This is a genomic window from Serratia fonticola, from assembly GCF_001006005.1.
In the GTDB taxonomy this organism is placed as follows: Bacteria; Pseudomonadota; Gammaproteobacteria; order Enterobacterales; family Enterobacteriaceae; genus Chania; species Chania fonticola.
The window spans coordinates 5,412,294-5,468,042 of the sequence record NZ_CP011254.1 but is presented as its reverse complement, the minus strand read 5'-3'; the positions used below and the strand labels follow the sequence as shown (position 1 = coordinate 5,468,042).

Below are 55,749 nucleotides of genomic sequence, written 5' to 3'. Positions count from 1 at the left end.
TGGTGGCTGCCCAGCTAGGTTGCATCTTCATAAATGCGGCCTCATACATCACGATCATCGGCGTCGTGGTGCTGTTTAATGGGCCACCGCCGGTGATCAGATAGGGTTCGGTAAAGATCGCAAAAGAGACCGTAATGGCTAATACCAGCACCATAATCAATTGCGGGTTGATCAGCGGTAATGTGATGCGGAACAAACGCTTGAGTGGCCGGGTGTTATCCAGCTCCGCTGCCGAGTAAATTTCTTTGGGGATACTGTTCAGACCAGAAAAGAGTATCAGCCCGTAATAGCCGACAAACTTCCAGGTCACCACCAGCGAGATGGACAACATGGCGAAGTCCGGGCTGGTGAGCCAGGGCAGAGTAAAGCCGAACCATTCATCCAGAAAGGTGTTCAACGGCCCGTTCTGGCTAAAGATCTTGGAGAATACGATGGAATAGGCCACGCCGGAAGATACGTTGGCTAATAAAAAACTCAGGCCAACAAAGGTTCTGCCATACTTCAATTTCTGTAAACCAAACGCGAACAGTAGCGAAGAAATGAATACTACCGGTAGGTAGTACATTAAAAAACGCAGTACGTTCAACATCGATTTCCAGAACAACGGATCTTGCAGCACCAAAATAAAGTTTTGCACACCGTTGAACGAAGGAATGCCCACAAAACGCCATTCAGTCAGCGATAACACAGCGAGCCAAATAAAGGGGTACAGCCAGAATATACTGGTATATCCCAGATAGGAGGCCGCCAGAATACCGCCTACATGTTTATCTTTAAGCTTTGGAAAAATCATAACTAACGGCCACCCTCAGATGAAGCATAAAACGAGAAATCAATAAGATGTAGTAATCAGGGCTTTAACAGCGCGTTCACTTCCTGCGCGGATTGCTGCAAAGCTTCATCCGGCGTTACGGTTTTAAACACGGTTTTCTCCAGCATTTGCGTCATACTGCGTTGAATTTCCACCGTTTCGCTGCTGGATGCAGGCGGTATTGCCACGTTGACATATTTGGCGTAGGCCGCGGCGTAAGGGTTATCCTGGTAATATTGGGTAAACAGTGGGTTGGTAAGCAAATCCGCTCTGGCCGGTGGCATACCCGTCAGTTCAACCCAGCGCTTATCGAATTTGGGTTGGCTGAACACCCACTGGATAAACTCCCACGCCTCGGGTTTAACCTTGGAATGGCTGAACAGGACCAGCCCTTTACCATCGGCAAAGGTATAAGGCATTTTCTGTTTATCTTTGACCAGCATCGGGCCAATCTTTATCTGCTTGAGGATTTCCGGATACTGTTGCTGATAGCGGCTGATATCCCAGGGGCCGCGCACTGCGCCCATAACTTTGCCGGTCACCAATGGGTCATCCTGGCCGAAGTCGTAGACCGTCCATTTTTTTTCAAACAGCGTATTTAAGAAACCGATGACGTCGCGCCCAGCCTGGTTGTCATAGGTGGCTTGCTTGTCGGCGATATAAGGCTTGCCGCCACTCTGAGCGTAATAGAGGGCGATAAAATCAAACCAGCGGTCCCACCAGTTGCGGCCAGATGTTGCTTGCACCGCATAACGTTGGTTCTCGATGGTATATTTTTCACTGAGGGCGTATACCTCGTCATAGGTTTGCGGGATACCGCTAAAGCCCTGTTCCTCTAATAAATCGCCGCGCCACCAGAACAGCACCGGATTCATGTAAATCGGCAGAATGTAATTTTTGCCGTTATAGCCCCAGTTCTTCATGATATCGCCCATCTGCCGGGCTTGAATTAAGGATCCATAGCCATCGAGCGAGGAGAGATCGACGATTTGGCCCAAATCAGCCAGCTGAGTACCGAAGCCGGTGAAAATATTCTCCGAAATATCCGGTGCGCGGTCAGAGGCTATGGCGTTCATGATCGCCTCTTCTGAGCTGCCTGCCGCCGGGATGGTGGAAAAGACCACTTTCTTTTTGTCGGCTTGTTGATTCCATTCGCCAACGACTTCGCTCCAGAATGCTTCCTGGACGTTATTGGGTGCGATCCACAGGGTTATTTCCTGTTTTTCATTATCACCAGAAACCGCTTTGTCATCACAGCCCGTAAGCACTATGCAACTGGCGGCAATCGCCAGAGAGAGCAGGGTATGGTTGATTTTCTTTAGCATGACTTGATTACCTGTGAACTATTCGTCAGTAGGAAGAAAGGCTGGTAGGCCAATTTTTAACGTTAAAATAGCAGCGAAGATGCAGGGATTCTGTGAGTGCACTCACATCTCATTATTTTTATTTTAACGTTAAAATGGTGACGTACGTTGCAATTTTAACGTTAAAAGTGGGGTAACATACCTTTCCTGGTGGTGAGAACCAATCATTTCCTACCGCGGATTGGGATATAGTATGGGCAATTTGGTAACTTTATCTTCCCGGAGCTTTTGACATGACCACTGGTAAAAAACGCGAAACACTTAAAACCATTGCTGAGACGCTGAACGTTACGCATACCACCGTCTCGAATGTGTTTAATCGGCCCGAAAAGGTCTCGCCAGAACTGCGGGAGAAGATTTTGGCCTACGCAGAATCCATTAATTACCATGGCCCGACAGGGGCCGGGCGCTTTTTACGTACCGGTAAAAGCGGTACGCTTGGGGTCATTTTTAACGATAATTTGAGTTATGTTTTCTCCGATCGTCATGACATTGCGTTGATGCGTGGCATTGCCGAGGAGTGTGAGAAAAATGGCATTAACATCGCGCTGATGCCACTAAGAGTGAATAACGAATTTAAAAAACGCATGTTAAGCGCCGTCGTCGATGGCTATATTTTAAATGCCACCTATAGCAATGATGAAATTGTCCAGGCGGCATTAACCAGCGGCTTGCCGGTGGTCACTACCGATATCAAACTGCAGGACTTCACCTGTGTTTCCATTGATGACGTTGCTGCTATGAAGGCCATTTGCCAGCATCTGCTGGCGGCTGGGCATAAAAAATTCGGCATTGTCGCTTTCCCGGTGAAGAAGCAAGCGGGCGTGCTGTCATCACTGGCTGAATTCTCCAGCGAATTTGACAACGGCGTGGCCTTTGGGCGTGTTAGCGCATGCATCAAGGCGCTGTCCGATGGCGGTATTGATTTGACCACCAGCCACGTTGTGGAACAACTGCATGACGAAGCCGGGGGAGAAGAGGCGGCCAAGGTACTGCTTACCCGCGAACCGGGCATTTCGGCCATCATCTGCCTGTCCGATCGCTTTGCTTTCGGCGTTTACCACTACTGCCAGAGTCAGCATATTACGGTCCCTGGTCAGATTGCGATCACCGGGTTTGACGATATTGATATTCAGGATCCACCGATCGCGCTGACCACCATCCGCCAACCTATTGTTGCCAAAGGGCGTCATGCCGCCCGGGCGTTGATTGCGGGTCAAATAACCGAAGATATCTTTCTCGATTATGAACTTATTGTCCGGGATTCGGCATAACCACATGGAAAGGAAATGGAAAAGTTAACCTGTTTTAAAGCTTACGATATTCGGGGCAAGTTGGGTACGGAACTCAATGAAGAGATTGCCTGGCGCATTGGCCGGGCCTACTGCCAGTGGCTAAAGCCACAGAAAGTGGTGGTAGGTGGAGATGCTCGGGCAACCAGTGCCGCTTTGAAGCAGGCGCTGGCAGAAGGGCTGATGAGTGGCGGGGCCGATGTGATTGATATCGGCATGGTGGGCACCGAAGAAGTTTACTTTGCCACCCGCTTTTATGGCGTCGATGGTGGCATTCAGGTTACCGCCAGCCATAATCCGATTGACTACAACGGCATGAAGCTGGTTAAACAGGATTCTCGGCCCGTCAGCGGGGATAACGGACTGTATGAGATCCAGCAACTGGCCCAGGAAAATCAATTTACGCCGTCAGCCACCCCAGGACAGCTTTCCGTTCAGTCTAACCGTGAACACTACATTGAGCACTTATTAAGCTACATCAATCCTGGCGTGTTAACGCCGATGAAGATTGTGGTCAACGCTGGCAACGGCGCAGCGGGCCCGACTCTGGATGCGCTCGAAGCGGCAATGGCAAAACGCCAGCTACCTATCCGCATGATTAAAATCAACCATCAGCCAGATAGCACTTTTCCAAACGGGATCCCAAATCCTATGCTGCCAGAGAACCAGGGCGTTACCCGGCAGGCGGTGCTTGAGCACCAGGCGGATTTAGGCATCGCCTGGGATGGGGATTTTGACCGCTGCTTTTTCTTCGATCATCTAGGCAACTTTATTGAAGGTTATTACATAGTCGGCTTACTGGCGGAAACGTTCCTGCGTGCTGACAACAGCGGTAAAATCATCCACGATCCTAGACTGGTCTGGAATACCCAAGCGATTGTGCAGGCGCTGAATGGCAACGCGATCGAATCAAAGACGGGCCATGCGTTTATTAAAGACACCATGCGCCAGCATGATGCCGTTTACGGTGGCGAAATGAGTGCCCACCACTATTTCCGCAATTTTGGTTACTGTGATAGCGGTATGATCCCCTGGCTGCTGGTGATCGAATTACTGTCACGTAAGGCAACATCGCTATATTCCTTGATTGAAGCCAGCAAGGCGCGCTTCCCGGTATCGGGTGAACTTAACTTTACCGTTGAGGATACCGATGCCAGCATCCGGCAAATCAAACAGTTTTATGCCGATAGCGTGCTGCGTATCACGGCAACTGACGGCCTGAGCATGGAGTTTGAGCACTGGCGCTTTAACCTGCGCGCCTCCAATACTGAACCCCTGCTACGGCTAAATATTGAAACCCGCGGGGATACTCAATTGTTGGAGCAAAAAATTACGCAGTTGACCAAGCTTATTCAATTTATTACCGATTAGTCATCGCCTGCGGCGATAAAGTTATAGTCAAACGGCTTATTCTTTGGCGTTTATCTTTGCCGTAATTTAACGCCTGTAGATATCATGGTTAATTAAAGTTATCCGTGGATAAGCTGAATAGATGACAGCGCAATGTTGGAGCAGATAATGGCGAGCGTTTCTCTCAAAAATGTCGAAAAGTCTTACGGAAATATCAAAACGATTAATAGCGTAAACCTTGAGGTTGCCTCCAGGGAGTTTATTGTGCTGGTCGGCCCTTCTGGTTGTGGAAAGTCTACGTTACTCAGAATGATTGCTGGCCTCGAAGAAGTTAGCGGGGGTGAAATAAAGATAGATAATAAGGACGTTACCCATATGAATGCCGGGGAGCGTGGCGTATCGATGGTGTTCCAGTCTTATGCTCTGTATCCCCATATGACCGTGCGTGAAAATCTGGCGTTTGGTTTGAAAAACATAAAAACGCCGAAGCCGGAGATCGCCGCGCGGATCGCCAATGCGTCCGCGATCTTGCAACTTGATAATTACCTGGAACGTTTGCCACAGCACTTATCCGGCGGCCAGCGCCAGCGTGTTGCGATCGGGCGTTCGATAGTCAGCTGCGCTAACGTGTTTTTGTTTGATGAACCGTTATCCAACCTCGATGCCGCGTTGCGTATCCAGATGCGGCAGGAGATCGGCAAACTGCATGACAATCTAGGAAAAACCACCATCTATGTGACCCACGATCAAACGGAAGCCATGACGCTGGCCGATCGGATCGTCATTTTGAACCAGGGAAGAATAGAGCAGGTGGGAACGCCGGAAGAGGTCTATAACCATCCGGCCAATATCTTTGTCGCCGGATTTATTGGCGCGCCGAAAATCAATCTGTTTGCCGTCACCTATGAACATAGCGGACGGGTGAAAATCAATGGGCACAGCTTTTTTATTCCGCAGCTGGCGAATGCTGATTTGGCAGCAGGCACGGCATTGACATTAGGTATCCGGCCCGAACATTTCTCTTTAAGCGATAGTGCCGAGCTCTGCCTGAAGGTGAAAAACGAGCTCACCGAAATGCACGGTGACTCCACGGTGGTGTTGCTTGGCTCTAGGCAATACGGCACCTTACAAATGAAGGTTCCTTATCAGCTGAAGCTTGCCACCGGTGAAGAGGTAAGTATCGGTACCTCCTGCGATAATATTCTGGTGTTTGATGAGCACGGTAAGGCGATACGTGACGTTTAGCTAAAGGTAGCGGTGATCCCCGCAGTAGCGCGGGGATCGGCGTGCGCTACTTGGCCGCGGCTTCCTCTGCCTTTAGTATTTTGTGTAACTCATCCTTGATATGTAGCTTCTCTTTTTTCAAGCGAACCACTTCGTCAGAGTAGCCGTTGCCTGCTGGCCCTTCTAACCTGGAGATTTGGTGGTCGAGTTGGTTGTGCTTATCAAACAATGACTGGAAGCGGGGATGGCTTGATTTCAGGTGCGATATTAACTCACGGTATTCTGGAAACATACTCAAGCTCCTTTGAGTCAAACTGTACACTGGAGGGCTTCTCCACTTTCAATGTAACCCAGCGTGGATTTATTTAAAATGGCGCTAGCTAGCAAAAATAGATCCTGCTGTGCAGATTGATGACAACGTGGCAATGTTGCTGAATGGGAGGTAGGCGCAGATCTTCGACCGTAGGGGCGCCGCATGCTGCGCCCGCTGTAAGCCTGGTGAGGGAATATCAGCAGCCTCAACAGCACCTGCTGTTAAAACTGGTTTTCAGCGTGATTTAGCCAAACTCCCGTGCGTAACGTTGCTGGAGAGAACTCAACGTTTCTGCCGCGCCAGCCCAATGTCTGGCGAAAACGCCACGCACTGGTGATATCAAACCGCCAGTAGCGCTCGGCACCTGCGACGGCTGCGTTTTCCGCCTGCCATAAAATCTGAGTTTCCCCCTGCAAATGTAGAATGTCCCCGCGCGCAAAATCAATAAACAGTAGTGCAGCCCGTGGCTGAGCCAACAGATTACCCAGCGTGTTCATATATCGGTTCCCGCGAAAATCCGGTATCCACAGGGTTTCACCAGCCAGATGGATGAACCCTGGTTTACCACCGCGATGCGAGATATCCACGCCACCTTGCGCTAAATCACCGTGAGCATAGCTGGCCACAAAGCAGGTATCCGCCTGTTGGATCAGCTGCCGGGCCTGATCGTCTAACGAACTCAACTGCTCAATGGGATCAGCAACGCTCGGCTCGGCGAACAGCTCCCGCCGTTGAATGTACTGCGGGCAGTTGCCAAAGCTTTGTTGCACCACAATCTCCACGCGGTTTTTATCCGTGCGGCTAATGACGCCGTTAACCCGGTTGCGCCTGCGGTTACTGAAATCTAATCCTAATGCGCCGACGGGCTGGCCGGGATAGAGCGCTGCCTGAGCGGGATCGTCCGCCCGGCGTGGCGAAACGATCCGCAAATGTGTTTCATCTGGCGAGCGCAAAAAGCCGGCAGGCCCACTGAACACCGTAGCAACCGGCCACTGCCGCTCATCCAGTGTGGCAACAAACAGGTAGGGCAGGTGAGCGAAGAACTCGCGATGTTGATCGGGCATGGCGGTATAGATATTCCCGCTCACCGCATCAAAACCGGCCAGATCCTGCGCCAACTGCTCATCGGGATGAAACATGGAGGGAGACATGTTATTGGCCTACAGCCTGGTCAGGCAGGGGTAACGCAGGCATAGGGAAGAACCCGGGCAGCGCGGCAATACGATCTAGCCAGTGCTGGATTGCCGGGAAGGGCTTGAGGGAAACCCCACCTTCCGGGGCGACCGCCACGTAGCTGTAACAGGCAAGATCCGCAATCGTCGGCAAAGACGTTGCCAAAAACTCGCGTTCTGCCAAGTGTTGCTCTAACTGGGGTAAAAAGCGTGCGCTGATGGCTTGTGCAGACGGGTAGTTCTCTGGCGCAGAAAATTGCACCACCATCCGGCAGGATGCGGGGCCATAGCGCACCTCTCCGGCCGCTTTGGAAAGCCAGGCTTGCACTTGGGCGGCTGCCAACGGATCTTCTGGCAACCAGTGGCTATCTGGCGCATAGCGTTTCACCAGGTACACCATGATGGCGTTGCTGTCGCTCAATACCTGCTCATCGGCCAGCAATACCGGGATCTGACCAACGGGATTAAGCCGCAGGAACGCCTCACTGCGGCGCACCGTGGCCGGGGCTTCGCAATATTCATAAGGTAGATCTAGCATCCGCAATAGCAGCTCGACGCGGTGGCAATGGCCAGAGGCAGGTGTGCCGTACAGTTTCAACGTTTGCATGGTGAGTCTCCTTTATGGTGTTGCTAAATAGGCTGTGTCCCTCAATTGACCGTGGTGCCGTCGCAGTCCCAAAAGCCCGTAATCAAGGCGGAGGGTGTAGGGCCTAGTGGGCTAAGTTCAAGCCCGACAACGCTGAGTACGGGCTTTTGGGGCGCGACCCTTCGGGCTGGGGCCATTTGAACGCGTATCTGCGTTACTCCCCGCTTATTTGGGCCCACCAAACTGCACGGCTCGTGCCTTGCAACGCGTCCAAATGACCTCCAGCGGCACTCACGTGCAATTGAGGGACACAGCCTACAATACTCTTGCGCCAGATGATGGGTATCCGGGAAAATGGCAATTGATAATTTCACTTGGCGGAATAGTCTATGGATCGTTTGGACGAGTTGGCGATTTTTGTGGCGGTGATCCAGCATGGCAGTTTGGCCGGAGCTGCCCGAAAGCTGCGTCGTTCCGCTCCGGCGGTGACCCGGGCTATCGCTTCTTTGGAGCAGCGGTTTGGTGCGCGGCTGGTGGAACGCACGACCCGGCGTCTGGCCCCCACGGAGGCCGGGCTGCGGTTAGCCGAACGCGCGCGTGCTCTGTTGCATGACTATCAAGACGCGGTAATGGATACCGCAGAGGCTCAACTGAGCGGGCTGCTGCGTATTACTTCGCCGGTGCAGTTTGGGCGCAAGCACGTGGCACCCATGGTGATGGCTTTTCTCGAACGTTACCCGCAAATCCAGATCGACATGCAGTTAAATGACCGCAATCTGGAGCTGATCGATGAAGGGCTGGACGTGGCGGTGCGCATCGGGCATTTACAGGATTCCTCCAAGGTGGCGCGTAAGCTCGGAGAGGTGACACGCGTCACCGTGGCTAGCCCAGCCTATCTGGCGCAACGAGGGGTTCCGCTGGAACCGGCGCAGTTGATCGATCATGACACTATAGTAGGTACACTACGTCCGACGTCAGGTGAATGGCGCTTTGGGCCTGACGAAAACGGTGAGCGAGTACGTTTGACGCCGCGCTTGTTGTTGAACGAGGTGGAAACTCAACTGTTGGCAGTGCGGGCAGGAAAGGGGATTGCCCGGCTGCTGTCTTATCAGGTGGCGGACGATCTGGCCAATGGTACGCTGGTGCGGTTGTTGGCCGCCTACGAGCCCCTGCCAGTGCCGGTGCAACTGGTGGCGAATAACGTGCAATACATGCCGCTGAAGGTGCGCACCTTTTGGGATTACGCCTATCAGCACCTTAGCCAAATTGCGCAAATACAACCAGGCAGTTGAGATACCTTAATTATATGGCAATGGCATCTCCCCCTCACCCCAACCCTCTCCCCGTGTACAGACCGGGGACATGGTAGACAGGTGTTCAAGGACATGGTGAACACTTTTTAACATCCTTTACCCATGATGATCGACCTATTTCTCAGGTCGATCGTCCCCACTTTCGTGCTGTACCACCATACCTCGTAGTAGCCCTCTCTCTCACTTTCCTTCAGTCCGACATATTCACCGATAAAGGCCTTGCCCACTTTCAGGCCCATCCCTTTCAGACTCAGTTTTCCACTGACATCCACTTTCCTGACCAAGACCCCCTCGTCATACTCGGCTGCCGCTGGATTACCATTGTACTGTCGCGATGAAGGCTGATAACGGGACGCCGGTACCGCCATTGACAGGGCTTCATGTGGACGTTCTAGGTTGTAGATTTCTCGCCAGGCGTCGAACACCTCCTGCAACTGCGCGGCATGGGTAAACCACCGCCCCTGCAGGAGCTCTGCCTTCAGGCTGCGGTGGAAGCGCTCCAGCTTACCCTGAGTCTGAGGATGATAAGGCCGCGAGTGACCCACCCGGATACCCTGACGCATCAGCCACAGTTCCAGTGCGGTCCAACTGCCCGTCGTGTCGCCCCAGGGCGCACCGTTATCCATGGTCATTCTCTCCGGCAAGCCATAACGTTCGAACACCGCTACCAACTGAGACTGCACGGTGACGCGTCGTTCGTCTGGGCAGTGCGCCAGACAGAGCGAGAAGCGTGAATGGTCATCCAGCAGGGTCAGCGGATGGCAACGCCCTTCGGCGAAGGGGAAGTGGCCTTTAAAGTCCATCTGCCAGAGCTGGTTCGGTGCATCATGTTCAAAGCGTCCAACAGTGGGCATTGGTGATGGGCCACCCGGTAGCAGGTCATGGCGGCGCATCAGGTTATGCACGGTGCTGGCGGCAGGTAACGTATGCCCCTGCATCTCAAGCCACCGCTTGAGCTTGCGCGCCCCCCACATCGGATGGGCCAGATGCGCAGCGCGGAGGTGTTGGACAACGATATCGGGTGTTCTGGAAGGGGAATGGTGTGGCACCCTGGAGCGTTCGTTCAGACCGTCCGGCCCGTCAGAGAGCCAGCGGTGTAACCACTTGTATGCGGTAGCAGGCGCTATGCCGAACTGACGGCATAGCGCACGGATATTAGCGCCTTCTTGCGAGGCGAAAAGCACAAACTCGGTACGTAATGACATGGCAGATCTCTCATTCCACGGCATAAGCAGCTCCACTCAGAAGTACTCATACCTATGTTGTAAGTGTCTACCATGTCCCCGAACAAGTGTTCATGATGTCCCCGGTCTGTACACCCCGAAGGAGAGGGGGCTGTGCAGTGTTGTTGTCGCGTAAGGGGTAGGGCTGAGGCACGTTAAACACCTATGCAATTTACCCAATTTATTTTCGAGTTTCATGGATGAAACTTTAAAGTAACGGCGAAAATGTTTAACCAGTGAAACTTATTGCCGGAAAAAATAAATTTATATCGCCGATCACGCATTGCCGTATCAGCCATCTTGACAATATTTTAACATGTTGCTAATAGTTAACTCACATCTTAAATAATAAACAAAGTTTAATATATGAAACTTCTAGCGGGCAGTTACGATAACGCAACGACGGTGGCTGATGAAAACGAGATCCTGCTCTCATTTCAATCCCGCAGTCAGCGAGTTTACCAACAGCAACGTCATGAGTTGAATATGGCTTATGGGGATGCGCCGCGTGAAGTTTTTGACTGGTTTTATTCAACTGAAGAATATAAAGGCACGATAATATTTATTCACGGCGGCTATTGGCAGTTTTGTGATAAACAGGATTTTGCATTTATTGCCAGCACGCCATTGTCATTAGGTTTTGATGTGGTGCTGGTGGAATATACCCTGGCACCAGCGGCTAACCTGGCTGATATTTGTCAGCAAATTGGGGTAGCGCTGGATGTCATCGATCGGCGGCTGAAGCCGCGTGGCGATAAGCCGGTTTATCTCACTGGTCATTCTGCCGGTGGACATTTGGCGGCATATTGGCAACACCATCCGCTGGTGCAGGCGGTGTTTCCCATCAGCGGTATTTTTGAGTTGCAGCCGCTGCTGGTGAGCTACGTAAACCAACAGCTAAAGCTGACCAGCCAGCAGATAGAGGCCTTAAGCCCGGCGCGTAATATACCGCTATCTTTGAAGCCCATGGTGCTATTTTACGGCGCGGCGGAACTGCCGGAGCTGATTGGGCAATCGCTTTATTATTATTCCGCATTGCGGGAGCAGGGGCTGCCGGTTAGCCGATATGCGCTCCCCGGTGCCAATCATTACAGCGTGCTGGATGCGGTATTTGCTGCCGATGGCGCCCTGCACCGTTTCCTGCTTACCGATGGAGAGTACCTTGATGCGCACAGTCATTGAAACCGGCCTGCCGGAGATCGGGCAACCTTTTTCATGGGCGACCAAAGGTGGTGGGATGTTATTCACCGCCCATGGCCCGGTCCGCCAGGATGGTACTATTGAAACCGGCGACCCGGAAAAACAAATCACGCTGACGTTTGATAATTTAGCCACCACGCTGAAGGCCGCCAATAGCCATAGCGATAATGTATTACAGGTTATTGTTTATCTTACCGATGTTAATGACGTTAAGTTGCTCGATCAAATCTACAAACAGTATTTTAATTATCCGTATCCCAACCGCTCAACGGTGATTGTTGATAAGTTAGTGGTGCCAGGGATGAAAATAGAAATCACCGTTAGCGCCACAGCGTAATTAATTCTCATAAAATAATATTCACTTGCTGATTCATTACATAATGAGTTAAGGATAATCTATGTTCGCACATATTACCCCGTCAACACCCGATCCTATTATGTCTCTGATGGAAGCCTATATGCAGGATGCTAATCCGCAAAAGGTTAATTTGGGTATCGGTCTGTATTACGATCATCAGGGTAATATTCCCCTGATGCAGGCCGTACATATTGCCGAACAGCGTTTACTGGAACAACAACGGCCACATACTTACCCGCCAATCGAAGGTTCTGCACTGTTTGCCCGCCAGATCCAGACGCTGCTGTTTGGTGAACCGGCGGACCGTATTGCCACGGTACAAACTGTGGGGGGCTCTGGAGCGCTGAAGCTGGGCGCTGATTTTATTCATCACTATCTGGCACGTCGCGAAATCTGGGTTTCCGATCCTACCTGGGCCAACCACTGGGCGATCTTCGAAGGCGCTGGCTTGAAGGTGAATACCTACCCGTATTTTGACGATGCGTCTGGTCAACTGCGTTTTGAAGCCATGCTCGACACGCTCTCTGCTTTGCCGGAAGGGGCGGTGGTGCTACTGCATCCTTGCTGCCATAACCCCACTGGCACCGATCTCAACCCATCACAATGGCAGGCAGTGATCGAGGTGGTGCAACGGCGTCGGCTGCTGCCTTTCTTTGACATCGCCTATCAAGGCTTTGGCGACGGGCTGGACGAAGACTGCTTCGCACTGCGGGCGATGTTGAAAACCGACGTGGATTTTCTGGTCAGCAACTCCTTTTCCAAGAACGTGGCGCTGTATGGCCAGCGTTTAGGGGGGCTATCGGTGCGCTGTGCTACGGCTGAGGCTGCGGTGAACGTGAAAGGCGCATTGAAGACGCTGATCCGCCGCAGTTATTCCTGCCCGCCGACTCACGGCAGCCAGATTGTGGAAACCCTGCTGGCAGACCCACAGCTATATCAACAGTGGGCCAGTGAATTGACCACCATGCGCCAACGCATCAAACAGATGCGCGTTGGCCTGGCTGCTGGCCTGGAGCAGGGCGGTACCACGCTGGACTACACCCGCATTCGCGATCAAAAGGGCATGTTCAGCTACACCGGGTTGAATGAACGCCAGCTCGGCCAACTGCGGCAGCAATATTCCATTTATCTGGTGGCGCCTGGCAGGATGTGCCTGCCTGGCCTGAACCAGCAAAACCTGGACTATGTGACCGCCGCCATCCTTGACGTTACCCGTACCGCATAGAAAAGGTGAGCAACCATGAAAGACGCGAAACGTTTTGACGCTATCGCCCGGCGGCAGGATGGGCTGAAAAAGCACCTGACCGCCGGGCAGATGTCGATGCTGGCTATCGGTGGGGCCATCGGTACCGGCTTGTTCCTGGGGAGTGCTTACGCGATCCAAATGGCTGGGCCAAGCGTACTGCTGAGCTATTTTATCGGCGGGGTGATTGCGCTGCTGCTGATGGGATGCCTGGCGGAAATGACCTCCGAGCACCCAACCCCAGGATCGTTCGGCGATTATGCAGAGTTCTATCTCAGCCCGTTGTTTGGCTTTCTGGTGCGTTATTCCTATTGGTCTTGCGTGGTGTTGGCAGTGGGCACCGAGGTGACCGCCATCGGCATGTATATGCAGTTCTGGTTCCCAGGTACGCCGATCTGGCCGTGGGTGCTGTTGTTCTCGGCGGCGGTGATCGTCGTCAACGTGGTTGGGGTCAAGTCTTTTGGCCAGGTGGAGTATGCACTCTCTACCGTCAAGGTGGTGGCCATTTCGGCGTTTATCATGATTGGTATCGGCATCCTGGCGTTTTCCGCCAACCCGACCTTCGGCATCCGTAACTTCACCGACAACGGTGGCTTTTTCCCGTTCGGGGTGAAAGGCATGTGGTTTGCGGTGATCGTTTCGATATTCAGCTATCTGAGTATTGAGATGATCGCGGTTGCCGCAGGGGAAGCGAAAAACCCGGTGGTTGCCGTGAAAAGCGCCTTCAAAGGCACCATTCTGCGGCTGTTTATCTTCTATATGATGTCGATAGCGCTGATGCTGGCCATCGTGCCGTGGCGGCAGTCTGGCACCGGTGAAAGCCCGTTCCTGGTGGCGATGAACGTGATCCATCTGCCTGCCGCCGCCGGGATCTTTAACTTTGTGGTACTGATTGCTGCACTGTCTGCCATGAACAGCCAGTTGTATATAACCACCCGCATGATGTTTTCACTGTCCCGTGCCGGGCAGGCACCGGCGGCGCTGGGGCGGCTCAGCAAACGGGGTATTCCGGTCAACGCGCTGGCGCTCTCTTGCGTGGGGATTATTGTCTCTATCGTGCTGAGTATTGCCGCTCCAGAGAAATCGTTCGCGGTGATGATGTCGATCTCGGTGTACGGTGCCTGTTTCACCTGGCTGATGATCTTTGTTACCCACCTGTTCTTCCGCCGCCAGCATACGCAGACGCACCTCAAGTTCCGCATGTGGGGTTATCCTTACTTTACCTTGGCGGGGGCGCTCCTGATGGCCGGGCTAATGATAACTACGCTATTCACCGACTTCTTTAGAATGACGCTGTGGTTTGGCATTCCCTTCACCGCGCTGTTGATCGCCATCTATTTCTACAGTCGACGAGGGCAGGCATCGGTTGCAGCTGAAGCACCGGTACAGAGTTTGGAGTAATGTTGACCGGGCTGCGGCCCGGCCAAGCACTAAAGTTGGCTTTTGGGGATGATGTGGTCGCCAAAATTCAGGCGTTGGCGGCCTGGCTCTGGTTCAGTGAGAGGGGCCACTTCTTTCAGGCTGTTTTTGCAGCGTAAGACCAGCTCCTGATACTGGAGTGTGCCAGTGCGTTTCCAGGCTAATTCCTGTTCGGTCAGTTCGCGGATCACCCTTGCCGGGCTGCCAATCACCAGTTGGTTGGCGGCAATCTCCGCGGCGGCCTTGACGAAGGAACCCGCGCCGACAATGGAGTTCTCACCAATGACCGCACCGTCCATGATGACGGCATTCATGCCGATCATCGCGTTACGGCGCACGCGGCAACCGTGCAGTATGGCGCTGTGGCCGATATGCCCATCTTGTTCGACTACCGTGTCCTGCAGCGGGAAGCCGTGCATCACGCAATTATCCTGCACGTTGGCACCGTCTTCGACCACAATGCGCCCAAAGTCGCCACGCAGGCTGGCATTGGGGCCGATGTAGACGCCTTTGCCGATAATCACGTCGCCAATCAGTACCGCAGTGGGGTGAACATAGCTGCTGGGATCGACCACCGGCGTCAAGCCGTCAATCTGATACACGGGCATAGCGCAAACTCCTCAAAATGTAGTGGGATCGCGCGGCAGTCCGCCAAAGCGGCGATAGTAACCGGCACTGGGTGCAGGTAAGGTGCCGATGGAGGTTTCTGCCAAAGCGCTGACATATTCCGTTGCGGCGCGATCCACTCGCTGATAGATATTGATGCACAGGTTGCGGGCGATTTGGCCTTCCCATTGAGCGGGTAACAGGGCATCTGGCAGCAGAGGATCTTTCAACACCACGCGGCGGAAAAAGTGGATTAATAATAGCTTAATCTGAAAGCATCGCAGGGGCGTCAGTTCCTGCTCGTCGGCTTCGCGCAGTAAGGCCATCAACGGGCGGAAGGAGACGATAAACTCATGGTAGTAACCGGCCACCTCGCTCAACGACCAGCAGTTAGCGACCATTTGCCGCAGCGTCTGTTCGGAACGGTTATAGGGATAGTCGGCACGGAAGTAGATCACCTGTTCACTAGCGTTGAGCTCGCCAAGCAGGGCGGTGACGTCGGTTTGCGCATGGGTGGGCGCGGCCATCAGGTTGTTGGCGATCTGGCCAAAGCCCAGCCAGCCCAGCTCTTTTTTCAGCCGTACACGCTCGGTTTTTTCCGCACTTTCCAACAGCAGTAGCTCCCACTTGCCATCCCACTGCGGCTGTTCGCTGAGGTAGATTTTGGATTCGGCATGGCGAAACTGGCGCATACCCTGTTCGGTAACGCGGTAATAGCTGCGCCGCCCAAGCTTCTCTACGTCCAGCCAACCTTCTTTTTGCAAACGAAATACCGAGGTACGCACAAAGCGATCGCCGAAGCCCAGGGCTTCCAGCAGTGCGCTTAAGCTGCCCAGCCACACCTCACCGCCGCGATGGCTCAGCGCATCGCCGTAGAGTGAGATGATCAGCGAGGTGCCGCTGATCGGTTGGGCACTTAACGCATGGCGGATAAAGTCGTCCAGTTTATGTTCCATATTTTTCCCTGGGTAAGCCTTTGCTGAGACACGACATTAGCATAAACGACAAAGGCTTGCCCCTCACCCCAACCCTCTCCCACAGGGAGAGGGAGCTGATTGCCCCTGCTCGTTTGGAAGTAAAACGATAATCTCAGCAAACTCGTTCGCCCCTATAACCAAGATGCACCAGTCGGTGTTCAAGGTGAATCATTAGACTTTCAGCCCAACTCGATCGGTCCCCTCTCCTTTTGGGAGAGGGTTAGGGTGAGGGGAAAAATCACCGTGGCCGCAGATCGATCACCCGCTGGGCCTTGCCTTCCGAGCGAGGAATATCGCCACAGTTGGCAATGCTGACATCGGTGCTGACCCCGACAATCGATTTGATATGGTGGCGCAGCTGGTGGCAGATATCGCAACGCTGCTGGTGGTTGAGCGTCAGAGCCGACTCTTTCAGCTCCACCCGTACCGCCAAGGTATCCAGATGCCCGGCACGGCTCACCTGCAGCTGATAATGCGGCGACAGATGCTCGAACTGCATAATCTGTTCTTCGACCTGTGAAGGAAATACGTTCACGCCGCGAATGATCAGCATATCGTCGGAACGGCCGGTGATTTTGCCCATCCGGCGCATGTTGCGGGCATCCCCTGGCATTAGATGGGTGAGGTCGCGCGTACGATAGCGGATCACCGGTAGCGCCTCTTTGGTCAGAGTGGTGAAAACCAGTTCGCCATGCTCGCCGTCGGCCTGTATCGCGCCCGTCTCCGGATTGATAATCTCCGGCAGGAAGTGGTCTTCCCAGATGGTTGGGCCGCCGCCGCTTTCGGCACACTCCATCGCCACGCCTGGCCCCATCACTTCGGAAAGGCCGTAGATATCCAGCGCCTTGATCCCCATGCGTGACTCGATCTCATGGCGCAGGGATTCTGACCAGGGTTCTGCACCGAACACGCCCAAACGCAGTGAGCAGTTGCGTGCATCGCCCCCCATTTTGCGTTCCAGCTCGTCGATCAGCGTCAGGCAGTAGGAAGGGGTCACCATGATCACGTCGGGTTTGAAATCCAGGATCAGCTGCACCTGCTTCTCCGTCTGGCCGCCGGACACCGGGATCACCGTCGCACCCAGGCGTTCTGCGCCATAGTGCGCGCCCAGCCCGCCGGTAAACAGGCCGTAACCGTAGGCAACGTGGATTTTGTCTTTGGCCGTGGCCCCGGCAGAGCGCAGGCAGCGGGCGACAATATCGGCCCAGTTATCGATATCCCGCTGGGTATAACCTACTACCGTTGGGCGACCTGTGGTGCCAGATGAAGCATGAATGCGTACCACCTGTTCCATCGGCACGGCAAAGGTGTCGAACGGGTAGTTGTCACGCAGATCCTGCTTGGTGGTGTAGGGGAACAACGCCAGATCGCTCAGTTGCTTCAGATCGCTCGGGTGAACGCCGGCCTGATCGAACTTGCGTTGATACATCGGTACGTTGTTGTAGGCATGGTGCAGGGTCCATTGCAGGCGTTCCAGCTGTAATGCTTCGATTTCGTCGCGTGAAGCAAATTCAATCGCGTCGATGGGCCGTGGATTTGTAGTCATCTTTTTAGCCTCGCAGGTGTTAGACACGCTCAATAATCATGGCAATGCCCTGACCGACGCCAATGCACATGGTGCACAGTGCGTAGCGGCCAGCGCGACGTTCCAGCTCAAACAGGGCGGCCAGTGCCAGGCGCGCACCGCTCATGCCCAATGGATGGCCAAGCGCGATGGCACCCCCATTGGGATTGACCTGTTCGGCATCATCCGGCAGACCAAGCTGGCGCAACACCGCCAACGCCTGTGCGGCGAATGCTTCGTTAAGTTCAATGACGTCCATCTGCGCCAGGCTTAACCCGGCGATTTCCAGGACTTTACGGGCAGCGGGCAGCGGGCCGATCCCCATCAATCGTGGCTCCACGCCGCAGGTGGCGGTGGCGACAATGCGCGCCCGTGGCGTCAGACCTTGCTGCAACGCCATGGCTTCGGAAGCGACAATCAGCGCCGCCGCACCGTCGTTGACGCCAGAAGCATTGCCAGCGGTGATACATCCCGGCTGACGGAACGGTGTTTTCAGTTTTTGCAGTTGCTCCAGCGTGGTTTCTGCGCGTGGATGTTCGTCTTCGCTGAACTGAGTAATGACTCCTTTCTTGCCGCTGAGGCTCACCGGGATAATTTCCTGTGCCAGGATCCCCCGCTGTTGTGCCAGAGCGGTGCGCTGCTGGCTGCGTAGGGCAAAGGCATCCTGATCGGCACGGCTGATGCCAAACTGCGTCGCGACGTTTTCGGCAGTTTCCGGCATCGAGTCGGTACCGAAAGCCTCATGCATCAGCGGGTTAACAAAACGCCAGCCGATGGTGGTATCAAACAGCTGTGCCTGACGGCTGAAGGCGCTGTCGGCCTTGCCCATCACCAGCGGGGCGCGGGTCATGGATTCGGCCCCTCCGGCCAGGACCAGGCTGGCTTCACCGGCCTTGATACTGCGGGCCGCCATCGCCAACGCATCCAACCCCGAACCGCATAGCCGGTTGATGGTGGTACCGGAAACGTTTTGTGGTAGCCCGGCCAGCAGCGCCGCCATACGGGCCAGATTGCGGTTGTCTTCCCCGGCCTGATTGGCGCAGCCGAGGATCACGTCATCTACCCGTGACCAGTCCACATTAGGGTGGCGCTCCAGCAGAGCACGCAGCGGCAGGGCAGCTAAATCGTCGGCCCGCACGTTTGCCAGCGCGCCGCCGTAACGGCCAATCGGCGTGCGGACGCCATCGCAAATAAAGGCCTGATTCATGGCTGCTCTCCTAAAATGCTGTGGCCCAACCGATGGGCGCGGCCACGGAACCAGGCGACGGTTTTCCCCAGTTGGTTAACGATTTCAACGTCGTACAGCCCGGTAGTTTTACCCTGATGGCGCACTTCAGCGCAGGCGGTGAGGCGATCGCCTGCCAGCGCGGGGCGGATAAAATCGATGGTGCAACCAGAAGCGACCGCTGCCAGCCCCTGACTGTTGCAGGCATAAGCAAACGCGGTATCTGCCAGGCTGAACAGCTGGCCACCGTGACAGGTTTGGTGGCCATTGAGCATCTGCGGGCCGACGGTCATGCTGACTTTGGCCATGCCTGCATCCACGGCATCGATGCGCATATCCATCGCCTGTGCGCAGGTATCCTGGCTAAACATCTGTTCGGCGCAGCGCTGGGCCAGCGCGCGGGGAGTGTTGGCATTCATCAGCATTTGGCTCCTGAATAATTGGCGGCATAACGGCGCAGCAGCGGCATTGGGCGATAGCGGGGTTCCGCGTAATAACGTTGCAGGTTTTCCAGCGTGGTGAGGATCTGTTGCCAGCCGAGCTTGCTGCCCCAGGCCAGCGGACCTTGTGGGTAGTTGACGCCAAACCGCATGGCATCATCGGTATCGGCAGCGTTGGCCACGCCTTTGTTCACCACGTCCAGGGCTTCATTAGCCAGCATGGCAACGGTGCGCATCACCAGCAGGCCAGGGTAGTCCGGCAGATGGATCACCTGTTTACCCAGCGATTGCAGCAGGCGGATGACCTTGGCCGTGTGCGGCACCGTGTTTTGCTCGGCGCTGCTGATGGCGATAACGGGGGCGTGCTGATAGTTGACGGACAGGTCGAACAGTACCACGGGCGATCCGATTTCTTCGGCGACTTGGCTTGCTGTTTTACCATTTGTTAACATAAATGTAACTTCATCGATCCGGGCAAACGGACTGGTCTGGCCAGGATGTTTGATCGCCGCCGCATTTCCCGTCAGCAACTGTGCAAACTCACCGATGGCCGACCAGTCGCCGTGCAACGTGACGGAATGAGGCATGTCAGCCGTTACCGCCGAAGCAAAAGTTGCCGACGGCGCGACCTGTTCGCTGCCATAACGGTAAAAACCCCGGCCACTCTTGCGGCCCAAATGCCCGGCAGCCACCAGCTCCTGCTGTACCAGCGAAGGAGTAAAGCGGCTGTCCTGATAGAAGGCGTGATAGACCGACTCGGTGACGGCATAGTTGACGTCTTGGCCGATCAGATCGGTCAGTTGCAGTGGTCCCATGGCGAAACCGCCAGCATCACGTAGCACGGCGTCCAAGGTGGCTGGATCGGCAATCTGTTCTTCCAGCGCGCGAAGGGCTTCACCGTAGAAAGGCCGGGCTACGCGGTTGACGATAAAGCCTGGCGTAGAACGGCACACGACGCTGTGCTTACCCCAATGTTGAGCCAAGGCTTGCAGGTTGCTCAGCGTTTCCGGGCTGGTTTCCAGCCCACCGACGATCTCCACCAGTTTCATTAACGGAGCCGGGTTGAAGAAGTGCAGGCCCGCCATGCGCTGCGGGTGTTGAAGCGCGCTGGCGATGGCGGTAATAGAGAGTGATGAGGTATTGCTGGCAAACAGCGTATCGGTAGAGCATATCGCCTCCAGATCGCGAAACAGGCTCTGTTTGATCGCCAGCTTTTCCGCCACCGCTTCGATTACCAGGCTGCAGTCGGCCAGATCGCTCAACGAACTGGCCAACTGAATATGACCCAGCAGGGTTTCGGTGCTGTGGGCATCGGCTTTACCTGCCTCGACCCGCTTGCGCAGGCGTTGCCCGAGCTGTTCCAGCGCACGGGAGGCGGCGGGCAAGGCGATATCGAACAGCTTGACCCGGTGTCCTGCCGCAGCGGCCACCTGGGCAATACCAATCCCCATGGTTCCGGCACCAATTACGGCGACCGGCGCAGAAGTTATCGCCATCTTCTCGTTCATGGCTGTATCCCGTTCATGACTGCTTCCCGCTGAAGTTCGGTGGGCGTTTGGCGAAGAAGGCGCTGACGCCCTCGCGATAGTCGGCACTACGGCCACCCAGGCGTTGTAAATCGCGCTCTAAATCGAGCTGTTGGTCGAGCGTATTGCTGGCCGAGCTGTACATGGCCTTTTTAATCAGCCCCAGGCCGTAAGTAGGTTGGGTAGCAAGCTGTTTGGCCATGCTTTGGGTGTGGTCGGCCAGCTCGGCGGCAGCCACGACCTGCCAGATCATTCCCCACTCCAGCGCCTGCTGAGCGCTGATTTTGTCCCCCAGCAGCACCATACCCATGGCTCGCGCATGCCCGGCCAGGCGTGGCAGATACCAACTGCCGCCGGAGTCTGGCACCAGGCCCAGTTTGCAGAAAGATTGGATGAAGCTGGCGTTGTCGGCGGCCACCACGATGTCGCAGGCCATTGCCAGCGCGGCACCCGCTCCGGCAGCAACGCCGTTAACCGCGCAGACGATCGGCTTGGGTAGGGCACTCAGGCGGCGGATCAGCGGGTTGTAAAAACGTTCTACGGACAGCCCAAGATCCGGAGGGGCCTGATCCACACTGACGTTACGATCGTTCAGATCCTGCCCGGCGCAGAAGCCGCGCCCGGCACCGGTGATCAGCACGCAACGCACGCTGTCATCGCGCTCGGCTACGGTTAGCGCCTCGCTGAGCTGGTGGTGCATTTCATCGTTAAAGCTGTTGAGCCGGTCGGGGCGGTTCAGAGTAATGGTCAACACCCCGGCGTCGATGTGGCTAAGAATTAATGCGTTTTCCATAAATCAGCGCCCTTGATAGTTCGGTGTACGTTTTTCGAAGAAGGCGGCAATGCCTTCCCGGCGATCTTCGGTAGCGGCCAGGGTGACAAACTGCTGACGTTCCATCTGCAAGCCCTGGCTGAGGCCGGTTTCCTGCGCCTGTTTTAGCGCCTGTTTGGCCGCGCGCAGTGCCAGCGGTGCCTGTTGGCTGATGCGTTGGGCCAGTTGTTGAGTACGCTCCAGCGTTAATGCGTCGACACAAACCTCGCTCACCAGCCCGGCTTGCAGTGCGCAGCGGGCGTCGATGGCTTCACCGGTCAGCACCATTTGATAGGCGCGGGACTTACCCACGCTGCGGATCAGGCGTTGAGTACCACCGGCTCCGGGTATTAGGCCTAAAGTGATTTCCGGCAGGCCGAAGCGGGCGCTTTCGCCGCAAATCGTAATGTCGCAGGCCAGAGCCAGCTCACAGCCAGCACCGAGCGCGTAACCGTTCACTGCCGCCAGCAAGGGTTTGCTGAACTGGGCCAAACGCTGCCATAGCAAAGGGCGGTGATCGAGTTGGGTAGCGGCGACATCCTGCTGCTGTAATTCGCGCAGATCGGCACCGGCAGCGAAGAACCGGGCGGCACCGGCGATCACCACGGCACCGACGTCGGCATCGCTATCGGCCTGTTCCAGTTGATAGACCAACTGGAACAGGCAGGCAGTGCTCAACGCATTGCGGGCATCGGGGCGGTGCAGCGTCAGTGTGACCACGCGTTGCTGCTGTTCGCGCAGGATCCAAGGGGTTTCCATCGTCGGCTCCTAAACGTCAAAGTCCAGCACCACGCCTTCACCGCGTGGCCAGGACTGGCAGCTCAAGACATAGCCTGCCGCCAGTTGATCCGGCTCCAGGCTGTAGTTGATCGCCATATCCACCTCACCGGCCTTCAGTTTGCATTTGCAGGTAGCGCAGACGCCGCCTTTGCAGGCGTAGGGCAGATCGGCTCCTTGGCGCAATGCGGCATCCAGAATGCTGTCATCCTCGCTGCCGACGTCGATTTTGAGGCTGCGGCCGTCGAGCCGGATCTCTACCTGGGTAGCGTTGCGGCTAGCTGCATTGGCAGGCCGGGCGACGATGCCGCTGGTGTTGAAACGCTCGCTATGAATACGTTCGGCAGGCATACCGGCCAGCTCCAGCACGGTGTGCGCGTCGTCCATCATCGATTCCGGGCCGCAGATAAAGGCGTGGTCGAACTCGTTGAAGTCCACCAGCGTGTTACCCAGCGCGGTCAGGTGGTCACGGTCGATGCGGCCACTGAGCAGCGGGCTGTCGAGATTTTCCTGGCTGAAGAGATACAGCGGCTGGAAGCGCTGTGGATAACGGTTTTTCAGATCCGAGAGGGCTTCTTTAAACATCACCGAGCGGCTGGTGCGGTTGCCGTAGATCAGCGTGAACTGGCTGTTGGGTTCCAATTGCAACGTCGCCTTGATGATCGACAGCATCGGTGTGATGCCAGAACCGGCGGCTATCGCCAGATAGTTGCCCTGGGTTTGTGCCTGCGGCTGGTAACCAAAACGGCCCTGCGGCAGCATCACTTCCAACTCGTCGCCCACCTGCAAGTTTTGGTTGATAAACGAAGAGAAGCGCCCCTGATGGATCGCCTTGATGCCGATTTGCAATACGCCGTCTTGCGGTGCACTACAGATGGAATAGCAGCGGCGCAGTTCTTCACCGTTGACCCGGGCTTTGAGCGTCAGATGTTGGCCGGGGGTATAGCCGTAATGGGATTTCAGTTCGTCCGGGACGCGCAGCGTGATGGCTACGGCGTCCGGGGTTTCGCGCTCGATGGCTGCGACATTCAGGCGATGAAAGACCGTCATGGTTTTCAGTGCTCCTAAATACATTTGAAATAGTCGAACGGTTCCCGGCATTCGCAGCAGCGGTAAAGCGCTTTGCAGGCGGTGGAACCGAACTCGCTGATCTTTTCCGTGTGCTCGCTGCCGCAACGGGGGCACTGCACCGGGCCGTTGGCTAAAGGCTTCTCACAGGTTTGCCCCTGTGGTGGTGCCACGCCGTATTCACGCAGGCGATGGCGGGCATCCGCATTCATCCAGTCGGTGGTCCAGGCCGGGCTGAGGCTGATGGTGATCTTCACCGGGCTGAAACCCGCTTCGTTCAGCGTCTGTTCAATGGCGTTGAGCAGATACTCGGTCGCCGGGCAGCCGGAATAGGTTGGGGTAAAGGTGATGTGCCAGCCTGCACCGTCGCGCTCCACGTCACGTACCATGCCCAAATCGGTAATGGACAGTACCGGCAGTTCGGGATCGCTGATCTGCTGTAAGCAGTGCCAGATCTGCGGGATCTCGGCCGGTTGCAGTCGGGTGATATTCATCATTGCCTCTACCAGCTACAGTTCGGGTAAGCGCGTGGCAGAAACTGCATCTCTGCCAGCATCGGGCCGAGGTGTTCAGTGTGCCGCCCTTGCTTACCGCCGTGGCGAAATGCCTGCTCGGTGGGCAGCGCGAGCGTGGCCTGTTGCAGCGTGTCGTTAACCATAGCCTGCCACGGTGCCTGCAATTGGCGCGGATCGACGGCAATACCCAGTTCGGCCAGCTGCAGTTCAATTTCATCGGCGTGGAACAGCTCGGCGGTGAAGCGCCACAGGTCGTTTAATGACTGCTGTATCTTCTGGTGGCTGATTTCACTGCCGTCACCCAGGCGGATCATCCAGCCGTGGCTGAAGCGCAGGTGATAATCCGCTTCCTTCAGCGATTTGGCGGCGATGGCGGCCAGTTGGCCGTCTTTGCTGCGGCTCAATTCCCGGTGCAGCAGCACGTGGTAGGTATCGAGCAGGAACTGGCGCACCAGCGTGTCGTTAAAGCCGCCGTTGGGCTGTTCTGCCAACAGCAGGTTGTGGAATTCACGTTCGTCGCGGCCAAAGGCCAGGCTGTCTTCGCTGTGCTGCGGGCCGGAAAGCTCGGCGGCATAGGCCAGGAAATTACGCGCCTGGCCCAGCAGATCGAGGCCAATATTGGCCAGTGCCAGGTCGATCTCCAGCTCAGGAGCATGGCCACACCAAGCGCACAGGCGCTGTGCCAGAATGAGCGGTGTATCGCCCAAGCGCAGGGCATAGTTGATTGTTGCTGCGTTACTCGTCGTCATGGCCTGCCTCTACATGTTCTTGATGCCGTCGGGGATGGTGTAGAACGTGGGATGACGGTAGATTTTGTCGTCGGAAGGATCGAAGAATGCCGCCCGATCCTCCGCTTGAGAGGCGATCAGGTGGCAGGATTGCACTACCCAGATCGAACAGCCCTCACTGCGGCGGGTGTAGGCATCGCGGGCGTTTTCCAGCGCCATCTGATCGTCTGCTGCATGCAGGCTGCCCACGTGGCGATGGGCCAAACCCTGCTTGCTGCGGATAAACACTTCATACAACGGCCATTCGGCGTGAGTCATTTTTCTCTCCTCGATTAAGCTGCATTTGCCGCGCGTTTGCTGGCATGTGCCATGGCACCATCCCGTACCCAACGGCCTTCGTCCCAGGCTTTACGCTTGGCTTGCAGACGTTCGTGGTTGCACTGCCCGCGCCCCTGGATCACCTCGTGTAGCTCCGCCCAGTCGATCTCGCCAAAGCGGTAATGCCCGCTGGCCTCATCCCATGCCAAATCGGCATCGGGAGCAGTCATACCCAGGGCTTCCAACTGCGGTACGGTGTTGTCGATAAACTTCTGCCGCAGCTCGTCATTGCTATGGCGTTTGATCTTCCAGGCCATGCTCTGTGCGCTGTGGGGGGAATCGCTATCGTTGGGGCCAAACATCATTAGCGCTGGCCACCAAAAGCGGTTGATGGCGTCCTGCAACATGGCCTTTTGCGCTTCGCTGCCCTGGGCCATCACCATCACGGCTTCATAGCCCTGACGCTGGTGGAAGCTCTCTTCTTTACAGATTTTCACCATCGCTCTGGCATAGGGGCCGTAAGAGGCACGACACAGGGCTACCTGATTGACGATGGCGGCACCGTCGACCAGCCAGCCGATCACACCAATGTCAGCCCAGTTCAGCGTTGGATAATTGAAGATGGAGGAGTACTTCATCTGACCCGCGAGCATCTTTTGGTAGATATCCTGGCGGGTGCAGCCGAGGGTTTCCGCCGCGCTGTACAGATAAAGGCCGTGCCCGGCTTCATCCTGGACTTTCGCCAGTAACACCGCTTTGCGCCGCAGGGAAGGGGCGCGGGTCAGCCAATTGGCTTCTGGCAACATGCCGACCACTTCGGAATGCGCATGCTGGCCGATTTGCCGGATCAGATTGCGGCGATAGGCATCCGGCATCCAGTCTTTGGCTTCGATGGAGATATCGGCGGCGATCTTGTCGTCAAAGTGCTGCTGAAATTGTGCGTCAGTTGTCATGCTTGCCTCTTGGTGATTCATGTTTTTCACATTAAAACCAAAAATGTGAATCACTTTAACTAACCGTAAAGCTACAAGTTGATAACAACAAGATCAAATACAAATACTGTGGTTTTGCGATGAGTATCACAATGTGTTTTGTTATTTCATTGATTTTAATGTTTATTTATTTTTGGTGTTTATCGATAACACTGGTGTTAACTCAGCGTTTGGATGATTTTGTTTTGCTTTTGTTAAATTTTAACCTGGCGCGGAGTGGAATTTATGTGATACATCATTAATCTTGATAGTGTCTATTTATGAATTCCGGAGGAGCAAATGCAGCAGTTAACCAGTTACCTTTCTGGCGCTTGGGTGTACGGCCAGGGTCAATCCCGCGAGATCCAGCATGCCGTAACCGGCGAGCCTTTGTATCAGGTCTGCTCCGACGGGCTGCCGTTGGCCGCCAGCCTGAGCTATGCCCGCAAGCTGGGTGGCACGGCGCTGGCAAAGATGACGTTTCAGCAGCGCGCCCAGATGATGAAAGCGGTGGCTAAACACCTGCTGGCTAATAAAGAGGCGCTGTATCAGATCTCCTATCAAACCGGGGCCACACGCAATGACAGCTGGGTTGATATCGAAGGTGGTATCGCCACGCTGTTCTCCTATGCGGGATTGGCAGGGCGCGAACTGCCGGACGATTCGCTGTGGCCGGAAGATGAGCTGATCCCACTCTCCAAGCAGTCGCAGTTTGCTGCACGTCATGTGCTGACCTCTCGCCCAGGTGTCGCATTGCATATCAACGCCTTTAACTTCCCCTGCTGGGGTATGTTGGAGAAGCTGGCACCTACCTGGCTGGCGGGGATGCCGGCCATCATCAAACCTGCCACCGCTTCGGCACAGCTAACCCAGGCGATGGTGAAACTGATTATCGACAGCGGGCTGGTGCCTGAAGGGGCATTGCAACTGATCTGCGGCGGCGTGGGCGATATGTTCGATCACCTCGATTATCAGGATGCGGTCACCTTCACCGGCTCGGCGCAAACCGGGCAGAAGCTGCGTTCCCACCCGCGCCTGCTGGAGAAGTCCATCGCCTTTACCATGGAGGCCGACTCGTTAAACTGCTGCGTGCTAGGGGAGGACGTGACGCCAGAGATGCCGGAGTTTGCGCTGTTTATCAAAGAGGTCAGCCGCGAAATGACCAGCAAGGCAGGGCAAAAGTGTACCGCTATCCGGCGCATTATCGTTCCGGTGGCCCGCATTGCCGAGGTACAGCAAGCGCTGTTGCAGCGCTTGGCTGGTGTGAAAATTGGCGACCCACAGCTGGAGCAGGTGCGGATGGGGGCGTTGGTCAATCAGGAACAGCGCGACGACGTGCAGCAAAAGGTGGAATTCCTGCTGCGCAATGGCTGTGAACCACTCTGCGGCGCAACGCTGGATAAGTTAGAAGTGGTGGGCGATGGTGCGCAATCAGGCGCTTTTTATCCGATCACCCTACTGTATTGCGCCGATCCGTTCCGCCATCAGGCCGTACATGGCACCGAGGCGTTTGGCCCGGTGGCGACGCTGATGCCTTATCAAACGACTGAACAGGCCATTGAGTTGGCGCTGCTGGGGCAAGGTAGCCTGGCCGGATCGTTGGTGACGGCTGATGCGGAGTTGGCTTCACAGTTTATTCGAGCAACTGCCTGCGCCCATGGCCGCATGTTGGTGCTGGATCGCCACGCGGCGACGGAATCGACCGGCCACGGCTCACCATTGCCTTTGTTGGTGCATGGCGGGCCAGGGCGAGCCGGCGGTGGCGAAGAGCTTGGTGGGCTGCGGGCGGTAAAACACTATATGCAGCGCACGGCGATCCAGGGCAGTCCGTCGATGCTGGCGGCCATCAGTCGTGAATGGGTCCGGGGTGCCGACGTGGTGGAGGAGCAGGTACACCCGTTCCGCAAATACTTTGAGCAGTTGCAGATTGGCGAAAGCTTGCTGACTGCCCGCCGTACCATTACCGAAGCCGACCTCGTCAACTTTGCCTGCCTGAGCGGCGACCATTTCTACGCGCATATGGACAAGATCGGTGCGGCGGAATCACTGTTTGGTGAGCGAGTGGCCCACGGTTACTTTGTGGTTTCTGCCGCTGCTGGCCTGTTTGTCGATCCGGGCGTCGGGCCGGTGATTGCCAACTATGGCATGGAAAACCTGCGTTTTATCGAGCCGGTGAAGATTGGCGACACCATTCAGGTGCGATTGACCTGTAAAAAGAAAATCCGCAAGCCGCAGAAAACCGCCGAGGATCGCCCACATGGTGTGGTGGTCTGGGATGTGCAGGTGCTCAACCAGCATCAGCAAGCCGTAGCGCTGTATAGCATCCTGACGCTGGTGGCGCGTCAGGAGGGGGATTTCAACACGGTGCACTAAGGCTGGATCGTCGGGGCATCATGTTAAGATGCCCCATGATTTGCTGAAATGATCTACCCTAACTATTCTGAGCCCTAGAGGCTGCAAACCCGGTTCTTACCGCCTTTTTTCGCCGTATACAGGGCGTTATCCGCCACGCTGACCAGGCTCAGCGGCGTATCGTTATACGGGTGCGGGACTTTAGCACTGGCACCTATGCTGGCGGTGATAATCCCCAGCGGACTGCCTGCGTGGGCGATCTTCAACTGCCGGATGCCCTCTAGAACCCGTTCGGCAAAGGCGATTGCGCCTTGAAGATCGGTATCCGGCAGAATAATTGCCAGTTCTTCACCGCCGTAACGTGCCATCAGATCGCCAGGGCGGTTGACCATGCTTTGCAGCATGCGGCCCAACTGTTGCAAACACTGATCCCCAGCCACGTGGCCGTAGATATCGTTAAACTGTTTAAAATAATCAATATCCAGCATCAACAGGGCTACGCTGCGATCGTTGCGCGCCGCCCGAGTCATTTCGTTTTTCAGTGCGATATCAAACTGGCGGCGGTTGGCCAGGCCGGTCAAGCCATCCAGCAAGGCCAGTTCTTCCAGCGTGTGGTTCATCAGCGTCAGTTGATCACGGGTGCGCACCAGCTCGACTTCGGTCTGTACGCTTTGATTAATCTGACGTATCAGTACCAACCCCAGGGCCAGCAGTATGGACAGCAGGACTCCTCCACCGAGTGCAAAAAGTGACGCATCGTTACGCCAGTCGGCCAGCACGTCTTTTTTCGACAGCCCAGCAGTGATCACTAGCGGATAACGTTCCACCTGCGAATAACCATAAACCCGTTCTACATTATCGAACTGTGAGACCATGGTGACGTTGCCAAAGGGTGAGTGCGGCAGAACTTCGCGGAATAAAAGGCTGTGGGAGATGTTTTTCCCGATGGCATCCTCATTGTATGGGCGGCGGTACAAAATGGAGCCGTCGGCCAGCACCAGACTGAGGGAGGCGTCGTTGTTAAGGGCAAAGGTGTTGTAAAACTGGCGGAAATAATCGACATACAGCGTTGCAATCACCACGCCGGCAAAGCTGCCATCCGCATGGTTCAGGCGGCGTGATACCGGGATAATCAGATCGCCGGTTGAGCGGCTACGGATCACCTCGCCGATATAGACCGTATTATTGTTATGAGTGACGTGGTATTTAAAGTACGCCCGGTCAGCATTATTGGTATGGCTGAGGGGTTTACCGTTGGACGTCAGGAGCCAGTTGCCTTGGGCATCATAGACAAAACTGCCGTGCAGTTGCGGGAAGTTGCTGGCCTGCGTCTGCATGACTTTTTGCAGGCGTAAACGCTGGGGTTGGCCTAGGCCATCGGTTTCAATACGTTCGCTGAGATCGACCAGGTTATTGTCTACCTGCGCAAAGGTATCCTCGGCATGCTGTGCCAGCGAGCGGGCCAGATTCGCTGAATCATTTGCGGCAATTTGCAGGTTACGTTGATGAGAGTTCCAGATTTGCCAGGCATTGAACATGATCAGGGTGAACACGACGATAATCACAAACACGCCTGCCTGATAGAGTAACGGCGAGTTTTTCTTTTTCCCGGGTAATGGCTGTTTTTGGGGCGGGAGCTGCGGCGCTAACATAGCATTCCTGTCATGGAATCAGTTGGGGTCGGGGACTGCGAACAATCTTAACCCTTATATTTTCATCTTGCATGTTCCGTTATATTTTCAGGATATGTTCAGCATAAATTGGCCCTTGGGAGGCGCATGGCAGCACTATCTGACGCAATGATGCAGGTTTTACTGACGCTGGCGGTATATTACCCGTTTACGCTTCTGGCGCTGGCCGGGTTGATGATTATCGCCTACCAGCGGCGCAAAATGCCTGTCTGGCGTTTGGCTCTGATATTGTTGCTGGTGTTGTTTGTCTTGTTCTCCCTGGTGGCTTCTAGCTGGCATCGTTAGCGCTGGGCAGTACCTATCCTCACAGCCAGGCACTACACCATGCGGCTACTCGACGTTGACCATCCAGTTGACACCGAACTTATCGGTCAGCATGCCAAAGCCCTTGGCCCAGAAGGTCGGTTGGAAAGGCATGGTGATGCTGCCACCTTGGGCTAGCCGGTTGAACACCTCCTCGCCTTTCTCGACGTTTTCACTGAGGATCGACAGTGAATACCCACTATGTGTCGGCCCGCCTGGATCGGCCGGGCATCCATCCGATGCCATAATGACGTTATCCCCGATCACCAGCCTGGCATGCATAATCGACTCAGGATCGGCATTGGGCGGCCCATTTTGCTGCTCCTCTGCCGGAATATCTTGGTAACGCATCATGATTTCAATATTGCCGTTTAGCTGCTGAGCATAAAAATTCACCGCTTGCTCACAGTCACCGGCAAAAAACAGATAGGGTTGAATCAACATAGTTCCTCCTCTTGGATCACATGCCCTGCAAGGTTGCTGAATTTGTAGGGGGGTGAAGATGTTCGACCAAAGGAACGCCGAATAGAATAAAAACGTCTTGGTCAGGAATGATTAATGACTGATTGGCCGACGACTTTCACATAAACAACTGCGCAGCGGAACCATCCCACACGGCGGCCAAGGTATAAACCAAAACCAAAAACAGCATGAAAGGGGGGTTGCTCATGGCGCTATCCTCGGTCGAAGTTCGGTTGAGCATCATTTAGTATAGCTGATTATCGCCACACAAGATGACAGCTGGATGAAAATTGCACACGGTGATTTTCAGACTGCAAGAGGTAGGTAACTCGCTGATTTTTGACTATAGTAATAAGGTACAGAGACGTAAATACTGTCAGAGGGTGGTCTCTGACGGAAAGCGTCTGATAAAGGTATTGCCAGCAAGTTTGGGCAATAGGTCAATTAGGGAGAGTAAAAATGGGTATCATTTCCTGGATCGTTTTCGGGTTAATCGCTGGTATTTTGGCCAAGTGGATCATGCCGGGTAAAGACGGCGGCGGCTTTATCATGACCGTGATCCTGGGTGTGGTAGGTGCAGTTGTCGGCGGCTATATCAGTACCTTCTTCGGTATGGGCCGGGTTGATGGCTTTAACCTGGGCAGCTTTGTGGTTGCCGTTATCGGTGCTCTGGTGGTGCTTTTTGTCTACAGAAAGATCAGAAGCTAAGCCGGGTTCGATCAATAGGGGTCGCTGCGGCGGCCCTTTTCTTTTAAATGCGACAAACGTACAGCGTTTGAGAAGGGGATAGCGATGGGATTATTGGATGGGTTAGTCGGGGCATTGAGCGGTGGTAAAGGTATGGATTACAGCGCCATCTTGCAGTGGGTTGAACAGCAAGGGGGGCTGCCGGCTATCCTGGACAAATTCCGCCAGGGAAATCTGGCGGACGTGGTCGCCTCCTGGATCGGTACGGGTGAAAATCAGCCAATCAGCGGTGAACACGTTGAGCAAGCGTTAAGTACCGATGCCATTGCACAACTGGCAGGCAAATTGGGGATCGATCCGGCGCAGGCTTCTGCCCTGATTGCCCAGTATTTGCCGATGATCACTGACAAACTGTCACCCAATGGTCAGGAGCCACAGGGCGGCGATCTGATGAGCGCCGGGATGGATTTGCTGAAAGGTAAACTGTTCGGCTGATATTTACCCTCCGGTTTCTAGCCGGAGGGTTGCCATTACAGGGTCAGCATAATTTTACCGATATGCGCACTGGACTCCATCAAGGCATGGGCCTGTGCGGCTTGCTCCAACGGGAACGTCTGGAAAATCTGCGGTTTTAACTCCCCGCGTTCCAGCAACGGCCACACTTTCAGTTCCAGTTCGGCAGCGATCTGGGCTTTATCTTCCACACTGCGCGCCCGCAGCGTTGAGCCGGTATGGGTCAGGCGCTTCAGCAGCAGTGGCATCAGGTTCAGTTCTTTCACTACGCCGTTTTGCGTACCGATCTGTACGATACGCCCGTCCATTGCGGCGGCACGGTAGTTCTTCTCCACGTAATCCCCCGCGATCAAATCGACGATGACATCGGCCCCTTTGCCATTGGTGGCGGTTTTGGTCCGTTCGACAAAATCTTCGGTGCGATAGTTGATGGAGACGTCGGCACCCAACGCCAGGCTGGCCTCACGTTTCTCTTCAGAGCCAACGGTAGTGATGACATAGGCGCAGAAGGCTTTGGCCAACAGGGTGGCAACCGTGCCAATGCCTGACGTACCACCGTGGATCAGCACGGTTTCCCCGGCCCGAAGATGGCCACGTTGAAATACGTTGACCCAAACGGTGAAGAAGGTTTCTGGCATGGCGGCGGCTTCAATCATGCTGAAGCCTTGAGGGACCGGCAGCGCATTGCTTTCATGCACTTTACAGTATTCGGCATAGCCCCCACCGGCGATCAGCGCGCATACGGCATCACCCGGGGCATAACGTTGTACCCCAACGCCAACGGCCACCACCGTGCCAGCAATTTCCAACCCGGGAATGTCCGAGGCGCCCGGAGGTGGGGCATATTGCCCTCGGCGTTGCATAACATCTGGGCGGTTGACGCCGGCGGCAGCGACTTTCACCAGTATTTCACCTTGGGCCAATACTGGTAACGGGCGTTCAGCACTCACCAGAACCTCTGGTTCGCCCGGCTGGCTGATTTCGATGACTTTCATGTTTTCAGGTAGTTGTGCGTTGGATGACATGCCGTTCTCCTTGATCAATCTGCGTATTCGGGGTATTCCCGGCTGGATTATCTTATAGGGATAACAGAGTTGGCATGTGTGCGAAAGGGCGGTTTTGTCTCGACAAGCAGAGATACCGCCGCAAAGAGGGCAGAGGATCAGTCGTTTGGCGGAATACGAAAACCTTTCAGCGAGACGATAAAGTGTTTTTTGCCTTTGGAAATCTTGGCACCCTGATCGCACCACAGGCTGGCGAGCTGGAAAAAATCGTCGCTGTCAATGTCATAGGCCAGCTCAATCTTTTTCGCCGATCCTGAGCGGATCAGCGTCTCTGCCTGCTGGTGATTAATGGCTTTTACGGTGTTCATAGGCGAAATCCTTGGTGTTAACCCGGAGCGGATAATCGCTAACCATCATATGGCTGGATTGTGACATTTTTGTGATGAAAATATGACGTCGGGCCATTCTGCGTTTTGGCGCTCGTTTTCTCATGACCCTGTCACGGGTTAAATTTGGTGGTGCGCAGGTTCGGATCTAGTATGTGAGTAAATCTTTTTACCAGACATCAGATTATGACCAACAAAGTGCGCAAACAGACCCTACGCCAGCGTAGCTACCAGCTGTTGTTCGGTAACCAAACCCGAATCGGGCGCAGGATGCAGTTATTCTGGGTGAGTTCGGCGCTGCTCAGCGTGCTGTTGCTGTTTCTCGAACCCGGCGGCAGCTCGGTGTATACCCCCAATGCTCAAGTGCTTCATCAGCTGCTTTTGGCTGAGGTCTTTTTCACCGTCATTTTTACTGCGGAATATCTGTTGCGGCTGTGGTGCACGCCGAGTAAAGAGCGTTATGCCATCAGCTTTTTTGGCATTGTCGATCTGTTGACGATGCTGCCGATGTATATCATCTGGCTATTCCCGCATATGGCGGTGGAGTATGTCGTTCTGCTGCGTGTGTTGCGGATACTGCGCGTGTTGCGAGTCTTGAAACTGTTACGCTACATGAGCGAGATGGGTATTGTCTGGCGCAGCATCAAGCTGGCGCGCCATAAGCTGGCGATGTTCTTTGGCTTTGTCGGCGTGATGCTGTGCGTGTTTGGCGGCTTGATGTACGCGGTGGAAGGGGGCGCTGGCGGATTTACCAGCCTTGCCGCGTCGATGTATTGGGCGGTAGTCACGTTAACCACCGTGGGATACGGCGATATTGTGCCTCATACGGCCTTAGGGCGGATGCTGGCTTCTGTGCTGATCCTGGTTGGGTATTCGATTATTGCGGTGCCTACGGGCATCCTGACCGCCTACATGTCGCAGGAGATGCGGCGCTATCGGGAAGAGCGCCATTGTGTGCAATGCGACTGTGGTGGGCATGAAACCGAGGCGAAGTTTTGTAAATTTTGCGGCGCTGCGTTACCACCATTGTCAGTGAAATCCACAAGATAACGCCGATAATTTCGCCAGCGGGGAGCAAATTCTGTGCGTTCGCTCTCCCTTTCCAGCCTCACGAGCTAAAAAGAGTTGCTATTAAACGCCCAACATGAGTTAATGATTCTCGGCCTGTGGTACAGACCTATTTATGCACGACATTTTGAGTAAAGTAGTTCAAATTTAAAGCGTTATCCTTGATAGCTCTTCACTGACGAATTTCCTTTCTAGTGCCTCCATAAGTAACTGATGACCGGCTATTTCATGCCCATGGTGGCTTAAATTTTTTATTGAAGGAATTCAACATGTCTAACATGATCAAAGGTCAAGTGAAGTGGTTCAACGAGTCTAAAGGTTTTGGTTTCATCACTCCTGCAGACGGCAGCAAAGACGTGTTCGTACACTTCTCTGCAATCCAGGATCAAGGCTTCAAGACCCTGGCTGAAGGCCAGAACGTACAGTTCTCTATCGAGAACGGTGCTAAAGGTCCGTCAGCGGCTAACGTTACCGCTATCTAATCGGCCTCTCGCTGATTAACAAAAACCCGCCAAGGCGGGTTTTTTTGTGTCTGCGATTTGGGCCAGTAGGCGGAAAAACCGTTCACGGTCGTATGTCAGAGCTCTGAAAGACCAGCCTGACATTCTGCTAAGCTTTAGTAGTCATCGCCGCATTACGCAATGGTGGGTTCTTTTCGTCAACTGTAATAGACTGATATCCGAGATAAATAACGAGGTAGAGCATGAAAGTTAACGATCTGGTGACGGTAAAGACCGACGGCGGCCCTCGTCGGGAAGGGGTAGTGCTGGAAGTGGAAGTGTTTAATGAAGGCACGATGTATCTGGTGTCACTGGAAGATTACCCGGCGGGCGTGTGGTTCTTCAATGAGATCGATAGCCGCGATGGCACCTTTGTAGAATTGCGCAGTGCTGAACAGGATTAAATCTTTGCCTGCAATTAACAGCTTGCCGCCGGTCTGGCTGGCGGGCTGAAACCTGGCCGCATGGTCATGCGGTGTTGAAAGCCTGCCTAAATACCCGTAGCGGCAGCATTGCCGCTGAAAACGGGCGTTTTTCTGTCGTACTCTACACCACAGCGTTCCGCTGTCGCTTTATTTGGCCGTAATGGCTATTAGCGGCTGTTGACAAAAATGCCGCTGGTAAGCGTGTCGGTCAGGCGGACAACATGGTAGATGATCTGCTTGTTGTGGGTTTTGATCTTTCTTTTGATGTTTCCCTTGTGGGAAGAGACGGTTTTCACCTTGATCTGCATTTGATCTGAGATCTGGATGGTGCCTTGGCCGGACATCCACATGCGCAGCATGTTTGACTCGGTTTGGCTTAGTGTGACAGGTGTCTGATCCAGGGAGCTTTTTTCCGGGCGAACCAGCTTTCTTTCGAGGTAGTGGTTAAGCAACTGGCTCATGGTTTGCGGTTTAATCGATTTTGACGAGATGATAACGTTCTTGCGGACGTATAAATAATCGTCGAAATGTACGTTGGTGATGGCCATGAAAATAAAGAATAAAGTATCGGGATTAAGAGATATCACGCGTTTTATTCTTTCTGTCGCATCCGCTTCATGAATGAAGCAGTCTTCATTCAGAAATACCATATTAGGCTTAAGTTTTGCGCACTTCTCATGCAGACCGTCGATATGATTGACAGCGCTAATCTGACGCTTTTTCAACCCATGCGACGTCAGGTAGTCAGTTAATCCTAATCTAGTGTAACTGCATGAATCCATAATGATTATTGGCATAGAGCCTCCCACTTAAGTCCGTTTCCACGCGGTTATAAAAAGAAAAGCCTGAAGATAAAAGGCTAAAAGTTATAAAAAAATCACATCTTATGAATGCAACTTTCTATCAATAAAACCGGCATGACTCAACGTCTTTTCGAATTATATTTTTAAATCTATCAAAAGCATCAGTTTAGCTTAAGTCGACTTATTATGCTGTGGCGATTTTGCGGCTGGAAATATCACTGGACGCCGGGTAGTCAGCCTTAAATTTGTTGCTAAGGTTAGTTATTTTCATCGTGGTACTATTTTCCGTTAATAAGATGATTCTTAAGGGTAGCTTATGGCTTGCTGTGACGCCAGAGTTGGCGGTCTTTTGACTGATTTTGTTGCTTCTGTTTCATCACCAAACGCCATTAAGTTTGCTTATTCAATTGATTGTATCAATGTATTGGCTCCAATGGTAACGATTCTTAGTTACTTTTATGTACTTGAGGAAGGCGTTTATGAGCGGAATCAAGTCAAAATAAGTAGTTCTGCTAACCATGTGGTCGTTAATTAAATAACTAATGTAAATTATTTCATTTGTTAATGATTGCAGAGTGAATAACTTATCCGCGACATATCGATTTTCCTGACGTATCTTCTTACTGCGCAGAGACAACGAAATGCTGCTAGATGCGATTTCAACTCACGATCAGGAGGACAGGTGGATCACAATCAGTTTGGGCAACCCATTGGTGCAGCGCTTGAGGGCTGGCAACCTGCGGGTGAGCCGGGAAAACAGAGTCTCCAAGGGCGTTTCTGCTGCTTGCAGCCGATGGATATCGCGCGCCGTGCTGATGAGTTGTTTCATGCCTACCAACTGGCGGAAGACGGGCGTGACTGGACCTATTTGTCTAGTGAACGCCCCACGGAGCTGCCTGTTTTCCAGCAGTACTTGCAGCGACAGCTGGCAACCCAGGGTAGAAACACCCTGGCGGTGATCGATGCGACTACCGGTAAAGCGGTCGGCACCTGTGCTTTCTTGAACATCGACCAACCCAACGGGGTGGTCGAGTTGGGGATGATCAACTGGTCACCCTTGATGAAGCGGCGAGCGATGGGGAGTGAAGCCATCTTTCTGATGCTCAAGCACGTTTTTGACGACTTGGGCTTTCGCCGTTGCGAATGGAAATGCGATCGCCTGAATGCCCCCTCTCGCGAGGCTGCACTGCGTATGGGCTTCACCTTTGAGGGGACTTTTCGCCAGGCGATGACCAGAAAGGGGCGCAACCGCGACACGGACTGGCTATCCATCATCGATGGTGAATGGCCGGTATTGCGCGAGGCGTTTACCGCCTGGCTATCGCCGCTGAATATCACAACCGACGGCCAGCAGAAACAACGCCTCGTCACTTTCAGACCTCAGCCCGACAAGCCTGCATTGATGCCAACGCCAAAGTAATATCCTGCTCTTCAGTCATCCAATTCACCAGGGCTGCCCGAATACCCGGTTGGCCTGCATAGCTGGTGGGCGTGCAGCGCACTAAGCCGTGCCGATCCAAACGATCGATGAAGCGGTTGCGTGCGGCAGTGGCATCGCCTGTAACGCCCTTCAGCGCAAAGCACACGATGTTCAGATCCACTGGGGCCAGCAGGCGGAAGCCTTCACTGGCCGCCAATCCGTCACCTAAATATCGCGCTAACGTCACGTTACGCTCGACGATCTCCCGCATACCGCTGCTGCCGTAGGCTTTCAATGCCATCCACAAGGGCAGGGCACGAAAACGCCGCGAGTTCTCGGGCGTCAGGTGCAAATAGTTGTCTGGGCGCAACGTGGGGGCCTCCAGATAGGCCGAGTGATTCTGGAACACCTGCATCTGCAATGCCAGGTGACGGGTAAATTGAATGGCGCTGTCATAAGGGACATTCAGCCATTTATGGGCATCTACGGTGATTGAGTCCGCTTGGTGCCAACCGTCCAGCAGATGGGCCAAGCGGGGAGAACAGGCCGCGATCCCACCAAAGGCGGCATCAACATGTAACCAGAAGGGATAGCGTGCACGTAGTGCCAGCAGGCGGGGCAGATCGTCGAAAACGCCGGTGTTTACCGTGCCTGCGCTGGCGAGCACTATCGTCGGGATATCTGGTGTGGCGGCAAGATGACGCTCCAGCGCTTCGATATCTATAGCTTCGCAATCAGCCTGGCTGGCAATAGACTTTAAAGCATCACGCCCAATACCGAGCATGCTGAGCGCTTTCACGCTGCTGGCATGGGCATTGGCGGAAAGGACCTGAATTGGCCCCAAGGCGGCCAAGCCAAGCTGCGCCACATCGATCCCACGCTGCTGCCCTAACCACTGGCGGCCGATGGCGATCCCGGTGAAGTTGGCCATGGTGGCACCGCTGACAAAGCTACCGCTGAAGTCGGTGGGCAGTTGCAGCAGGGTTTTCAATTGCTCAATCGTTGCCAGTTCGATCGCGGCCGCCACGGTATCATTGCTCAGTTGGCTATTCTGGTCGGCAGTGCTAACCAACCAGTCGGCAGCCAGCGCCGCAGGGGTGCTGCCGCCGGTGACAAAACCAAAGTAACGCGGCCCGGCACTGCCGGAAAGGCCAGCCTCATAGCGTTGCCAAAACTCTTCTAACGCCGCTAATGCCCCGCAACCCTCTTCGGCCAGCCGATCGTCACCGGTTTGCAACTGTTGTTCGGCCAACGGCGGGCATACCGGGCGCTGGCTCAAGCTGGCAAGGAAGCCCTGCGCCAATTGGTTGGTATGGTCAAGTATGCGGGGTAAATCGTCGAGATCCTGCTGCAAACGTGGGTGCATGGTTATGCCTTGGGTTCGGGGTCAATATGTTTGCACTATAGGCGATCCTGATTAGTGCTAATATCGATAAAAAATGACCCTTTTGGATAGCAAGGCTAACCAGCAATGAATGAACGTCTTCCTCTGCATATTTTGCCAACCTTTGTGATCGCTGCCCAGTTGGAGAATTTGCGTGCCACGGCGCAACGCGTCAGCCTGACTCATGGTGCCGTTAGCCAACAAATTCAGCAGCTCGAACAGGCTATTGGCTACCCACTCTTTGACCGCTTCGGGCGTGGGGTACGGCTGAATGCTGCGGGGCGCGAACTGCTGGCGGCAACTGAGCCTGCCTTACTCGCTTTGCAACAGGGCGTTGACCGAGCCAGACGGGTAGCGGTCAGCCAGATGTTGCGCATCAGCGTGCTGCCTTCCTTTGCGCATTACTGGTTGTTGCCCAGATTGGCGGAGTTTCATCGTGCTTGTCCTGGGATCCGGTTGGATATTGACGCCTCGCTGGTGATTCAGGATCTCGGCCGCAAAGGATTCGATGCCGCGATCCGCATTGGTGATGGCCAATGGCCAGGCGTTCAGGCTCAGCGTATCGCCTCAGGAGTGGTGCTGCCGGTAGCGACCCCGGAGCTGGCCAGGCAATGGCAGGAGGCGTTTGATGCTGGAGATCCACAGATCCCGCTGCTTGAGCATGACGTCACTCCCTGGCATAGCTGGTTTAGCACCGTAGGGAGAATTGGCGGTGGGCAACAGTTAGCGCTGTTCAACGATGCAGGGTTACTGCTGCGCGCAGCCGAGCAGGGGTTTGGTATTGCGTTGGTGAAGGCCGTGTTGGCGCAGGATGCGATTACAGCAGGGCGCTTGGTGCCATTGGCGGCTGCGCTGCATTTGAACGATAGCGATGTCTATCTGGTGTGGCCACAAACCGCCGGTTTAACGCCTGAGGTAGCAGCGTTACTGAGCTGGTTACAACAACGGCTCGTAGCGTAGGGGGGCCGCATTGCGGCGCCCGATTAGCTTTCTTATATTATTGTTCCTATAACAGTTATTAAATAAGGGGAATATTCGGTTTAGTCTTCGTTTAATAATATAACCTTTACTTCACAACCTCATGTCACTATACTCCAGCCAAAATCACCGTGGAGAAAACCAATTGGACAGTTGCAGTAGTAGCGAAATAATAAAGGCAAGTTGACCAATCTCCCGTGATTTGTTGCTTGCCGAACACGGCGGGCAGCACCCCTCTCTAGTTATTCCGAGCTGTGCCAACCCGAACATGATTGTTGTCCCCGAGGCGCTTGCGCATTGGGCGTATTGATTCGGATATTATTATGGTATTTAACCATCACCACGGCCTTTTCCCTCCGGGCACTCAAACGCTGACCCGCTGATTAATTATCGGCGCGATTTCGCGTGTGCTTAACAGCACATGATTCAACCTCAATGATTAATTAAGGGGAAGATCATGGCTATGACTCCTTTTATCCTGAATTTATTCCTGGCAATGGGCCTGGGTGCCGTTATTGGTGCCGAGCGTCAATGGCGTCAGCGTATGGCGGGCTTGCGTACCAATTCTTTGGTTGCGACCGGGGCCGCAGTGTTTATCCTGAGCTCTTTTGACACCGAGCCTTCCAGCGCGGGGCGTATTGCGGCGCAGATCGTTTCCGGTATCGGTTTTCTCGGTGCCGGTGTGATTATGCGGGAAGGGCTGAATATCCGCGGCCTGAACACGGCGGCCACCTTGTGGTGCTCTGCGGCCATCGGCGTGCTATGTGGCCTGGGGCAGCATTGGGAAGCCGTCTGCGCCACCCTGGTGATCCTGTGTGCCAATATCCTGCTGCGTGAAGCGGCGCAGCGCATTAACCTGCAACCCCAGCAGCAGGCGGTGGATCTGGAGCTGCGTTATCGCGTCCAGGTCACCTGCGGGGAGCAGGATGAAATCCTGGTTCGCACCCTGATCCTTCAGGCATTGAACGGCGTGGCATTACGTCTGCAATCGCTGCGTAGCGCCGATATTGCCATTCCTGGTCAGTTGGAAGTCTGTGCGGAAATTGTGGCTAATCCGGCCGCGCAAAAAGAGATTGAGGGTATTGTCTGCCGGATTAGTTTAGAACGCAGCGTGAGTGCCGTGCATTGGCGCGTGGCGTCAGAATTACCCGTTTAACGATAAATAACCTTCACCAATAAGGTGATAAGGAGGTGTTATGCAAACTTACCCCAGATACTTTATTTATCCTGCATATACCCGTCGTCTTTCAAGTTGTAGCGTTGTTACCTGCACTTACTCACCCCAGTCACTTACGAAAAGTAAGCTCCTGGGGATGAGTAAGCTTGTCGCCTAGCTACAACTTGAAATCCATAGGGTATGTTAATGGAATAAATATTACGTTAATGAAGTAAAGTAAGTAAATTCCACTTTGTGCATGTTCACCCGTTATTACGGGCGGGGTAACCCTGTGTGCAAAGTAAAAAAAGAGAATAGCGTCATGACCCATATTAAAGAAAATAGCCGCCGCCGTGATAAACAGCGCGAGCCGTATGCCATTGCTCTCGAGGCAAAGAACAGCCTCGATCAAACGTTGGCTAATTTAAACTGTAACCGCATCGGATTAACTCAGGAAGATGCCCAGGAACGTTTGCAGTATTTCGGTAGTAATCAGGTTGCCCATGAGAAGGCACCGCATGCGCTGGTGCAGTTAGTCACCGCGTTTAACAACCCGTTTATCTTTGTGCTGATGGTGCTGGCTGGGATCAGTTTCTTTACTGATTACTGGTTGCCCATGCAAAACGGTGAGGAGACCGATCTTACCGGCGTCATCATTATCCTGATCATGGTTGCGTTGAGTGGTTTGCTGCGTTTCTGGCAGGAATACCGCACCAATAAAGCGGCCGAATCACTTAAATCGATGGTACGTACTACGGCAACGGTGTTGCGCCGTAGTAATTTCAGCACTCAGGCGTTAGCGGTGGAAATTCCCATTCGCGAGTTGGTTCCGGGCGACATTATTCAGCTCTCCGCCGGGGATATGGTACCCGCGGACCTCCGCTTGCTTAGCTCACGCGATCTGTTTATCAGCCAGGCCATCTTGACCGGCGAAGCTATTCCGATCGAAAAATACGATGCCTTGGCCGACGTGAGCCAAAAGTCCAGCGAGATCGATGCCTCCAGCGAAAGCGAACTGCTGGAGTTGGCCAATATTTGCCTGATGGGCACCAACGTGGCCAGCGGAACGGCGACGGCGGTGGTGGTCGCAACCGGTGGCCGCACCTACTTTGGCTCCCTGGCTAAGTCGATCGTCGGTACCCGTTCGCAAACTGCCTTTGACCGTGGAGTAAACAGCGTTAGCTGGCTGCTGATCCGCTTTATGTTGGTGATGGTGCCGATCGTCTTGCTGATTAACGGTTTCACTAAGGGAGACTGGACGGAGGCGGCCCTGTTTGCCTTGGCGGTCGCCGTGGGGCTGACGCCGGAAATGCTGCCGATGATCGTCAGCTCGAACCTGGCGAAAGGCGCAATTGCCATGGCGCGCCGCAAGGTGGTGGTCAAACGGCTGAATGCGATCCAGAACTTTGGCGCGATGGACGTGCTCTGTACCGATAAAACCGGCACCCTGACGCAGGATCGCATCATTCTGGAACATCATCTGGATGTGAATGGCAGCAAGGATAACCACGTGCTGCATTTAGCCTGGTTGAACAGCTTCCATCAGAGCGGCATGAAGAACCTGATGGATCAGGCGGTGATCCGTTTTGGCCAGGGCCAGCCAGGCGTTGAGGCGTTGGGGCGCTACAGCAAGGTTGATGAGCTGCCGTTTGATTTTATACGTCGTCGCTTGTCGATCGTGGTACAGGATGAACAACAGCGCCAACTGCTGATTTGCAAAGGTGCAGTTGAAGAGATGTTGGAGATCGCCACTCACGTCCGTGTCGGGCAGGAGGTGTTGGTGCTTGACGAGGCTCGCCGTGCCGATTTGCAGGCTTTGGCGTGCCAGTATAATGAAGATGGTTTCCGCGTGCTGGTGCTGGCAACGCGAGATCTGGGTCTGGAAGGTTGCACTCTGCCACTGAGCATTGTGGATGAACGCGATCTGGTGATCGAAGGCCTGCTGACCTTCCTCGATCCGCCAAAAGAGAGCGCTCGTGAAGCGATTGCTGCCCTGCAGGAAAATGGCGTAGCGGTGAAAGTGCTGACCGGCGACAACCCGGTAATCACCTGTAAAATCTGCCGTGATGTCGGCCTGGAACCGGGAACTCCGCTCTCCGGCCTGGAGATTGAACAGATGGACGATGCCCATCTGATGCGTGAAGTTGAGCAGCGTACGGTATTCACCAAGCTGACGCCGCTGCAAAAATCACGCGTGCTGAAAATGTTGCAGGCTAATGGCCACACCGTGGGCTTCCTGGGGGATGGCATTAACGACGCCCCGGCGTTACGCGATGCCGACGTGGGCATTTCTGTCGATACAGGTACTGACATCGCCAAGGAATCTGCCGATATCATCCTGTTGGAAAAGAACCTGATGGTGCTGGAAGAAGGGGTGATCAAAGGGCGTGAAACCTTCGGCAATATCATCAAGTATCTGAACATGACCGCCAGCTCCAACTTCGGCAACGTGTTCTCTGTGCTGGTGGCCAGTGCGTTTATTCCGTTCCTGCCGATGCTGGCGATCCACCTGCTGTTACAGAACCTGATGTACGATATTTCCCAGCTTTCCCTGCCGTGGGACAAGATGGACAAAGAGTTCCTGCGTAAACCCCGCAAATGGGATGCCAAGAATATTGGTCGCTTTATGCTGTGGATTGGGCCGACGTCGTCGATTTTCGACATCACTACCTATGCGTTGATGTGGTTCGTGTTTGCCGCCAATAGCGTAGAGCATCAAGCTCTGTTCCAGTCCGGCTGGTTTATTGAAGGATTGCTGTCTCAGACACTGGTAGTGCATATGCTGCGTACCCAGAAGATCCCGTTCATTCAGAGCACGGCGGCGCTGCCGGTGTTGTTGACCACCGGGATTATTATGGCACTCGGTATCTATATTCCGTTCTCGCCGCTCGGGGCATGGGTCGGGTTGCAACCGCTGCCGTGGGAGTATTTCCCTTGGCTGGTGGCCACGCTGGTCAGCTACTGTGTGGTGGCGCAATTGATGAAGCGTTTCTACATCCGCCGCTTTGGCAAGTGGTTCTAATCTACGTTTTAGCCGGGCGTTATGCCCGGCGATAAACCTCAATCGCCCGTTTCTTAGGGGCTGCATCATGCGGCCCCCTACGCCAATCAGCAATATTGCTACATGCTGCGGCAATGCCTGCGGTATTCAGATGGGGAACGATCGGTATGCTTTTTGAATATCCGGCAAAAATAGTTACTGTCGTCGAACCCACAGTTATGAGCGATCTCTTTGATCTTCAGATCATAACCACGCAATAGATTTTTCGCCCGCTCGAGGCGTACCCCGGTGATGTACTCATTGAAACCGACTGGGCCAGATTTTTGGAACAGATGGGACAGATAGTTAGGGGTAATATGAAATCGTTTGGCAACGCCTTCCCGTGTTAACGGCAGCCCGGCGTGGTCATCAAGGTAATCCTGTATGGCCAGCAGCAGTTCCTGGCTTTTACTGACGGTTTGCCCCTGGCCTGCGAGCTGTTCCAGGCAGTGGCTGACCAACCCGGTAAAGATCAGCTGCGAGGTCAAAGCATCAGGTTGCAGCAAAACCTCATTCATCGCTAGTAGCAGGTATGAGCCGACTCTGGGCCCACGCCGTGCAACGTGCTGTTTTTGCGTTTCACACAGCGTTTGCCCGTCCCATCTTTGCAGGCTGAAACCCAGCTTTTGCTTACTGAACAAGATGCTCAGCGTGGTGGCTGGCTGGGTCCATTGCGGAAAACTCCATTTGCCCGCGGGGACATAAAGCACCTGATAGCTGGAGAGCGTGTTATTTGCCAGAGGTAGACACTGATCTTCGACTTCCCCTTCGATCACTATTTCAAGCCGCGGAAAAGGCACGCAGAAGGCCAGGGGCGGGGCGGGAAAAGTGGGTTCAGGGAACCTTACCTGGATCGCATTCTGATGGGCAATCAGCTGTTCAAGCAGGGTAACTAGCGTTTCAGACATCGCGATCTCCAGTGCGCTTCGGCGGTTAACGATGCATTTAGGAATGATGGTAAACCCAAGCGGGCAGCGCAATTAAGGTGTTATTTCCCTGCGTTCAAGGGGCTTTTGCACATTTATGACCCAGGTCACATTTTTGGCTGGCGTACATCTGTGTCCAGTATTTCGTAGTAAAAGCCCCCTGTTTTTGGCCCAGGCTTCCAGTAAATTTGCCGTTATGTTATCAAAAAGTAAATGGAGAAATCATGATGCAGCGTCAATCCGAGATATACCTGGAGGCTTTAGGAGCCGGCATCGAGTTAACGGCACAGATGAAGCAGGAGCTTGATACGTTGGGGTATACCGTGGTGCACAACGTGGCCGATCCTGACTGGCTGGTGGCGATGCGCAATCTTATTGATGAGCTGGTGGAGAAAGAAGGGGATAACCTGGCCATTGAGCACCATCAGGAAGCGACGGCAACGCGCATTGCCAACATGGTGAATAAAGGTGTGGTGTGGGAAAAGGTGTGGTCGCACCCGCTGATCCTGTCTGCCTGCCGCTATATTTTCAACGGTGAGTTCAAGGTATCGAGCCTCAATGCCCGTGAAGCCTTGCACGGTGGCGGCCATCAGCCTCTGCATGCCGACTGGAAAAAACCGCGCCCCGATTTTCCCAAAGTACACCTGGTCAATGCGATATGGGCGATTGATGACTTGAGTGCGGAGAACGGCGCGCCGCGGATTATCGCCGGAACGCACCTGCGGCCGGAACTGCCGGAAGATGTATTGGCCGATCCCGATTTGGCACATCCCGATGAAATTGTTTTTGCAGCCCCTGCCGGTAGCGTAATGATCTACAACGCGCACACCTGGCATGGAGGGACTCAGAACAGAATCGGTACCCGGCGGAGGGTATTGCACGCACTCTATATCGACCGCGCAGATATCGCTCAGCAAGACCAGCGCCGCTGGTTGAAGGAAGAAACGGCTAGCCGACTGACTCCGGCGCAAAAATGGCTGCTGGATGTGCTCTGAATGTTCTGTTTGTATGGGTGCTGCATGCAGCGCCCGTTTAAACCTGATGTCAGTACCAGATCTGCGAGGCAGCTCTCGTTAATTGTTACGTTAATGTTGCCAGTATGAACTATTGTCTTCTCTTCACTTGCTAACCAGCAATGCGCGTCACGTTTGCCAAAAGCGTGAGCGACATGGGAGAGAACATGAATCAGCGGGAACTAGAAAGCGCCATCGTCACCGATTTTTCCAAGCGCATGAGCTACGGTGATTACCTGTGCCTGGATCAACTACTGGATTGTCAGCAGCCACTTTCCAACCCACAGCATCATGATGAAATGCTGTTTGTTGTACAGCACCAGACTTCGGAACTGTGGATGAAACTGATGCTGCATGAACTGCAGGCAGCCAGGACTCTGGTGCAGCAGGATAAGCTCAGCCACTGCTTCAAGATCCTGGCCAGGGTGAAGCAGATCCAGCGCCTGCTGTTTGAACAATGGGCGGTGCTGGAAACGCTGACCCCGTCGGAATATGTGGAGTTCCGTGGTGTGCTGGGTAACTCTTCGGGTTTCCAATCCCATCAATATCGTTCGATCGAGTTTTTGTTGGGTAACAAAAATGCCGCCATGCTGGCCGTCTTCAGCGACGATGCGCCAAAACATGCGGCGCTGAAAGCGATCCTCGAAGCCCCGAGCCTGTATGACGAATTCCTCCGCTACCTTTCCCGCCACGGTCTTGCGGTACCTCAGGCATGCATTGAACGAGACTGGACCCAGCCTTACCAGCGCAATCCAGAGCTGTTACCGGTGTTCAAACTGATTTACGATAATCCGCAAACCTACTGGGCGGCCTACGAAATGGCCGAGAAGCTGGTGGATATCGAGGAAAGCTTCCATCTATGGCGTTTTCGCCATATGAAAACGGTCGAGCGGATCATTGGTTTTAAATCGGGTACCGGCGGCTCCAGCGGCGTTAGTTTCTTGAAGAAGGCGTTAGAACTGACATTTTTCCCTGAATTGCTGGATGTACGAACCGAAATTGGCGCTTGACTCTACTGTTCCGGACATAGGCGAGAAGAGTGATGACAATGGCGGTAAGAATTGAGCAAAAACCGGTAGAAAAGGCCGTTGGCGTGCGGGTTGTGGGGCCTTATGCGCAATCAGTCCCACTGGGTTTTCAGCAACTGATGGCCTGGCAACAACGGCAAGGCATTCCCGTGGGGAAATGGCTGGTACTCTATTGGGACGATCCGAACCAGGTCGCAGCGGAAAACCTGCGTGCCGACGTGGTGTTTACCGTTGCCGATGATTTTGTGCTGCCTGCCGGCAGCGAAAACATGGTGATACAAACCCTGCCCGCAGGAGAGTACGCCGTGTACCGGGTGCGGATCACCGATGGGGATTTCGCCACCCCTTGGCGTAATTTTTACCAGCAACTGTTACCCGCCAGCGGCTATCGGCCGTCTGAGGGCGTTTGCTATGAACATTATCTCAATGATTGCGTGGCTGATGGTTACTTTGATCTGGAGATTTGCCAGTCGGTAACCAAGATCTGAACGTTGCGTAAAGGGTTCAGGGCGCATAGCGCCCTGAACAGAGGATCACTCCTCGGCGACGCGGATAATCAGCTTGCCGAAGTTTTTCCCTTTCAGCAGTCCGAAAAAGGCCTGAGGGGCATTCTCTAACCCGTCGACTACGTCCTCGCGGAATTTGATCTTGCCCTGGCTGACCCATTCCCCCATCTGTTGTAGAAACTCGCCGAAGCTTTCTGCGTAATCATCGAAGATGATAAAACCCTGCATCTTGATGCGTTTACGCAGGATCAGGCCTTGTAACAACGGCAAGCGATCTGGGCCAGGTGGTAACTCGGTCGCGCTGTAATGGGCGATAATGCCACAGACGGGGATACGTGCCTTGGTATTGAGCAAAGGAATAACCGCATCAAACACTGCGCCGCCGACGTTTTCATAGTAAATATCGATGCCCTGGGGGCAGGCTTCCGCCAGTTGGGCCGCAAAGTCGGCCGAGCGGTGATCGATACAGGCATCAAATCCCAGTTCATCCACCACATAGCGGCATTTCTCTGCGCCACCCGCCACACCCACCACGCGGCATCCTTTCAGCTTGGCAATCTGACCTACCACGGAACCTACGGCTCCGCTGGCTGCCGCGACCACCAAGGTTTCGCCCGCCTGTGGCTGGCCGATATCCAGCAGCCCCATATAGGCGGTAAACCCGGGCATCCCTAATACGCCAAGGAGCCGGGAAGGGTGATCCAGTTTGGCGCCCAGATTACGCAGGCCGCTGCCGTCCGACAACGCATGGCTTTGCCACCCATCGTAACCGAGCACCCAATCTCCAACGTTAAAGTCTGGATGTTGTGAGGCCTGCACGCGGGATACTGTGCCGCCGACCATCACTTCGCCTATCTGTACCGGGGGGGCATAAGAGGGCGCATCGCTCATACGGCCACGCATATAGGGATCTAATGAAAGATAAACCGTGCGCAGCAACAACTGCCCTGCTGCGGGCTGAGGGAGGGGGTTGGTTTCGAGGCGGAAATTGTCTGCCTGCGGTTCCCCGTGAGGGCGTGAAGCTAAAACAAAACGGCGGTTATGCGCTTGCTGAGACATCGATGACTCCTTGGCGACGGTGTTGAACGAAAGGCGTTCAGGTACTGGCTAGTCTAGTTAATCTGTCGCAGTGGAAAATAGCGTTATGTGCGCACTTATGCGATAACGTAAAAAGCGTAGCGGGAACCGTGTTGAAAAGTATTGCGTAATAGTTGCGGTGACGGAATGCTCGTTGAACACTTTCTTATATCGTGATGAAAAATAACGACCGAAATCTTGTTGTTAACCATAGGTAACAGTGATATTTGATATTGGGTATATTGATGGGGTTGCGATAATTCCGATATCATATATTGACGCTGATGATGATATTAAGGGGGAATTGTAGAGTAAACGATGCTTCATTGGCGAGCAGGTATTGCTTACGACTCACTTAATTTGTTAGAAGAAAAAAGCGGTCCACCTTGAATAGCCAACTGGAGGTGATGACTGTGCATTATAGCGGAACGATCAGCACGTCAATGCTGCTGGTATTGATAAAGCGCGCGGCGGAGCAGGCCACTTTATTCATCATGCTATCGCTATGGTTGCCACAGATGACCAGATCAAAGGGTTGCTTCTGGTTGGCGTAGGCCAGGCAGTCGCCCAACTCGCCGTGAATGATCCGCGTAGCGATATTGGGATAGTTTGCCCGTAGGCACAGTTCCTCCATAAACAGCAGCGTCTCTTCCTCCATCAACGCACGCAGGTCACCCAGCATGGGGGCGGGGAAAATCTCGGCATTGGCAATGATGCTGACTAGCGTGATTTTCCCATCACAGGGGCGCACGATGGAGACGGCTTTCTCTACCAGCCGGTGGCTGTCCGCCGCGACTGCCACCGTAACCAGAACGTTGTGATATCCCATGTTCTACTCCCGTTTGCCTGAATGTGTGCTTAAAGGGTAGAGCAATGCCTGCGCAATAAATGTGGTTTGTATCACGCGCAACGCTAAACCCCAGGGCCAGGAAGAGATTCCGCCATAAAAGATAAAAAGATGCGCGCATCACTGTCTGCGGGATTAAAGCACCTGTGCCCAGAGTGACTTTGGCACCCTACCCAGGTCAAACAGTTTGCCTGAGACCAGTTCCGCACGGCGATGATCCGCAGCACGGTACATGTTGCTCATTTCATTGTCGTCCGTCAGTGAGTAATTCAGCTTGTCGTAGACTTTTTCCAGACTGTCCAGGCTGGAACATTTGCGAAACGTCATCAGGTAATCGATCGTACTTGTCATAGTTAAAACATAGCCTATTAATAGTATTAAAGCGGAAAGAAAAATCTCACATATTCGCAGAAATCGCCACAAGATGAAGAGATGTCGCCAGGCAAAATAAAAGAAAAGTGAGTAAATGGAACACGCTTAGCCAAAATACCCCTGGTAGGGGAGGAGGCACCCCCGAATGATAATATGTGCCGAGCATCTGGGCAATATATCTTGACAGATAAACTGTCAATTAGGGGGAATCTTACCTTATTGGCTCAGGAGACGTCTGCCAGCATAGCACTACGTTTCTATGCCTATAGCAAAGAAAATGATAATGGCAGTGGTTTTGGCGGCAACGGCATAAAGTGGATGCCCGATGTATTTTCATTGTGCGCATTCAAAATTTTTGCTAAAGAGGTGTAAGGCTCAAGCATAATCTCGCCAGCGCTGAAGAAATAGCTAGACAATAAAGCATAGATGACCTAATGCACTTTTTGATCTTTGTCATGGGGATTAGGAATTTTCCATATAATAGGTCGGATATCTTAAATAATAATTAAAATGCTAAGTAAAAATCAATTTGCGACTTTCCTTGCTGAGCAACGCTAGTTGGCATTATCTTTTCTGACTTGCCCCCCTGTCGACTCCCTTACCACGAAACACATTGTTACTTCTGTTAACTTGTTCAACCCAAAATACTGCACCTTTAACCGCATGAGTCGCGCTGTCGAAAATTGAAACAGCCACCCAAGTTAAATCTTACTTTTCAGTCGGGGATGTTTTAGCGGGTAATTTTATTCATAAGGAGCTGGTTTTAAATGACAATCAGTATTTTAAGCTGCTCTGGTGGCAGGGTGGCAGATTTTTTCTCTGTGATTTGGCTTTAGTTAAGCTTTTGTTCGAATTGATCTAAAAACGCGTATTTTTAGGCTATAAAACCTGGTTTTTAAGACCTTTTCTTACTTTAGCGTATTTATTGCACAGCTTGGAGGTTAATAATTGGTCAGAATTTGGCCTTTTCAAGGTGGATATTTTTTATTTTTGTGATCTACGTCACATTGTTTTTAAAATTGCAGGTCACTTACGTTGTGTGGGCTAAGTGATCGGGGGTAGAGTTGCGCTGTTATTAAGATTAATCTTATTATATTTGTAAAAATCGTCTTACGAAAAACACACTTTTGAAGCAGGATGCTGTATATCCATACATGCAATTGCATGTGTATCAAAATACTGAGTAACAACCCGAAATGTGTATAGTCGCGCAGTTGTCGCGGCTGGCGTACAGGGATTTGTTTGCCAACTTTGGGAATGAACCCAGGTCATGGGCGATAATTTATCACCCAGCGTATGTTTTTAAACATAGTCTGTCGGGATGGGAATATGGGTACGTCTGAACTACTTAAACATATTTATGACATTAATTTGTCATATTTGCTTCTGGCACAGCGTCTGATTAACGATGAAAAAGCGTCAGCAATGTTCCGTCTGGGTATTGATAACTCAATGGCGGATGCGCTGTCGCAACTCACGTTGCCGCAAATGGTAAAACTGGCAGAAACTAATCAGCTGGTTTGCCACTTCCGTTTCAACGACCACAATACTATCGAGCACCTGACGAAAGAATCTCGCGTGGACGATCTGCAACAGATCCACACCGGCATTTTGCTATCGAGCCATTTACTCAAAGAACTATCGGGTAAAGACGGTAGTGTGACGAAGAAAAGAGCCTGATGATGAGTGAGAAAAGTATTGTTCAGGAAGCCAAGGACATTCAACTCGCCATGGAACTGATCACGCTGGGCGCGCGCTTGCAGATGTTGGAGAGCGAAACGCAGCTTAGTCGTGGGCGATTGATCAAACTGTACAAAGAATTACGCGGCAGTCCGCCGCCCAAAGGGATGTTGCCATTCTCGACCGACTGGTTCATGACCTGGGAGCAAAACATCCACTCGTCGATGTTTTTCAATGCTTATCAGTTCCTGCTCAAATGCGGTCAGTGCCACGGGGTTGAAGCCGTGGTCAAAGCCTATCGACTGTATTTGGAACAGTGTCCGCAGCAGCCAGGCGAGCCCCCGCTGTTGGCGCTAACACGAGCCTGGACGCTGGTGCGTTTTGTCGACAGCGGTATGTTGCAGCTATCCGCCTGCAGCTGCTGTGGTGGCGCTTTTATCACCCATGCGCACCAGCCGCTTAACAGTTTTGTCTGCAGTTTATGCCAACCTCCATCCCGCGCAGTAAAAAGACGTAAACTTTCGCCGCAACTGGCCGATATTATTCCACAACTGCTGGAAGAGCAGGTTAAACGCGCAGTCTGAGCCTGCTTGCAGGTTTATACAGCAACACAGACTGGTGAAACTCAAGGGCTCGGTACTCCGGGCTCTCGGGGCGACCCGTGCTGTTGCCGATTTTCACCCGCGCTGACTCACCTTCCATCCATATTGTGAATTTAAGGAATACGTGTGCTAGTTATCTTGGGTTATCTCGTGGTTCTGGGAACCGTGTTCGGCGGCTATATGATCGTCGGGGGCCACCTCGGCGCACTCTATCAGCCTGCCGAATTTTTGATCATCGGGGGGGCCGGTGTGGGGGCCTTTATCGTCGGCAACAACGGTAAAGCGATAAAATCCACGCTACGCGCTCTTCCCAAGCTGATGCGCCGCTCAAAATACAACAAAGAACTGTATATGGATCTGATGGCATTGCTGTATCGGCTGATGGCCAAATCCCGCCAGCAGGGCATGTTGTCACTTGAGTTTGATATCGATAATCCGCAGGAAAGCGAAATTTTCTCTAATTATCCGCGCATTCTTGCCGATAACCACTTGGTTGAATTTATTACCGACTATTTGCGACTCATGGTGAGCGGCAATATGAACGCCTTTGAGATCGAAGCGTTGATGGATGAAGAGATCGAAACCTTCGAACAGGAGAGCGAGGTACCCGCAGGGAGCCTGGCGATGGTCGGCGATTCGTTACCGGCTTTCGGCATCGTGGCGGCCGTGATGGGGGTAGTGCACGCACTTGCTTCGGCTGACCGGCCTGCGGCGGAATTGGGGGCACTGATCGCCAATGCGATGGTGGGCACTTTCCTCGGCATTCTGTTGGCCTATGGGTTCATCTCCCCGCTGGCGACTTTGCTGCGCCAGAAGAGTGCCGAAACCACCAAAATGATGCAGTGCATCAAGGTTACCTTGCTGTCGAGTTTGAATGGTTATGCCCCACAGATCGCGGTCGAGTTTGGCCGTAAAACGTTGTACACCACGGAGCGCCCTTCCTTCATTGAGTTGGAAGAGCATGTGCGTAAGGTGAAAGCCCCGGCACAGCAGGCGACGGAAGAGCAGGACGCATGAAACAGAATCACCCGGTTATTCTGGTCAGAAAACGCAAAGCCCATCATGCCGGTCATCACGGCGGCTCCTGGAAAATTGCCTATGCCGATTTTATGACGGCGATGATGGCGTTTTTTCTGGTGATGTGGCTGCTGGCGATTGCCAGCCCGCAGGAGTTGACGCAGATAGCCGAATATTTCCGTACCCCACTGAAGGTGGCGCTGACCAGCGGCGACAAGAGCAGCTCGGAAAGCAGCCCAATCCCGGGCGGTGGGGACGATCCAACCCAGCAGCAAGGGTTGGTCAAAAAGCAGATGGATTCACCAGAAAAGCGTGCGGAAGAGCTGCGCCTGAACAAGCTGCGCGAGAAACTCGATGAGCTGATTGAGTCGGACCCGCGCCTGAAAGCGCTGCGGCCGCATTTGCTGATCAACATGATGGACGAAGGATTGCGCATTCAAATTATCGATAGCCAGAATCGGCCGATGTTCAAGACCGGTAGCGCGCAGGTGGAAAGCTATATGCGCGATATCCTGCGCGGGATAGCGCCGATCCTCAATGGATTATCGAACAAAATCAGCCTGTCGGGCCATACCGACGATCTGCCTTATGCTACCGGTGAGCGCTATTACAGCAACTGGGAGCTGTCCGCCGATCGAGCCAATGCCTCGCGGCGTGAGCTGATTGCCGGTGGTTTGGCCGAAGGCAAAGTATTGCGGGTGGTTGGGATGGCCTCGACCATGAACCTGAAACAGCACGGCGGTGATGATGCGGTTAACCGGCGGATCACCATTCTGGTGCTGAACAAAGCAACCCAGCAGGGGATAGAACACGAGAATGCGGAGAGCAGCGCTACGGAAATCGATCAACCGGAGGGCCTGAAGCAGCTGGCTCCGCAGGCGACGGCACCGGCTATAGCGACACCGGAATTACCGCCGTCGCCGCCTGCTCCAACCGCCGAACTGCCGGCAACGCAGGGCACGCCAGAGCAACCTCCGGTAGCGGTGAAAGCCGCAGAAACCGGGCCGACAGCGGCTATTCCGGCGGCACCTTCCGCCACTTCACCGACTAACAGCGACTCACAGCAGAGGTGACCCCGTGAGCATGGACATTAGCGCTTTTTATCAGACCTTTTTTGATGAGGCAGACGAGCTGCTGGCCGATATGGAGCAACATCTGTTGGAGCTGGATCCGCTGGCCCCGGATATTGAACCACTGAACGCGATTTTCCGCGCTGCCCACTCGATCAAGGGCGGGGCGGCCACTTTCGGCTTTAGCGTGCTGCAGGAAACTACCCACCTGCTGGAGAATTTGCTGGACGGTGCCCGGCGTCAGGAAATGAGCCTGAGCACCGAAATTATCAACCTGTTTCTGGAAACCAAAGACATTATGCAGGAGCAACTGGACGCCTATAAAACGTCGCAACAACCTGATAGCGAGAGCTTTGAGTATATTTGTCAGGCGTTGCGGCAGTTGGCTTTGGAAGCGCAACAGCAGGATGCTCCTGCGGCGGCGGTAACGGTAACCTCACCGGTGGTTCATGCTGCTGCTCCGGCTGCGATTGAAGGCGGGATGCGGATCAGCCTGAGCGGTCTGAAGCCGAATGAAATTCCGCTGATGCTGGAAGAGTTGGGCAACCTGGGCGAGGTGGAAAACCCGCAGCAGACCGAGACCAGCCTGGAGGTGACTTTACTGACCTCTGCCAGTGAGGAGGATATCAGCGCGGTGCTGTGCTTTGTGCTTGAACCGGAGCAGATTGCCTTTTCCACGCCGCCGAAGGCCGTGGAGAAGATCAGCACGCCGGAACCCGTTGCCGTTGTCACACCTACCGCGCCTGCTACGGTGGCTGAAGCGCCGAAGCCCAAAGCCAAGGCTAGCGAGTCCACCAGCATTCGCGTGGCGGTAGAAAAGGTCGATCAACTGATCAACCTGGTGGGGGAGTTGGTGATCACTCAGTCGATGCTGGCCCAACGTTCTGGCTCCCTTGATCCGGTCAACCACGGCGATCTGCTCAACAGCATGAGCCAGCTGGAGCGTAACGCTCGCGACCTGCAAGAGTCGGTGATGTCGATCCGCATGATGCCGATGGAGTACGTTTTCAGCCGTTTCCCGCGTCTGGTGCGCGATCTGGCCAGC

The 55,749-nt window shown here is 54.0% G+C and carries 56 protein-coding genes (2 of these 56 running past the window's edge); 27 read left to right on the top strand and 29 right to left on the bottom strand.

Going from position 1 to position 55,749, the window contains the following annotated elements:
- A protein-coding gene (locus WN53_RS24330; RefSeq protein WP_046808344.1) for a carbohydrate ABC transporter permease crosses the window boundary here: on the bottom strand, window positions 1-793 show its 5' portion. It extends 83 nt beyond the left edge of the window; the window shows 793 of its 876 coding nt (coding positions 1-793); its start codon is at window positions 791-793; the stop codon falls past the left edge of the window.
- A gap of 56 nt (window positions 794-849) precedes the next feature.
- Window positions 850-2,136: an ABC transporter substrate-binding protein gene (locus tag WN53_RS24325; protein ID WP_024486215.1), complete on the bottom strand. Its 1,287-nt coding sequence runs from the start codon at window positions 2,134-2,136 to the stop codon at window positions 850-852.
- 272 nt (window positions 2,137-2,408) lie between these two features.
- Here WN53_RS24325 and WN53_RS24320 point away from each other — a divergent pair, with 272 nt between their 5' ends.
- The 3 genes from WN53_RS24320 (at window position 2,409) to WN53_RS24310 (ending at window position 6,062) form a co-directional block, all read left to right on the top strand.
- Window positions 2,409-3,449, top strand: coding sequence for a LacI family DNA-binding transcriptional regulator (locus WN53_RS24320; protein WP_024486214.1), 1,041 nt, complete (start codon window positions 2,409-2,411; stop codon window positions 3,447-3,449).
- 15 nt (window positions 3,450-3,464) lie between these two features.
- Entirely contained in the window at window positions 3,465-4,838 is a 1,374-nt protein-coding gene (locus WN53_RS24315; RefSeq protein WP_046808343.1) for a phosphohexomutase domain-containing protein, read from the top strand.
- Window positions 4,839-4,985: 147 nt separating this feature from the next.
- Window positions 4,986-6,062: an ABC transporter ATP-binding protein gene (locus WN53_RS24310; RefSeq protein ID WP_046808342.1), complete on the top strand. Its 1,077-nt coding sequence runs from the start codon at window positions 4,986-4,988 to the stop codon at window positions 6,060-6,062.
- Between the two features lie 46 nt (window positions 6,063-6,108).
- Here WN53_RS24310 and WN53_RS24305 read toward each other — a convergent pair whose 3' ends face one another.
- From WN53_RS24305 to WN53_RS24295, 3 genes are all read right to left on the bottom strand, one after another.
- A complete protein-coding gene (locus tag WN53_RS24305) occupies window positions 6,109-6,333 on the bottom strand; it encodes an HP1242/YdcH family protein (RefSeq protein WP_021180872.1) in 225 nt (74 codons plus the stop codon).
- Window positions 6,334-6,575: 242 nt separating this feature from the next.
- On the bottom strand, window positions 6,576-7,505 hold the full coding sequence (locus WN53_RS24300; protein WP_024486909.1) for a pyridoxamine 5'-phosphate oxidase family protein: 930 nt from the start codon (window positions 7,503-7,505) through the stop codon (window positions 6,576-6,578).
- Window position 7,506: 1 nt separating this feature from the next.
- Window positions 7,507-8,133: a glutathione S-transferase family protein gene (locus tag WN53_RS24295; RefSeq protein WP_024486908.1), complete on the bottom strand. Its 627-nt coding sequence runs from the start codon at window positions 8,131-8,133 to the stop codon at window positions 7,507-7,509.
- A gap of 368 nt (window positions 8,134-8,501) precedes the next feature.
- Between WN53_RS24295 and WN53_RS24290 the strand changes: the two genes are divergently transcribed.
- The gene (locus WN53_RS24290; RefSeq protein ID WP_024486907.1) at window positions 8,502-9,404 is read left to right on the top strand and encodes a LysR family transcriptional regulator; all 903 of its coding nucleotides are present in this window, start codon (window positions 8,502-8,504) and stop codon (window positions 9,402-9,404) included.
- Window positions 9,405-9,511: 107 nt separating this feature from the next.
- Here the strand turns inward: WN53_RS24290 and WN53_RS24285 are convergent, their stop codons facing one another.
- The gene (locus WN53_RS24285; protein ID WP_046808341.1) at window positions 9,512-10,654 is read right to left on the bottom strand and encodes an IS481 family transposase; all 1,143 of its coding nucleotides are present in this window, start codon (window positions 10,652-10,654) and stop codon (window positions 9,512-9,514) included.
- 360 nt (window positions 10,655-11,014) lie between these two features.
- Between WN53_RS24285 and WN53_RS24280 the strand changes: the two genes are divergently transcribed.
- From WN53_RS24280 to WN53_RS24265, 4 genes are all read left to right on the top strand, one after another.
- A complete protein-coding gene (locus WN53_RS24280) occupies window positions 11,015-11,830 on the top strand; it encodes an alpha/beta hydrolase (RefSeq protein ID WP_024487113.1) in 816 nt (271 codons plus the stop codon).
- Entirely contained in the window at window positions 11,814-12,185 is a 372-nt protein-coding gene (locus WN53_RS24275; RefSeq protein WP_024487112.1) for a RidA family protein, read from the top strand. The genes WN53_RS24280 and WN53_RS24275 overlap by 17 nt, the downstream gene beginning before the upstream one ends.
- Before the next feature lie 61 nt (window positions 12,186-12,246).
- Entirely contained in the window at window positions 12,247-13,431 is a 1,185-nt protein-coding gene (locus tag WN53_RS24270; protein WP_046808340.1) for an amino acid aminotransferase, read from the top strand.
- 15 nt (window positions 13,432-13,446) lie between these two features.
- Window positions 13,447-14,850, top strand: a complete 1,404-nt coding sequence (locus tag WN53_RS24265) for an amino acid permease (RefSeq protein WP_024485597.1) — start codon at window positions 13,447-13,449, stop codon at window positions 14,848-14,850.
- A 29-nt stretch (window positions 14,851-14,879) separates the two neighbouring features.
- Here the strand turns inward: WN53_RS24265 and paaY are convergent, their stop codons facing one another.
- From paaY to paaA, 13 genes are all read right to left on the bottom strand, one after another.
- Complete coding sequence (paaY, locus tag WN53_RS24260) at window positions 14,880-15,476, bottom strand: phenylacetic acid degradation protein PaaY (RefSeq protein WP_024485596.1); 597 nt, start codon at window positions 15,474-15,476, stop codon at window positions 14,880-14,882.
- A gap of 12 nt (window positions 15,477-15,488) precedes the next feature.
- Window positions 15,489-16,430, bottom strand: a complete 942-nt coding sequence (gene paaX, locus WN53_RS24255; protein WP_024485595.1) for a phenylacetic acid degradation operon negative regulatory protein PaaX — start codon at window positions 16,428-16,430, stop codon at window positions 15,489-15,491.
- 259 nt (window positions 16,431-16,689) lie between these two features.
- Window positions 16,690-17,997 (bottom strand): phenylacetate--CoA ligase PaaK, encoded by a 1,308-nt coding sequence (gene paaK, locus WN53_RS24250; protein ID WP_024485594.1) that lies wholly within the window; start codon window positions 17,995-17,997, stop codon window positions 16,690-16,692.
- A gap of 19 nt (window positions 17,998-18,016) precedes the next feature.
- Window positions 18,017-19,222, bottom strand: coding sequence for a 3-oxoadipyl-CoA thiolase (gene pcaF, locus WN53_RS24245; protein ID WP_024485593.1), 1,206 nt, complete (start codon window positions 19,220-19,222; stop codon window positions 18,017-18,019).
- Window positions 19,219-19,659, bottom strand: a complete 441-nt coding sequence (paaI, locus tag WN53_RS24240) for a hydroxyphenylacetyl-CoA thioesterase PaaI (RefSeq protein WP_024485592.1) — start codon at window positions 19,657-19,659, stop codon at window positions 19,219-19,221. Before paaI ends, pcaF begins: the two co-directional genes overlap by 4 nt.
- A complete protein-coding gene (locus tag WN53_RS24235) occupies window positions 19,659-21,188 on the bottom strand; it encodes a 3-hydroxyacyl-CoA dehydrogenase (protein ID WP_390901730.1) in 1,530 nt (509 codons plus the stop codon). The genes paaI and WN53_RS24235 overlap by 1 nt, the downstream gene beginning before the upstream one ends.
- Before the next feature lie 13 nt (window positions 21,189-21,201).
- Window positions 21,202-21,999, bottom strand: a complete 798-nt coding sequence (gene paaG / locus WN53_RS24230) for a 2-(1,2-epoxy-1,2-dihydrophenyl)acetyl-CoA isomerase PaaG (RefSeq protein ID WP_024485590.1) — start codon at window positions 21,997-21,999, stop codon at window positions 21,202-21,204.
- A gap of 3 nt (window positions 22,000-22,002) precedes the next feature.
- Window positions 22,003-22,776, bottom strand: a complete 774-nt coding sequence (gene paaF / locus WN53_RS24225; RefSeq protein ID WP_024485589.1) for a 2,3-dehydroadipyl-CoA hydratase PaaF — start codon at window positions 22,774-22,776, stop codon at window positions 22,003-22,005.
- Window positions 22,777-22,785: 9 nt separating this feature from the next.
- Entirely contained in the window at window positions 22,786-23,844 is a 1,059-nt protein-coding gene (gene paaE, locus WN53_RS24220) for a 1,2-phenylacetyl-CoA epoxidase subunit PaaE (RefSeq protein ID WP_024485588.1), read from the bottom strand.
- A gap of 14 nt (window positions 23,845-23,858) precedes the next feature.
- The gene (gene paaD / locus WN53_RS24215) at window positions 23,859-24,356 is read right to left on the bottom strand and encodes a 1,2-phenylacetyl-CoA epoxidase subunit PaaD (protein WP_024485587.1); all 498 of its coding nucleotides are present in this window, start codon (window positions 24,354-24,356) and stop codon (window positions 23,859-23,861) included.
- An 8-nt stretch (window positions 24,357-24,364) separates the two neighbouring features.
- On the bottom strand, window positions 24,365-25,126 hold the full coding sequence (paaC, locus tag WN53_RS24210; protein WP_024485586.1) for a 1,2-phenylacetyl-CoA epoxidase subunit PaaC: 762 nt from the start codon (window positions 25,124-25,126) through the stop codon (window positions 24,365-24,367).
- A gap of 9 nt (window positions 25,127-25,135) precedes the next feature.
- Window positions 25,136-25,423 (bottom strand): 1,2-phenylacetyl-CoA epoxidase subunit PaaB, encoded by a 288-nt coding sequence (gene paaB, locus WN53_RS24205; RefSeq protein WP_021180891.1) that lies wholly within the window; start codon window positions 25,421-25,423, stop codon window positions 25,136-25,138.
- Window positions 25,424-25,437: 14 nt separating this feature from the next.
- Window positions 25,438-26,376, bottom strand: coding sequence for a 1,2-phenylacetyl-CoA epoxidase subunit PaaA (paaA, locus tag WN53_RS24200; protein WP_024485585.1), 939 nt, complete (start codon window positions 26,374-26,376; stop codon window positions 25,438-25,440).
- 318 nt (window positions 26,377-26,694) lie between these two features.
- On the opposite strand from paaA, the gene paaZ reads away from it, so the two are divergent.
- Window positions 26,695-28,767: a phenylacetic acid degradation bifunctional protein PaaZ gene (gene paaZ / locus WN53_RS24195; RefSeq protein WP_024485584.1), complete on the top strand. Its 2,073-nt coding sequence runs from the start codon at window positions 26,695-26,697 to the stop codon at window positions 28,765-28,767.
- Between the two features lie 74 nt (window positions 28,768-28,841).
- Here paaZ and WN53_RS24190 read toward each other — a convergent pair whose 3' ends face one another.
- Window positions 28,842-30,398, bottom strand: a complete 1,557-nt coding sequence (locus tag WN53_RS24190; protein WP_024485583.1) for a sensor domain-containing diguanylate cyclase — start codon at window positions 30,396-30,398, stop codon at window positions 28,842-28,844.
- 126 nt (window positions 30,399-30,524) lie between these two features.
- On the opposite strand from WN53_RS24190, the gene WN53_RS24185 reads away from it, so the two are divergent.
- A complete protein-coding gene (locus tag WN53_RS24185) occupies window positions 30,525-30,722 on the top strand; it encodes a hypothetical protein (protein WP_024485582.1) in 198 nt (65 codons plus the stop codon).
- Between the two features lie 45 nt (window positions 30,723-30,767).
- Here the strand turns inward: WN53_RS24185 and WN53_RS24180 are convergent, their stop codons facing one another.
- The gene (locus WN53_RS24180; RefSeq protein WP_024485581.1) at window positions 30,768-31,184 is read right to left on the bottom strand and encodes a VOC family protein; all 417 of its coding nucleotides are present in this window, start codon (window positions 31,182-31,184) and stop codon (window positions 30,768-30,770) included.
- Window positions 31,185-31,661: 477 nt separating this feature from the next.
- Between WN53_RS24180 and WN53_RS24175 the strand changes: the two genes are divergently transcribed.
- Window positions 31,662-31,910: a GlsB/YeaQ/YmgE family stress response membrane protein gene (locus WN53_RS24175; protein ID WP_021805741.1), complete on the top strand. Its 249-nt coding sequence runs from the start codon at window positions 31,662-31,664 to the stop codon at window positions 31,908-31,910.
- A gap of 84 nt (window positions 31,911-31,994) precedes the next feature.
- The gene (locus WN53_RS24170; protein ID WP_021180899.1) at window positions 31,995-32,384 is read left to right on the top strand and encodes a YidB family protein; all 390 of its coding nucleotides are present in this window, start codon (window positions 31,995-31,997) and stop codon (window positions 32,382-32,384) included.
- Between the two features lie 35 nt (window positions 32,385-32,419).
- On the opposite strand, the gene WN53_RS24165 is transcribed toward WN53_RS24170, so the two are convergent.
- Together WN53_RS24165 and WN53_RS24160 are read right to left on the bottom strand one after the other, a co-directional pair.
- Complete coding sequence (locus tag WN53_RS24165) at window positions 32,420-33,427, bottom strand: NAD(P)H-quinone oxidoreductase (RefSeq protein WP_024485580.1); 1,008 nt, start codon at window positions 33,425-33,427, stop codon at window positions 32,420-32,422.
- Window positions 33,428-33,564: 137 nt separating this feature from the next.
- Window positions 33,565-33,774 (bottom strand): hypothetical protein, encoded by a 210-nt coding sequence (locus WN53_RS24160; RefSeq protein WP_021805739.1) that lies wholly within the window; start codon window positions 33,772-33,774, stop codon window positions 33,565-33,567.
- Window positions 33,775-33,978: 204 nt separating this feature from the next.
- Here WN53_RS24160 and WN53_RS24155 point away from each other — a divergent pair, with 204 nt between their 5' ends.
- The 3 genes from WN53_RS24155 to dsrB all read left to right on the top strand — a co-directional run bounded on the left by WN53_RS24155 (window position 33,979) and on the right by dsrB (window position 35,764).
- Window positions 33,979-34,842, top strand: a complete 864-nt coding sequence (locus tag WN53_RS24155; protein ID WP_024485579.1) for an ion transporter — start codon at window positions 33,979-33,981, stop codon at window positions 34,840-34,842.
- 287 nt (window positions 34,843-35,129) lie between these two features.
- On the top strand, window positions 35,130-35,342 hold the full coding sequence (gene cspE / locus WN53_RS24150) for a transcription antiterminator/RNA stability regulator CspE (protein WP_004946278.1): 213 nt from the start codon (window positions 35,130-35,132) through the stop codon (window positions 35,340-35,342).
- 221 nt (window positions 35,343-35,563) lie between these two features.
- Entirely contained in the window at window positions 35,564-35,764 is a 201-nt protein-coding gene (dsrB, locus tag WN53_RS24145) for a protein DsrB (RefSeq protein WP_021180904.1), read from the top strand.
- Between the two features lie 188 nt (window positions 35,765-35,952).
- Here dsrB and rcsA read toward each other — a convergent pair whose 3' ends face one another.
- Entirely contained in the window at window positions 35,953-36,582 is a 630-nt protein-coding gene (gene rcsA, locus WN53_RS24140; RefSeq protein ID WP_024485578.1) for a transcriptional regulator RcsA, read from the bottom strand.
- Window positions 36,583-37,270: 688 nt separating this feature from the next.
- On the opposite strand from rcsA, the gene WN53_RS24135 reads away from it, so the two are divergent.
- Window positions 37,271-38,008, top strand: a complete 738-nt coding sequence (locus tag WN53_RS24135) for a GNAT family N-acetyltransferase (RefSeq protein ID WP_024485577.1) — start codon at window positions 37,271-37,273, stop codon at window positions 38,006-38,008.
- On the opposite strand, the gene WN53_RS24130 is transcribed toward WN53_RS24135, so the two are convergent.
- Window positions 37,962-39,374 (bottom strand): pyridoxal phosphate-dependent decarboxylase family protein, encoded by a 1,413-nt coding sequence (locus tag WN53_RS24130; protein ID WP_046808339.1) that lies wholly within the window; start codon window positions 39,372-39,374, stop codon window positions 37,962-37,964. The two genes, WN53_RS24135 and WN53_RS24130, sit on opposite strands and share 47 nt — an antisense overlap.
- 105 nt (window positions 39,375-39,479) lie before the next feature.
- On the opposite strand from WN53_RS24130, the gene WN53_RS24125 reads away from it, so the two are divergent.
- The 3 genes from WN53_RS24125 (at window position 39,480) to mgtA (ending at window position 44,548) form a co-directional block, all read left to right on the top strand.
- On the top strand, window positions 39,480-40,352 hold the full coding sequence (locus WN53_RS24125) for a LysR substrate-binding domain-containing protein (RefSeq protein WP_024486565.1): 873 nt from the start codon (window positions 39,480-39,482) through the stop codon (window positions 40,350-40,352).
- 475 nt (window positions 40,353-40,827) lie between these two features.
- A complete protein-coding gene (locus WN53_RS24120) occupies window positions 40,828-41,526 on the top strand; it encodes an MgtC family protein (RefSeq protein ID WP_021180910.1) in 699 nt (232 codons plus the stop codon).
- 322 nt (window positions 41,527-41,848) lie between these two features.
- Window positions 41,849-44,548: a magnesium-translocating P-type ATPase gene (gene mgtA, locus WN53_RS24115; protein ID WP_024486566.1), complete on the top strand. Its 2,700-nt coding sequence runs from the start codon at window positions 41,849-41,851 to the stop codon at window positions 44,546-44,548.
- Window positions 44,549-44,646: 98 nt separating this feature from the next.
- Here the strand turns inward: mgtA and WN53_RS24110 are convergent, their stop codons facing one another.
- The gene (locus WN53_RS24110; protein WP_024486567.1) at window positions 44,647-45,474 is read right to left on the bottom strand and encodes an AraC family transcriptional regulator; all 828 of its coding nucleotides are present in this window, start codon (window positions 45,472-45,474) and stop codon (window positions 44,647-44,649) included.
- Between the two features lie 245 nt (window positions 45,475-45,719).
- On the opposite strand from WN53_RS24110, the gene WN53_RS24105 reads away from it, so the two are divergent.
- From WN53_RS24105 to sbmC, 3 genes are all read left to right on the top strand, one after another.
- A complete protein-coding gene (locus tag WN53_RS24105) occupies window positions 45,720-46,487 on the top strand; it encodes a phytanoyl-CoA dioxygenase family protein (RefSeq protein ID WP_024486568.1) in 768 nt (255 codons plus the stop codon).
- Window positions 46,488-46,672: 185 nt separating this feature from the next.
- Window positions 46,673-47,515 carry a tryptophan 2,3-dioxygenase gene (kynA, locus tag WN53_RS24100; protein WP_024486569.1) on the top strand — a complete coding sequence of 281 codons (843 nt, stop codon included), beginning with the start codon at window positions 46,673-46,675 and terminating at the stop codon, window positions 47,513-47,515.
- A gap of 38 nt (window positions 47,516-47,553) precedes the next feature.
- Window positions 47,554-48,021, top strand: coding sequence for a DNA gyrase inhibitor SbmC (gene sbmC, locus WN53_RS24095; RefSeq protein ID WP_046808338.1), 468 nt, complete (start codon window positions 47,554-47,556; stop codon window positions 48,019-48,021).
- A gap of 45 nt (window positions 48,022-48,066) precedes the next feature.
- Here sbmC and WN53_RS24090 read toward each other — a convergent pair whose 3' ends face one another.
- From WN53_RS24090 to ydgT, 3 genes are all read right to left on the bottom strand, one after another.
- Window positions 48,067-49,098, bottom strand: a complete 1,032-nt coding sequence (locus tag WN53_RS24090) for an NADP-dependent oxidoreductase (RefSeq protein WP_024485778.1) — start codon at window positions 49,096-49,098, stop codon at window positions 48,067-48,069.
- 436 nt (window positions 49,099-49,534) lie between these two features.
- Complete coding sequence (gene uspC / locus WN53_RS24085; RefSeq protein ID WP_024485779.1) at window positions 49,535-49,945, bottom strand: universal stress protein UspC; 411 nt, start codon at window positions 49,943-49,945, stop codon at window positions 49,535-49,537.
- A 153-nt stretch (window positions 49,946-50,098) separates the two neighbouring features.
- Window positions 50,099-50,314, bottom strand: a complete 216-nt coding sequence (gene ydgT / locus WN53_RS24080; RefSeq protein WP_024485780.1) for a transcription modulator YdgT — start codon at window positions 50,312-50,314, stop codon at window positions 50,099-50,101.
- Between the two features lie 1,350 nt (window positions 50,315-51,664).
- Here ydgT and flhD point away from each other — a divergent pair.
- From flhD to cheA, 5 genes are all read left to right on the top strand, one after another.
- Window positions 51,665-52,015 carry a flagellar transcriptional regulator FlhD gene (gene flhD / locus WN53_RS24070; protein WP_024485782.1) on the top strand — a complete coding sequence of 117 codons (351 nt, stop codon included), beginning with the start codon at window positions 51,665-51,667 and terminating at the stop codon, window positions 52,013-52,015.
- Window positions 52,015-52,599, top strand: coding sequence for a flagellar transcriptional regulator FlhC (gene flhC / locus WN53_RS24065; protein WP_021180920.1), 585 nt, complete (start codon window positions 52,015-52,017; stop codon window positions 52,597-52,599). Before flhD ends, flhC begins: the two co-directional genes overlap by 1 nt.
- Before the next feature lie 144 nt (window positions 52,600-52,743).
- A complete protein-coding gene (motA, locus tag WN53_RS24060; RefSeq protein WP_021180921.1) occupies window positions 52,744-53,634 on the top strand; it encodes a flagellar motor stator protein MotA in 891 nt (296 codons plus the stop codon).
- Window positions 53,631-54,707 (top strand): flagellar motor protein MotB, encoded by a 1,077-nt coding sequence (gene motB / locus WN53_RS24055; protein WP_024485784.1) that lies wholly within the window; start codon window positions 53,631-53,633, stop codon window positions 54,705-54,707. Before motA ends, motB begins: the two co-directional genes overlap by 4 nt.
- Window positions 54,708-54,711: 4 nt before the next feature.
- Window positions 54,712-55,749, top strand: partial view of a chemotaxis protein CheA gene (gene cheA, locus WN53_RS24050; protein WP_024485785.1) — the 5' portion only. 930 nt of this gene lie beyond the right edge of the window; 1,038 of the gene's 1,968 nt are visible here — the first part of the coding sequence; the start codon lies at window positions 54,712-54,714; the stop codon falls past the right edge of the window.

What these genes read in the sequence shown, in the direction of transcription:
- WN53_RS24325 (WP_024486215.1), bottom strand. Translation starts at nt 2,136, where the DNA reads ATGCTAAAGAAAATCAACCATACCCTGCTCTCTCTGGCGATTGCCGCC.
- WN53_RS24320 (WP_024486214.1), top strand. Translation starts at nt 2,409, where the DNA reads ATGACCACTGGTAAAAAACGCGAAACACTTAAAACCATTGCTGAGACG.
- WN53_RS24315 (WP_046808343.1), top strand. Translation starts at nt 3,465, where the DNA reads ATGGAAAAGTTAACCTGTTTTAAAGCTTACGATATTCGGGGCAAGTTG.
- WN53_RS24310 (WP_046808342.1), top strand. Translation starts at nt 4,986, where the DNA reads ATGGCGAGCGTTTCTCTCAAAAATGTCGAAAAGTCTTACGGAAATATC.
- WN53_RS24305 (WP_021180872.1), bottom strand. Translation starts at nt 6,333, where the DNA reads ATGTTTCCAGAATACCGTGAGTTAATATCGCACCTGAAATCAAGCCAT.
- WN53_RS24300 (WP_024486909.1), bottom strand. Translation starts at nt 7,505, where the DNA reads ATGTCTCCCTCCATGTTTCATCCCGATGAGCAGTTGGCGCAGGATCTG.
- WN53_RS24295 (WP_024486908.1), bottom strand. Translation starts at nt 8,133, where the DNA reads ATGCAAACGTTGAAACTGTACGGCACACCTGCCTCTGGCCATTGCCAC.
- WN53_RS24290 (WP_024486907.1), top strand. Translation starts at nt 8,502, where the DNA reads ATGGATCGTTTGGACGAGTTGGCGATTTTTGTGGCGGTGATCCAGCAT.
- WN53_RS24285 (WP_046808341.1), bottom strand. Translation starts at nt 10,654, where the DNA reads ATGCCGTGGAATGAGAGATCTGCCATGTCATTACGTACCGAGTTTGTG.
- WN53_RS24280 (WP_024487113.1), top strand. Translation starts at nt 11,015, where the DNA reads ATGAAACTTCTAGCGGGCAGTTACGATAACGCAACGACGGTGGCTGAT.
- WN53_RS24275 (WP_024487112.1), top strand. Translation starts at nt 11,814, where the DNA reads ATGCGCACAGTCATTGAAACCGGCCTGCCGGAGATCGGGCAACCTTTT.
- WN53_RS24270 (WP_046808340.1), top strand. Translation starts at nt 12,247, where the DNA reads ATGTTCGCACATATTACCCCGTCAACACCCGATCCTATTATGTCTCTG.
- WN53_RS24265 (WP_024485597.1), top strand. Translation starts at nt 13,447, where the DNA reads ATGAAAGACGCGAAACGTTTTGACGCTATCGCCCGGCGGCAGGATGGG.
- paaY (WP_024485596.1), bottom strand. Translation starts at nt 15,476, where the DNA reads ATGCCCGTGTATCAGATTGACGGCTTGACGCCGGTGGTCGATCCCAGC.
- paaX (WP_024485595.1), bottom strand. Translation starts at nt 16,430, where the DNA reads ATGGAACATAAACTGGACGACTTTATCCGCCATGCGTTAAGTGCCCAA.
- paaK (WP_024485594.1), bottom strand. Translation starts at nt 17,997, where the DNA reads ATGACTACAAATCCACGGCCCATCGACGCGATTGAATTTGCTTCACGC.
- pcaF (WP_024485593.1), bottom strand. Translation starts at nt 19,222, where the DNA reads ATGAATCAGGCCTTTATTTGCGATGGCGTCCGCACGCCGATTGGCCGT.
- paaI (WP_024485592.1), bottom strand. Translation starts at nt 19,659, where the DNA reads ATGAATGCCAACACTCCCCGCGCGCTGGCCCAGCGCTGCGCCGAACAG.
- WN53_RS24235 (WP_390901730.1), bottom strand. Translation starts at nt 21,188, where the DNA reads ATGAACGAGAAGATGGCGATAACTTCTGCGCCGGTCGCCGTAATTGGT.
- paaG (WP_024485590.1), bottom strand. Translation starts at nt 21,999, where the DNA reads ATGGAAAACGCATTAATTCTTAGCCACATCGACGCCGGGGTGTTGACC.
- paaF (WP_024485589.1), bottom strand. Translation starts at nt 22,776, where the DNA reads ATGGAAACCCCTTGGATCCTGCGCGAACAGCAGCAACGCGTGGTCACA.
- paaE (WP_024485588.1), bottom strand. Translation starts at nt 23,844, where the DNA reads ATGACGGTCTTTCATCGCCTGAATGTCGCAGCCATCGAGCGCGAAACC.
- paaD (WP_024485587.1), bottom strand. Translation starts at nt 24,356, where the DNA reads ATGAATATCACCCGACTGCAACCGGCCGAGATCCCGCAGATCTGGCAC.
- paaC (WP_024485586.1), bottom strand. Translation starts at nt 25,126, where the DNA reads ATGACGACGAGTAACGCAGCAACAATCAACTATGCCCTGCGCTTGGGC.
- paaB (WP_021180891.1), bottom strand. Translation starts at nt 25,423, where the DNA reads ATGACTCACGCCGAATGGCCGTTGTATGAAGTGTTTATCCGCAGCAAG.
- paaA (WP_024485585.1), bottom strand. Translation starts at nt 26,376, where the DNA reads ATGACAACTGACGCACAATTTCAGCAGCACTTTGACGACAAGATCGCC.
- paaZ (WP_024485584.1), top strand. Translation starts at nt 26,695, where the DNA reads ATGCAGCAGTTAACCAGTTACCTTTCTGGCGCTTGGGTGTACGGCCAG.
- WN53_RS24190 (WP_024485583.1), bottom strand. Translation starts at nt 30,398, where the DNA reads ATGTTAGCGCCGCAGCTCCCGCCCCAAAAACAGCCATTACCCGGGAAA.
- WN53_RS24185 (WP_024485582.1), top strand. Translation starts at nt 30,525, where the DNA reads ATGGCAGCACTATCTGACGCAATGATGCAGGTTTTACTGACGCTGGCG.
- WN53_RS24180 (WP_024485581.1), bottom strand. Translation starts at nt 31,184, where the DNA reads ATGTTGATTCAACCCTATCTGTTTTTTGCCGGTGACTGTGAGCAAGCG.
- WN53_RS24175 (WP_021805741.1), top strand. Translation starts at nt 31,662, where the DNA reads ATGGGTATCATTTCCTGGATCGTTTTCGGGTTAATCGCTGGTATTTTG.
- WN53_RS24170 (WP_021180899.1), top strand. Translation starts at nt 31,995, where the DNA reads ATGGGATTATTGGATGGGTTAGTCGGGGCATTGAGCGGTGGTAAAGGT.
- WN53_RS24165 (WP_024485580.1), bottom strand. Translation starts at nt 33,427, where the DNA reads ATGTCATCCAACGCACAACTACCTGAAAACATGAAAGTCATCGAAATC.
- WN53_RS24160 (WP_021805739.1), bottom strand. Translation starts at nt 33,774, where the DNA reads ATGAACACCGTAAAAGCCATTAATCACCAGCAGGCAGAGACGCTGATC.
- WN53_RS24155 (WP_024485579.1), top strand. Translation starts at nt 33,979, where the DNA reads ATGACCAACAAAGTGCGCAAACAGACCCTACGCCAGCGTAGCTACCAG.
- cspE (WP_004946278.1), top strand. Translation starts at nt 35,130, where the DNA reads ATGTCTAACATGATCAAAGGTCAAGTGAAGTGGTTCAACGAGTCTAAA.
- dsrB (WP_021180904.1), top strand. Translation starts at nt 35,564, where the DNA reads ATGAAAGTTAACGATCTGGTGACGGTAAAGACCGACGGCGGCCCTCGT.
- rcsA (WP_024485578.1), bottom strand. Translation starts at nt 36,582, where the DNA reads ATGCCAATAATCATTATGGATTCATGCAGTTACACTAGATTAGGATTA.
- WN53_RS24130 (WP_046808339.1), bottom strand. Translation starts at nt 39,374, where the DNA reads ATGCACCCACGTTTGCAGCAGGATCTCGACGATTTACCCCGCATACTT.
- WN53_RS24125 (WP_024486565.1), top strand. Translation starts at nt 39,480, where the DNA reads ATGAATGAACGTCTTCCTCTGCATATTTTGCCAACCTTTGTGATCGCT.
- WN53_RS24120 (WP_021180910.1), top strand. Translation starts at nt 40,828, where the DNA reads ATGGCTATGACTCCTTTTATCCTGAATTTATTCCTGGCAATGGGCCTG.
- mgtA (WP_024486566.1), top strand. Translation starts at nt 41,849, where the DNA reads ATGACCCATATTAAAGAAAATAGCCGCCGCCGTGATAAACAGCGCGAG.
- WN53_RS24110 (WP_024486567.1), bottom strand. Translation starts at nt 45,474, where the DNA reads ATGTCTGAAACGCTAGTTACCCTGCTTGAACAGCTGATTGCCCATCAG.
- WN53_RS24105 (WP_024486568.1), top strand. Translation starts at nt 45,720, where the DNA reads ATGCAGCGTCAATCCGAGATATACCTGGAGGCTTTAGGAGCCGGCATC.
- kynA (WP_024486569.1), top strand. Translation starts at nt 46,673, where the DNA reads ATGAATCAGCGGGAACTAGAAAGCGCCATCGTCACCGATTTTTCCAAG.
- sbmC (WP_046808338.1), top strand. Translation starts at nt 47,554, where the DNA reads ATGGCGGTAAGAATTGAGCAAAAACCGGTAGAAAAGGCCGTTGGCGTG.
- WN53_RS24090 (WP_024485778.1), bottom strand. Translation starts at nt 49,098, where the DNA reads ATGTCTCAGCAAGCGCATAACCGCCGTTTTGTTTTAGCTTCACGCCCT.
- uspC (WP_024485779.1), bottom strand. Translation starts at nt 49,945, where the DNA reads ATGGGATATCACAACGTTCTGGTTACGGTGGCAGTCGCGGCGGACAGC.
- ydgT (WP_024485780.1), bottom strand. Translation starts at nt 50,314, where the DNA reads ATGACAAGTACGATCGATTACCTGATGACGTTTCGCAAATGTTCCAGC.
- flhD (WP_024485782.1), top strand. Translation starts at nt 51,665, where the DNA reads ATGGGTACGTCTGAACTACTTAAACATATTTATGACATTAATTTGTCA.
- flhC (WP_021180920.1), top strand. Translation starts at nt 52,015, where the DNA reads ATGATGAGTGAGAAAAGTATTGTTCAGGAAGCCAAGGACATTCAACTC.
- motB (WP_024485784.1), top strand. Translation starts at nt 53,631, where the DNA reads ATGAAACAGAATCACCCGGTTATTCTGGTCAGAAAACGCAAAGCCCAT.